General features: G+C 65.1%; 59 protein-coding genes (1 of these 59 running past the window's edge). 15 read left to right on the top strand and 44 right to left on the bottom strand.

Going from position 1 to position 55,259, the window contains the following annotated elements; genetic code table 11:
* The 19 genes from CT676_RS31590 to CT676_RS31500 all read right to left on the bottom strand — a co-directional run.
* Positions 1–508: the beginning of a putative baseplate assembly protein gene (locus tag CT676_RS31590; RefSeq protein WP_135216071.1), read on the bottom strand. It extends 2,039 nt beyond the left edge of the window; 508 of the gene's 2,547 nt are visible here — the first part of the coding sequence; its start codon is at positions 506–508; its stop codon lies off the left edge, out of view.
* Positions 505–876 (bottom strand): GPW/gp25 family protein, encoded by a 372-nt coding sequence (locus CT676_RS31585; RefSeq protein ID WP_135216070.1) that lies wholly within the window; start codon positions 874–876, stop codon positions 505–507. Before CT676_RS31585 ends, CT676_RS31590 begins: the two co-directional genes overlap by 4 nt.
* A 12-nt stretch (positions 877–888) precedes the next feature.
* Positions 889–1,203: a hypothetical protein gene (locus CT676_RS31580; RefSeq protein ID WP_135216069.1), complete on the bottom strand. Its 315-nt coding sequence runs from the start codon at positions 1,201–1,203 to the stop codon at positions 889–891.
* 9 nt (positions 1,204–1,212) lie between these two features.
* Entirely contained in the window at positions 1,213–1,725 is a 513-nt protein-coding gene (locus tag CT676_RS31575) for a phage baseplate assembly protein V (protein ID WP_063981952.1), read from the bottom strand.
* Positions 1,722–2,852 (bottom strand): hypothetical protein, encoded by a 1,131-nt coding sequence (locus tag CT676_RS31570; RefSeq protein ID WP_063981953.1) that lies wholly within the window; start codon positions 2,850–2,852, stop codon positions 1,722–1,724. Before CT676_RS31570 ends, CT676_RS31575 begins: the two co-directional genes overlap by 4 nt.
* Before the next feature lie 14 nt (positions 2,853–2,866).
* On the bottom strand, positions 2,867–3,217 hold the full coding sequence (locus CT676_RS31565; RefSeq protein WP_063986204.1) for a hypothetical protein: 351 nt from the start codon (positions 3,215–3,217) through the stop codon (positions 2,867–2,869).
* An 11-nt stretch (positions 3,218–3,228) separates the two neighbouring features.
* Positions 3,229–3,894 (bottom strand): hypothetical protein, encoded by a 666-nt coding sequence (locus CT676_RS31560; RefSeq protein ID WP_063981954.1) that lies wholly within the window; start codon positions 3,892–3,894, stop codon positions 3,229–3,231.
* Entirely contained in the window at positions 3,891–4,439 is a 549-nt protein-coding gene (locus CT676_RS31555) for a hypothetical protein (RefSeq protein WP_063981955.1), read from the bottom strand. The genes CT676_RS31560 and CT676_RS31555 overlap by 4 nt, the downstream gene beginning before the upstream one ends.
* Positions 4,440–4,442: 3 nt before the next feature.
* A complete protein-coding gene (locus tag CT676_RS31550) occupies positions 4,443–6,788 on the bottom strand; it encodes a DUF4157 domain-containing protein (protein ID WP_135216068.1) in 2,346 nt (781 codons plus the stop codon).
* Entirely contained in the window at positions 6,785–7,012 is a 228-nt protein-coding gene (locus tag CT676_RS31545) for a hypothetical protein (RefSeq protein ID WP_135216067.1), read from the bottom strand. The genes CT676_RS31550 and CT676_RS31545 overlap by 4 nt, the downstream gene beginning before the upstream one ends.
* Positions 7,009–8,982: an ATP-binding protein gene (locus CT676_RS31540; protein WP_135216066.1), complete on the bottom strand. Its 1,974-nt coding sequence runs from the start codon at positions 8,980–8,982 to the stop codon at positions 7,009–7,011. Before CT676_RS31540 ends, CT676_RS31545 begins: the two co-directional genes overlap by 4 nt.
* Entirely contained in the window at positions 8,979–10,328 is a 1,350-nt protein-coding gene (locus CT676_RS31535; protein ID WP_135216065.1) for a DUF4255 domain-containing protein, read from the bottom strand. The genes CT676_RS31540 and CT676_RS31535 overlap by 4 nt, the downstream gene beginning before the upstream one ends.
* Positions 10,325–10,855, bottom strand: a complete 531-nt coding sequence (locus CT676_RS31530) for a hypothetical protein (RefSeq protein ID WP_135216064.1) — start codon at positions 10,853–10,855, stop codon at positions 10,325–10,327. The genes CT676_RS31535 and CT676_RS31530 overlap by 4 nt, the downstream gene beginning before the upstream one ends.
* A gap of 113 nt (positions 10,856–10,968) precedes the next feature.
* A complete protein-coding gene (locus tag CT676_RS31525) occupies positions 10,969–11,673 on the bottom strand; it encodes a hypothetical protein (RefSeq protein ID WP_205124615.1) in 705 nt (234 codons plus the stop codon).
* Positions 11,674–11,681: 8 nt separating this feature from the next.
* Entirely contained in the window at positions 11,682–12,206 is a 525-nt protein-coding gene (locus CT676_RS31520) for a phage tail protein (RefSeq protein ID WP_135216063.1), read from the bottom strand.
* A 24-nt stretch (positions 12,207–12,230) separates the two neighbouring features.
* Entirely contained in the window at positions 12,231–13,751 is a 1,521-nt protein-coding gene (locus CT676_RS31515; RefSeq protein WP_135216062.1) for a phage tail sheath subtilisin-like domain-containing protein, read from the bottom strand.
* A gap of 36 nt (positions 13,752–13,787) precedes the next feature.
* Positions 13,788–14,156 (bottom strand): hypothetical protein, encoded by a 369-nt coding sequence (locus tag CT676_RS31510; RefSeq protein ID WP_085405637.1) that lies wholly within the window; start codon positions 14,154–14,156, stop codon positions 13,788–13,790.
* A gap of 234 nt (positions 14,157–14,390) precedes the next feature.
* On the bottom strand, positions 14,391–15,170 hold the full coding sequence (locus CT676_RS31505) for a response regulator transcription factor (protein ID WP_135216061.1): 780 nt from the start codon (positions 15,168–15,170) through the stop codon (positions 14,391–14,393).
* A 248-nt stretch (positions 15,171–15,418) separates the two neighbouring features.
* On the bottom strand, positions 15,419–17,428 hold the full coding sequence (locus CT676_RS31500; RefSeq protein ID WP_135216060.1) for an EAL domain-containing protein: 2,010 nt from the start codon (positions 17,426–17,428) through the stop codon (positions 15,419–15,421).
* Positions 17,429–17,925: 497 nt separating this feature from the next.
* On the opposite strand from CT676_RS31500, the gene CT676_RS31495 reads away from it, so the two are divergent.
* Positions 17,926–19,242, top strand: coding sequence for an alpha/beta hydrolase-fold protein (locus CT676_RS31495; protein ID WP_135216059.1), 1,317 nt, complete (start codon positions 17,926–17,928; stop codon positions 19,240–19,242).
* A gap of 19 nt (positions 19,243–19,261) precedes the next feature.
* On the opposite strand, the gene CT676_RS31490 is transcribed toward CT676_RS31495, so the two are convergent.
* Positions 19,262–19,540, bottom strand: coding sequence for a Plug domain-containing protein (locus tag CT676_RS31490; protein ID WP_193560919.1), 279 nt, complete (start codon positions 19,538–19,540; stop codon positions 19,262–19,264).
* A 63-nt stretch (positions 19,541–19,603) separates the two neighbouring features.
* The gene (locus CT676_RS31485) at positions 19,604–21,139 is read right to left on the bottom strand and encodes a hypothetical protein (protein ID WP_343287551.1); all 1,536 of its coding nucleotides are present in this window, start codon (positions 21,137–21,139) and stop codon (positions 19,604–19,606) included.
* 134 nt (positions 21,140–21,273) lie between these two features.
* On the opposite strand from CT676_RS31485, the gene CT676_RS31480 reads away from it, so the two are divergent.
* Together CT676_RS31480 and CT676_RS31475 are read left to right on the top strand one after the other, a co-directional pair.
* Entirely contained in the window at positions 21,274–21,519 is a 246-nt protein-coding gene (locus CT676_RS31480) for a hypothetical protein (RefSeq protein WP_135216057.1), read from the top strand.
* A gap of 171 nt (positions 21,520–21,690) precedes the next feature.
* A complete protein-coding gene (locus CT676_RS31475; protein WP_135216056.1) occupies positions 21,691–22,500 on the top strand; it encodes a substrate-binding domain-containing protein in 810 nt (269 codons plus the stop codon).
* Here the strand turns inward: CT676_RS31475 and CT676_RS31470 are convergent.
* From CT676_RS31470 to pstS, 3 genes are all read right to left on the bottom strand, one after another.
* Entirely contained in the window at positions 22,474–23,172 is a 699-nt protein-coding gene (locus CT676_RS31470) for an ABC transporter permease (RefSeq protein WP_085405650.1), read from the bottom strand. The two genes, CT676_RS31475 and CT676_RS31470, sit on opposite strands and share 27 nt — an antisense overlap.
* Complete coding sequence (gene arsC / locus CT676_RS31465; protein WP_135216055.1) at positions 23,169–23,540, bottom strand: arsenate reductase (glutaredoxin); 372 nt, start codon at positions 23,538–23,540, stop codon at positions 23,169–23,171. The genes CT676_RS31470 and arsC overlap by 4 nt, the downstream gene beginning before the upstream one ends.
* A gap of 182 nt (positions 23,541–23,722) precedes the next feature.
* Positions 23,723–24,778: a phosphate ABC transporter substrate-binding protein PstS gene (gene pstS / locus CT676_RS31460; protein WP_135216054.1), complete on the bottom strand. Its 1,056-nt coding sequence runs from the start codon at positions 24,776–24,778 to the stop codon at positions 23,723–23,725.
* Positions 24,779–25,180: 402 nt separating this feature from the next.
* On the opposite strand from pstS, the gene CT676_RS31455 reads away from it, so the two are divergent.
* The 4 genes from CT676_RS31455 (at position 25,181) to CT676_RS31440 (ending at position 29,395) form a co-directional block, all read left to right on the top strand.
* Positions 25,181–26,032, top strand: coding sequence for a 3-hydroxybutyryl-CoA dehydrogenase (locus CT676_RS31455; RefSeq protein WP_244623316.1), 852 nt, complete (start codon positions 25,181–25,183; stop codon positions 26,030–26,032).
* Between the two features lie 135 nt (positions 26,033–26,167).
* A complete protein-coding gene (locus CT676_RS31450) occupies positions 26,168–26,632 on the top strand; it encodes a group III truncated hemoglobin (RefSeq protein ID WP_063981973.1) in 465 nt (154 codons plus the stop codon).
* 264 nt (positions 26,633–26,896) lie between these two features.
* A complete protein-coding gene (locus CT676_RS31445) occupies positions 26,897–27,550 on the top strand; it encodes a Rieske (2Fe-2S) protein (RefSeq protein WP_135216052.1) in 654 nt (217 codons plus the stop codon).
* 117 nt (positions 27,551–27,667) lie between these two features.
* A complete protein-coding gene (locus CT676_RS31440; RefSeq protein ID WP_135216051.1) occupies positions 27,668–29,395 on the top strand; it encodes a methanol/ethanol family PQQ-dependent dehydrogenase in 1,728 nt (575 codons plus the stop codon).
* Positions 29,396–29,611: 216 nt separating this feature from the next.
* On the opposite strand, the gene CT676_RS31435 is transcribed toward CT676_RS31440, so the two are convergent.
* From CT676_RS31435 to xoxF5, 7 genes are all read right to left on the bottom strand, one after another.
* The gene (locus CT676_RS31435) at positions 29,612–29,872 is read right to left on the bottom strand and encodes a hypothetical protein (RefSeq protein WP_135216050.1); all 261 of its coding nucleotides are present in this window, start codon (positions 29,870–29,872) and stop codon (positions 29,612–29,614) included.
* A gap of 55 nt (positions 29,873–29,927) precedes the next feature.
* Positions 29,928–32,240 carry a molybdopterin cofactor-binding domain-containing protein gene (locus tag CT676_RS31430; RefSeq protein WP_135216049.1) on the bottom strand — a complete coding sequence of 771 codons (2,313 nt, stop codon included), beginning with the start codon at positions 32,238–32,240 and terminating at the stop codon, positions 29,928–29,930.
* A gap of 1 nt (position 32,241) precedes the next feature.
* Positions 32,242–32,694, bottom strand: a complete 453-nt coding sequence (locus CT676_RS31425; protein WP_014493612.1) for a (2Fe-2S)-binding protein — start codon at positions 32,692–32,694, stop codon at positions 32,242–32,244.
* A 648-nt stretch (positions 32,695–33,342) separates the two neighbouring features.
* Positions 33,343–33,906 (bottom strand): S-(hydroxymethyl)glutathione synthase, encoded by a 564-nt coding sequence (gfa, locus tag CT676_RS31420; RefSeq protein WP_063981977.1) that lies wholly within the window; start codon positions 33,904–33,906, stop codon positions 33,343–33,345.
* A gap of 33 nt (positions 33,907–33,939) precedes the next feature.
* Complete coding sequence (locus CT676_RS31415) at positions 33,940–35,049, bottom strand: S-(hydroxymethyl)glutathione dehydrogenase/class III alcohol dehydrogenase (protein WP_014493614.1); 1,110 nt, start codon at positions 35,047–35,049, stop codon at positions 33,940–33,942.
* A gap of 57 nt (positions 35,050–35,106) precedes the next feature.
* Complete coding sequence (locus CT676_RS31410; RefSeq protein WP_135216089.1) at positions 35,107–35,589, bottom strand: c-type cytochrome, methanol metabolism-related; 483 nt, start codon at positions 35,587–35,589, stop codon at positions 35,107–35,109.
* A 120-nt stretch (positions 35,590–35,709) separates the two neighbouring features.
* Complete coding sequence (xoxF5, locus tag CT676_RS31405) at positions 35,710–37,521, bottom strand: lanthanide-dependent methanol dehydrogenase XoxF5 (protein ID WP_135216048.1); 1,812 nt, start codon at positions 37,519–37,521, stop codon at positions 35,710–35,712.
* A gap of 513 nt (positions 37,522–38,034) precedes the next feature.
* On the opposite strand from xoxF5, the gene CT676_RS31400 reads away from it, so the two are divergent.
* Positions 38,035–39,003, top strand: coding sequence for a helix-turn-helix domain-containing protein (locus tag CT676_RS31400; RefSeq protein WP_014493617.1), 969 nt, complete (start codon positions 38,035–38,037; stop codon positions 39,001–39,003).
* A 40-nt stretch (positions 39,004–39,043) separates the two neighbouring features.
* Here the strand turns inward: CT676_RS31400 and CT676_RS31395 are convergent, their stop codons facing one another.
* From CT676_RS31395 to CT676_RS31370, 6 genes are all read right to left on the bottom strand, one after another.
* A complete protein-coding gene (locus CT676_RS31395; protein ID WP_028151278.1) occupies positions 39,044–39,469 on the bottom strand; it encodes a hypothetical protein in 426 nt (141 codons plus the stop codon).
* Positions 39,470–39,603: 134 nt separating this feature from the next.
* Positions 39,604–40,605: a tripartite tricarboxylate transporter substrate binding protein gene (locus CT676_RS31390; RefSeq protein ID WP_135216047.1), complete on the bottom strand. Its 1,002-nt coding sequence runs from the start codon at positions 40,603–40,605 to the stop codon at positions 39,604–39,606.
* Between the two features lie 110 nt (positions 40,606–40,715).
* The gene (locus CT676_RS31385) at positions 40,716–41,738 is read right to left on the bottom strand and encodes an FUSC family protein (RefSeq protein ID WP_135216046.1); all 1,023 of its coding nucleotides are present in this window, start codon (positions 41,736–41,738) and stop codon (positions 40,716–40,718) included.
* A 291-nt stretch (positions 41,739–42,029) separates the two neighbouring features.
* The gene (locus CT676_RS31380) at positions 42,030–42,959 is read right to left on the bottom strand and encodes a transporter substrate-binding domain-containing protein (protein ID WP_135216045.1); all 930 of its coding nucleotides are present in this window, start codon (positions 42,957–42,959) and stop codon (positions 42,030–42,032) included.
* Positions 42,956–43,312: a cytochrome c gene (locus CT676_RS31375; RefSeq protein WP_135216044.1), complete on the bottom strand. Its 357-nt coding sequence runs from the start codon at positions 43,310–43,312 to the stop codon at positions 42,956–42,958. The genes CT676_RS31380 and CT676_RS31375 overlap by 4 nt, the downstream gene beginning before the upstream one ends.
* 10 nt (positions 43,313–43,322) lie before the next feature.
* Complete coding sequence (locus CT676_RS31370; protein ID WP_135216043.1) at positions 43,323–44,987, bottom strand: methanol/ethanol family PQQ-dependent dehydrogenase; 1,665 nt, start codon at positions 44,985–44,987, stop codon at positions 43,323–43,325.
* 338 nt (positions 44,988–45,325) lie between these two features.
* On the opposite strand from CT676_RS31370, the gene CT676_RS31365 reads away from it, so the two are divergent.
* The 4 genes from CT676_RS31365 (at position 45,326) to CT676_RS31350 (ending at position 47,232) form a co-directional block, all read left to right on the top strand.
* Entirely contained in the window at positions 45,326–45,718 is a 393-nt protein-coding gene (locus CT676_RS31365) for an EF-hand domain-containing protein (RefSeq protein WP_063981985.1), read from the top strand.
* A gap of 171 nt (positions 45,719–45,889) precedes the next feature.
* Complete coding sequence (gene pqqA / locus CT676_RS31360; protein ID WP_012029362.1) at positions 45,890–45,970, top strand: pyrroloquinoline quinone precursor peptide PqqA; 81 nt, start codon at positions 45,890–45,892, stop codon at positions 45,968–45,970.
* A gap of 24 nt (positions 45,971–45,994) precedes the next feature.
* Positions 45,995–46,900, top strand: a complete 906-nt coding sequence (locus tag CT676_RS31355) for a hypothetical protein (protein WP_135216042.1) — start codon at positions 45,995–45,997, stop codon at positions 46,898–46,900.
* A 122-nt stretch (positions 46,901–47,022) separates the two neighbouring features.
* Positions 47,023–47,232, top strand: coding sequence for a hypothetical protein (locus CT676_RS31350; protein WP_014493627.1), 210 nt, complete (start codon positions 47,023–47,025; stop codon positions 47,230–47,232).
* 149 nt (positions 47,233–47,381) lie between these two features.
* On the opposite strand, the gene CT676_RS31345 is transcribed toward CT676_RS31350, so the two are convergent.
* From CT676_RS31345 to CT676_RS31325, 5 genes are read right to left on the bottom strand one after another with little or no spacing between them, the layout of a single operon-like run.
* Positions 47,382–47,729, bottom strand: coding sequence for a hypothetical protein (locus tag CT676_RS31345; RefSeq protein ID WP_135216041.1), 348 nt, complete (start codon positions 47,727–47,729; stop codon positions 47,382–47,384).
* A gap of 27 nt (positions 47,730–47,756) precedes the next feature.
* The gene (locus CT676_RS31340) at positions 47,757–48,554 is read right to left on the bottom strand and encodes a pentapeptide repeat-containing protein (RefSeq protein ID WP_135216040.1); all 798 of its coding nucleotides are present in this window, start codon (positions 48,552–48,554) and stop codon (positions 47,757–47,759) included.
* A gap of 46 nt (positions 48,555–48,600) precedes the next feature.
* Positions 48,601–49,341, bottom strand: a complete 741-nt coding sequence (locus tag CT676_RS31335) for an ABC transporter ATP-binding protein (protein WP_135216039.1) — start codon at positions 49,339–49,341, stop codon at positions 48,601–48,603.
* The gene (locus CT676_RS31330) at positions 49,331–50,068 is read right to left on the bottom strand and encodes an ABC transporter permease subunit (RefSeq protein WP_135216038.1); all 738 of its coding nucleotides are present in this window, start codon (positions 50,066–50,068) and stop codon (positions 49,331–49,333) included. The genes CT676_RS31335 and CT676_RS31330 overlap by 11 nt, the downstream gene beginning before the upstream one ends.
* 1 nt (position 50,069) lies before the next feature.
* Positions 50,070–51,065, bottom strand: a complete 996-nt coding sequence (locus CT676_RS31325; RefSeq protein ID WP_135216037.1) for an ABC transporter substrate-binding protein — start codon at positions 51,063–51,065, stop codon at positions 50,070–50,072.
* 87 nt (positions 51,066–51,152) lie between these two features.
* Here CT676_RS31325 and CT676_RS31320 point away from each other — a divergent pair, with 87 nt between their 5' ends.
* A complete protein-coding gene (locus CT676_RS31320; protein WP_014493633.1) occupies positions 51,153–51,512 on the top strand; it encodes a hypothetical protein in 360 nt (119 codons plus the stop codon).
* Positions 51,513–51,699: 187 nt separating this feature from the next.
* Here the strand turns inward: CT676_RS31320 and CT676_RS31315 are convergent, their stop codons facing one another.
* Both CT676_RS31315 and CT676_RS31310 read right to left on the bottom strand, forming a co-directional pair.
* Positions 51,700–52,518, bottom strand: a complete 819-nt coding sequence (locus CT676_RS31315; protein ID WP_071911687.1) for a quinoprotein dehydrogenase-associated SoxYZ-like carrier — start codon at positions 52,516–52,518, stop codon at positions 51,700–51,702.
* A gap of 76 nt (positions 52,519–52,594) precedes the next feature.
* On the bottom strand, positions 52,595–53,521 hold the full coding sequence (locus CT676_RS31310) for a quinoprotein relay system zinc metallohydrolase 2 (RefSeq protein WP_135216036.1): 927 nt from the start codon (positions 53,519–53,521) through the stop codon (positions 52,595–52,597).
* A 129-nt stretch (positions 53,522–53,650) separates the two neighbouring features.
* Between CT676_RS31310 and CT676_RS31305 the strand changes: the two genes are divergently transcribed.
* Positions 53,651–54,532, top strand: coding sequence for a substrate-binding domain-containing protein (locus tag CT676_RS31305; protein WP_167768216.1), 882 nt, complete (start codon positions 53,651–53,653; stop codon positions 54,530–54,532).
* Positions 54,529–55,086 (top strand): PQQ-dependent catabolism-associated CXXCW motif protein, encoded by a 558-nt coding sequence (locus CT676_RS31300; RefSeq protein ID WP_135216034.1) that lies wholly within the window; start codon positions 54,529–54,531, stop codon positions 55,084–55,086. The genes CT676_RS31305 and CT676_RS31300 overlap by 4 nt, the downstream gene beginning before the upstream one ends.
* Positions 55,087–55,259: the final 173 nt, after the last annotated feature.

Below are 55,259 nucleotides of genomic sequence, written 5' to 3'. Positions count from 1 at the left end.
GATAGTCGATCTCCGGCCTCAAGCGCGGCACGGGCGGGCACGGCGCGGTGCCTGCGCAGTCATAATCCGAGGGGCATTCGACCTTGAAGGTGAAGTCGATCGCCGACAGCTTCGGATCGAACCCGGCCGGCGGCAGGGCCGAGCCGGAATTGGCGAAGATGCCGAAATTGTAGATCGAATAATCCCCGCTGCTGTCGGTCCGGACGACCAGCGTGCGGGCGAGATCGTCGACGGTGTCGACCAGGCCGGGCTCGGCCTCGGCCGGCAGCGCGTCGGCCGGCGCGCACCAGACCACGCCGACGGTCGCGATCCGCTCGCCGCCGGTGATGCGCAGATTGTCCGGCGAGAGCGTGAAGCCGGAATGCAGCAGCCGCACCAGCAGGGTCTGTTGCCGTGGCGCGCCGGGCGGAGAAGCGAGGTCGAGCACCTCGATGAATGCGATGGCGTTGGCGCTGCCCTTGGCCTCGAGCACCTCGAGCCGGCGCGGGTCGCAGCAACGTTGCTTCATGCCGCGCCTCCCGGAACCGCAAAGCTTGCGACGTGGCTGGTGCGGTCGGCCAGCACCACGTAGCGGATCTCGACCCGCAGCACCGCATCGTCATTGATCACCTGGACCGAGGTGACGGCGATCAGATGCGACAGGTGCTGATGCAGCGCGGCCTGGGCCAGCATCTGCGTGGTCGCGGCGAGCGTCACCGAATTGGGCTCGAACACCAGCGCCAGGAGTCCCGCGCCGAAATCCGGCCGCATCACCCGCTCGCCCTGCATCGTGAACAGCACCTGCTCGATCAGGTCGCGGATGTGATCGGGACGGCCGGTCGTGGCCGTGCGGCCCTGGTCGTCGAAATGATAGGGGAAATCGAGTTCGCTGCTCACGCCGTCCTCCCCTCAGGTTGCCAGCACGCGCGTCTGCGCCACGACGGGCAGCATCGGGGTGCCCGTCGGCGTGCAGACGGATTGCCCCATCATGGTCGCGGCCGGTGCGCCGCCGATCATCACCCGTGCGGCGCCCACTACCATCTGCGCCGTGACGCAAGGCGGCGCCGAGCCGGTGAGCGAGCAGGCCGCGATCGCATAGGGGCTGGTGAGATTGACCGCGGGCTGGCCCGACAGCATCACGCGCGGGAACGGCGCGATCGGCGTCGCCTGTCCGGCATGGCTGCACAATACCGTGGCGCCGAGATGCAAGACGGGAGCGGGCATGTGCGTCTCCTAGATCACGGTGAGCGCGCCGAGATTCACGTCGACGGTCGGTCCGGTCATGGTGATGACCGCGCCTTTGCCGTTGGAAATGGTGATGCCGACGTCGCTGACCGAGATCATCGCGCCCGTCGTGGTCTGCATCAGGATGCCGCCGGTCGGGCCCGGCACGTCGCTGATGGTGAGACCGTTCTTCAAGGGGGTTTGCAGGGTGATGCCGGGGACGCCGGGTGGCACTGCGTGCGCCAGTACCGGCACCTCCGCGGCACTGCCCCAGTAGCACCCGACCCAGATCGGATAGTCGGGGTCGCCGCGCTCGAACTCGATCCAGACCCCGGCGCCGATGATCGGCACCGTGAAGAAACCGGCATTGATGCCTGCGGTCGGCACGCAAGGCATCGCCCAGCTCGTCGGTATCACGGCGCCGACGTCGGGCACCATCACCTGGATCCGGCCGATCTGAAGCGGATCGATATTGTTGATCACCACCGCGCGATACTTTCCGAAAAGTGGCGCATCGCTCATGTCGGCACCTGCGGAACGGTCGAGATCAGCGCGTTGCGTGCGAGCGAGAATGATTGCTTGTAGGAGCCGCGCTCGATCTCGTGGGTGACGTTCTTGACGTAATAGAGCCCGTCGAACGGGAGGCCTGCGCCGCGCACGCCAACCAGTTGCCGCGACTTCAGAACGCGGCCATATCTGGCGACGTCGAGCTTGCCGCTCCCGAACACGCTGTCGCTGTGCTGGCTGGCGTAAGCGAGCCCCGCCATCAGCGCCTGCGGCGCGGACAGATGCGCGGTGTTGGAGAGCTTCTCGATCTTCGGCGGCAGCGGCGGCACCACGCCGAGCGGCGGGCTCATCGGCGTGATGTCGGGGATCGGCACCGGGATCGGCGCCTTGCTGTTGGCCTCCTGGAAGAACACGATCGGCATGACCTTGCGTTCCTTGTCGAAGTTGAACGAGATTTCCTCGACATTGGTGAGCGCGTCCATGTTGGTGGTGAGTGCCGGCTGCGGCGCGCCAAAGCGGATTTCCGGTCCCCAATAGGCCTTGGAGGCACCGGGCGCGGGACCGGCTTCGAGATAGAAGACGTAGCCGGCTTCACCCGCGAGCTTCTTGACGTAGGCGTAGTCGCTGCCCTTCTGCTGCGGGATCTGCTGGACCGGGATCGGCGGGATATCGAGCACGCTCGGGATCACCATCGGGATCACGCCGAGTGCTGCGTATTTGGCAAGGATGGCCAGCACGCGCACCGAGGGCGGCATCGCCGGGAAGGGCAGGCCCGGCAGCTCGATGATGTCCATCAGCGCCGACATGTCCTTGCCCTTGATCACCAGCTTGCCGACGCCGCCGCTGCCCGGCTGTGTCTCGACATTGGTGACCATGCCGTCGATGACGGACTCGGCCATGCCGTTGATGGTGACGATCAGCACCACGCGCAGCAGCGGCGGCAGCGCGCCGCCGCCGGCAAGCAGGAAGATGGTGCGCAGCGGCGAGCGCACCGGCAGGTCGAAAGTCAGCTCGAATCCGCTCTGCGCATCGCCCGATCCGATCTCGATCTTGGCATGGGTCAGCGTCTCCAGCACCTCGCGCGGCGCCGGCACCGGCGCCGGGCCGATCTGGAGCGAGAGCTGGACGCCACCCTGCATCATCGGGAATCGTCTCCCTAAAGCCCGTTCGGGCGCGGGATCTGCACGCGCTCACCGGGCGTGTCGGTGAGTTCGAGCGGATCGGTCACGACATTGGCGTCGGCGATCCGCCAATACAGTTCGGGGTCGCCAAGCGTTGCGGAGGCGAGCGTGTCGGGCCGGGCGCCGGCATTGACGATGTGTTCGCCGGCGATGCCGATGTCGCGCCCCTGGGGGATGAAGCGGCGCAGCACATAGGCGACACCGGGATCGTCGGCGCTGCGCTTGAGCCGTCCGATCGCGGTGCCGTGATAGCGGCTGTTCGGCGGAAAACTATTGTCCGGAAACGCGCCGGCATCGATCAGCATCTGGACGGGATCCGAGGACATCATGTGCTCCGTCAGGGCAGGCTGGAAAGACCAAGCGAGGCCAGTGAGGCGCTCCCGGTCAGGCCGGCAAGCGTCTCGCGATTGCGCAGGTAATTGAGGAAGATGGTGCCGCCACGATGCGAGAAGCCGAGATCGTCGGTGCTCATCACATGCAGCCCGAGCGAGACCTTTGCGCGGATCGGATTGAGCGCGGGATCGAACGCTTCCTCGACGATGGAGAACTCGGCGACGCGCACCGGCGCGACCCGGTTCTTGCTCCAGACGAACAGAGTGAGCGGCGCCTCCGGCGGCAGGATCTCGAGCGTGCCGCCATCGGCCTGGCTTGCGATGCCGAGCAGATCGTCGACGCTCGGATTGACGAGCGCCTCGAGCACCGCGAGCTGCGGCGCGATGCCGAAGGCGACCGCATTGGCGTGCGCGTCGGGATCGGCGAGCTGGTCGGTGGCGTCGATCTCGGCGTCGAGCTTGATGGTCTCGATCGCGGGCCCTTTCAGCCGGAACGGTTGCGCCCGCCCGCCGGCCGAGCCGTCGCCGCCGGTGCCCTGCACCTGGTAGCTGCGGCTCAGCGTGTCCGGATTGTACTGGAGCGCGATCTGCCGTCGCACCGTGCCGCCGCCCGGCGCCAGCACCACGAGGCCGCCCTTGATCAGTTTTGGGGACGAGGTGAGGCCGGTCATGGCAGGCGATCCCCCGATGGGCCGCGCGACGGTGGCAGCCGTTTCATCTGAAGGTCGAGCCGCAAGTCGCGCTGATAGCGTTCAAGACTGCCCGGTGCGAACGCGGCAATCCGGAGCGTCGTATCGACGGCGCGGTTGACGTAGAGCGTCAGGCCCCGCTGCGCGTACACGTATTCATTGGCTTCGACCTCGAACGTCCCCTGGAACGAATTGAGCCTTGTCTCCGGCTCGCCGAGTGCGTCGAGCAACGACGGCAGCGGCTCGACGAGGACGACGTCGGTCGCATCGATCAGCACCACCGTGCCGTCGTTTGCCCATACCCGCGCGCCTCGCGCGAAGCCTGCGGCCGCGGCGTTGAACCAGTCGGTCCGGTGCCTGGCGCTGCCGAGCGCGCCCTGTCCATGCCAGGAGCGGTCGAGATCGAACACGGCTGCGACGTCGTCGAGGGAGGTCGGGTGCGCGAGGCCTGCGAACGAACGCAGGTCGCGGCCGGCGAGCAGCCGCAGCGGTGACAGAGCGAGATCCGACGGGCGCGCGGCTTGCATCGCTCAGCCTCCGATCTTCTTGACGTCGCCCTGGAAATAGGCGGCGTAGAGGTTGCGGATGCCGACGACGTTGACGAGCTTCACCGCCTCCGCATATGAGGAATAGCGTCGGCGTGATGCCGGCTGCACGGTGATCGGTTTGAGCTTTGCATATGCGGGGCCCTCAACCGCCTCGCGCAGCTTGGGATCGTTGACCCGCGGTGCGACATTCTCCCAGGCGATCTCGTCGAAGAGCGAATCGACGCCTTCGATCAGCGTATTGTTTTCGTTGGAGCCGTCGCCGAAAGTATTGGCGAAATTGTCGTATTCCGTGGTCCGCAGCGTGTGGATATATTCGTGGATCAGCGTCTGGAACATGTCCCACAGGAAATCGCGATCTTTGTCCGAGTCGGCCTTCTTGAAGATCTGGATGTTGATGTCGCCGAGATTGGCGGAGGCATCCCAGCCGCGGTCGATTTCGTTCAGCTTGTCGACCTGCGCGGCCGTGCTGGTGAAGTCGTCGGCGATCTGGTCGAGGATGATCGCCTCGTCGCCCACGGGATTGTTGCTGGCATCGAAATGCGGTGAGGCATTGAGCTTGCGATTGATGGCGCGCACGCGGTCGTTGGCCTGAAAGAAATACCGCATCAGCGCCTTCGCCTTGTCGCGCTTCTCGGTGCTGTCCATGCCCGCGAGCTCGGCCTCGGTCTCGGCGAACAGGTCGTGGATGTTGCCGCGCGCGCCGAGCGTATCGGCTTTCAGCTCGGGATGCTTCGACCGGTCGTAGTACTCGCCGAACACCTTGTCGGTTTCGTCCTTGCTGGCCTTGCCGATCCGCTCGAACTCCGCAAGCTGGTGCACCTTGTTCGGATCGCCGTGCTCCGCGGTCCCCTTGTCCTTGACCATTTCATCCCAGTAGTCCTGGATCATGCCGGGCATCAGCAGGCGCAAGGCGTCGTCGTACTTCTTCTTGCCCGCCGGGGAGTTGTCGAATGGCAGCGGGCTGCTGGGGTCGGGCCTCAGCGCCACCGCGATGTCTGCCTTCTTCGCGGCATCGGGTTCGACCGTCGTCGACAGATCGCCGGCGCTGGTGATCAGCGTGACGTCGCGGAACACGCCCTGAAGCATGACGTCGTATTTGTCGAGGATCCTTTCCGTCGCGTCAGCCTGCTGTTTGAGCGTTGCTTTCTTCGCCGGATCGCTTTCGTCCTCGGCCTGGTCGCTGAGGAGGTCGAACCGGCGGGCGATGTCGGCGCGCTCGCGGCCGAGTTCCTCCGTGGCCTTCGCCCGCTCGGCCGGCGCGAGCGCGAACACCTCCGCGGCGATGGTGGCGACCTCGTCGTGGCCCGCTGCCGTCGCAATCCGGATCTTGATGGCCATGGCATCGTAGGCGAAGGTCGGCGCGCCCTTGCCCGGTTCGCCCAGCGGCTCGACGTCGCCCTTGGCGAGCGCGTCGCGTCCGCCGCGAAAGCGGGTTGCGAAGAAGCGCTTCAACCTCTTGTACTCGGCGCCGTCGATGTCGGATTCGAGCTCGGTGACGCTGAGTTTGCCTGAACCGAACATGATCCTCAGTGCGGCGATATCGCTCAGCTCGAGCAGGTCGAGGATCGCGTTCTCGTCGTCATCAAGTGTGGGGCCGTCCTGCATCTCCAGGATCAACAGCGCCTTTTGGGCTGGATCGAGCTTGAACTCGGCCTGGCCGGCTTTCCACCGACGGACGATCGCACGCGCCTTGTTGTCGCTGTCGAAGCTGCCTTCGATCGCCGCGGACTTGGTGATCTTTTCGAGATAGGCGAGCAGCTCCTTGTCGCCGAAATTGCCCTCGGCGCCGAAGAACACGGCGATCGATTCGTACCAGGCGAGCCGCTGCACCGCCGCTGGCGGCACGGTCGCGCCGCGCTGCTGCACGACATGGGCGAGCTCGTGCGCCAGAATGTGCCGGCCACGTGGGCTTTGCGGATTGTATGCGCCGTCGCCGAACACGATGTGGGCGCCCGCGGTGTAGGCGGTTGCGCGGATCGCACGGGCCGAGGCTGCGGCCTGCGCGTCGGTGTGGATCCGCACATGGCTGAAGTCGGACCGGAATTGGCGTTCCATCGTCTCGCGTGTCGGAGCGCCGAGTGGCGAGCCTGCCGATCCGACCACCGCGGATACCGCGCCCGGCGCGGCCTGTCCCGTCGTGCCAGCAGAGCGTGGAAGCGGCGACAGCACCGGGGCCGGGCCAGCCGGCTGCGATGGCCGCAGGGCGTTCTCGGCCGCGTGCTCGGCTTCGCTCTCGAAGCGGTCGCGGGCCGGACGAAGCTCGAGCGAAGGCGCATGGGCCGGCGAGGATTGCTTCGGCACTGCCTTTGGTGCGGCATGCACGGTCATAGCTTGCCTCGCGGAGCGCCGGCGCCGGATGTCGTGGTCAATCGTGCCGCGATCCGATCGGCGACGGCGCGCGGCGCCTCGGCATGGACGGCGCTCGCCTCGGACCCCGTGAGCCGCTGTTGCAAGGCCTGTCCGATTGCGTCGGCAAGTCCCGCAGCTTCGGAGTGTCGCGACGCATCGACGACGAGACGTCCAATCCGGATATCGATAGCGGCGTGTTTCATGGCCCGACTCCCGGCCAAGGCCGCTCGAGCTTGGAGAACTCGGCACGCACCGCGGCATTGATCGCGTCCTGCTCGATCCGTCCGCCGCCGGCGGCGGCCAGGAAGGCGGCGTTAAGCGCGATGGCGCGGATGTTGCCGCCGGTCAGTTGCAGTCTGGCGAGGCCTGCGAAATCCACCTTGCCGAGCGGTGCATCGGAGGGGAACTGCATGCGCCACAATGTTTCGCGCGCGGCAGCGTCAGGGTAGGGGAACTGGACCACGTAGCGGATGCGGCGCAGGAAGGCGCGGTCGAGCGCGCTCTTCATGTTGGTGGTGAGGATCACGAGCCCGCGATAGGTCTCGATCCGCTGCAAGAGGTAGGCGATCTCGATATTAGCGAAGCGGTCATGGCTGTCGCGCACCTCGCTGCGCTTGCCGAACAGCGCATCGGCCTCGTCGAACAGCAGGATGGCGCCGCTGGTCTCCGCGGCCTCGAACAGCCGGCTCAGATTCTTCTCGGTCTCGCCGATATATTTGCTGACCACGCTGGCAAGATCGATGCGGTAGAGATCAAGTGCGGCCGCGCTCGCGATCGCTTCGGCCGCGTAGGTCTTGCCGGTGCCGGATTCGCCGACGAACAGCGCGGCGGTTCCGAGCCCGCGGCCGTTATGCGCGGCAAAGCCCCAGTCGCCATGGACGCGCGGCCGGTGCTGCAATTCATTCGCGATGGCGCGGAGCTGCGCGGTTACCACCGGGGGCGCGACCAGGTCGTCGAAGCCAACGCGGCTGTCGATCCGCTGCGCCAGCGTGTCAAGCCCGCCGCGCACCGCGGCGCGGCAGAGCCGCCATACCGCCGGCCCGAGCAGAGCGGGATCGGCCTGGGTCTCGGCGAGGGCTTCGGTGACCACGAGGCGCAGGTCGGCGGCGGGGACGTCGAACTGCCGCAGCGCCGGGCGCAGCGCGGCTGCGAGCGCGGCGGCCTGCTCGCGCGTAAGCCCGCGCAAGGCTGCGACCTGCCGCGCGGCGGCCGGGGCATCGGCGACCTGGAGCCGCAGCATGCGGCGCTGCCGCAGTCGCGACAAGCGGGCCGGCTCCGGCGCGTTGAGCACGATCGCGGGTCCCATCAGATGGGCGAGCAGCGTCATCGCATGCGCCTCGGCATCCGCCGCCTCGATCGGGCGGTCGAGCTCGAGCGCGATGATGGCATCCGAGAGCGCGGCCTCGCGGTCGAGCAGACGGGCGATCTCGGCGAGCTCGCGCGGATCGTGCGGCAGGTCGCGGGCGTGCAACCACAGGCCGTTCGCACCGAGGCAGGCGAGCGCGGCGCGCGCGAGGTCGCGCTGCGGCTCGATCTCGCCGCGAGCGTGACCCAGGGTGGCCAGGGCGGCCGCGCCCGTGCCGAGCGCGTGCGCGATCGTGTTCGCCTGTGGTGTATCGGGCTCGATGGATCCGACCGGCTCGCAGCGAACGAGCCCGATCAGGCGGGCATCCATCGCGGGGACGCCGGTCAGGTAGTGCAGCACGCGCTCGTCGATCTGGATCGGGCGGCGCGGCGGCGCCTCGCGGCCCTCGCATGCGATCAGGCGCCAGCGCCGCAACGGCCGGAGCGGCGAGAGCGCATCCCAATGTGGTTCGCTCAGCATCTGCATGGCGAAATTGAACGTCGGCTGCGTGCTCGCGATGGCTTCGGGCGCTTGCGCCATCGCCACGCCGACGAGGCGACGCAGCGCACTGTCGAGCTCGACGCCGGCCGCGAGCAGCACGACGTCGCGCTCGAACGCCGACAGGCCGAACAGCTTGGTCAGCGCCTCGAGCGCGGGCTCGAAATCATCGGCGCATTCCGGCGGAGGCGGCTCGGCGTTGGCCGATGTATCGCGCAACTGCCGTGCGAGTCGCCCGCGCAGCGCAGCGAACTGCGCCGCCAGCCAATGCTGGTTGCGGCTGGCCCAATCGAGCACGGGCTGCGCTTGCGGTCTGTCGTGCATGTTCATGGCGGCACGCTCAGGGTTTGCGAGGCATCGAAAGCGGGCGCATCGCCGCTGAGATCGAGCAGGAGGCTGTCGACGCCGTCGATGCGCAACCGCGCCGGATAGGCCCCGGCGGGAAGCGTCGCGGGGAAGTCGAACACCAGCGGATCGGTGGCCGCGCTGCGCGGTTTGGCGGTGGCTTCCGCCGTGCCGAGGACGAGGCTCGCGCGCTGCCGCGGCTGCACCTGCGGCCGCGAGAATAGGGTGGCCGTGACGCGCAGCGGCGCAGTCTTGCGCAGCACGGTCGCTGCGGGCAGCGAAAGTCCGGCATCGGCTGCAATGACCAGTGCTGGGGCGATGACCAGGGCCACCGCGTTGGTCTCGCGCTCATTGGCTTCGCCGGCCGGCAGCAGGCGCAGCGTGAGGCTCCATTGCCCCGGCGCGAGCGCTGCCTGCGCGGCAGCATCGTTCGGCAGCGTCACGGTGAGCTCGGTGCCGTCGTCGTTGGGTGCGCCCGGCACCAGTTCAAAAGGCGCCGGAAATAGCGGGTGCGCCAGCCGCACGTGAAAATTGCTGCCGCTGAGGCGAATGCCGGAGAGCACCACGGGCTCGCCAAGCCGTGCGCCGGCCTGCTTGTTCTGCGGCGTCGCCGCAAACAGCGTCGGCAGCGGAGGCAACGTGTCGGGATTGACGACGACGCCGCGGTCGCGCTTGGTCGCGGGATCGATGATCCCGCGCGACAGCACCGGCAGCGGCGAGACTGCGGGCTTCGTGGCTTCGATCAGCACCACCGACACCACATAGGCGGCCGTCGGCCGGTAATGCGACTGGATGGCCGCCCATAGTCGTGACATCTCCTCCGGCCCCATCACAGCCGGCGTGATCTTGATCAACTCGGCCTGATCGGCAAGGTCGGCGGCAGCGAGCGCCTGGAACGCTGGCGGCAGCATCGCGACGTCGAGCGGATTGGGATTGAGCGCGCGCTGCACCGCGGCGCGATCGAGCACCGGGCGCTCGTGCAACAGATGCATCCCATAGCCGAGCAGGATTTCGGCCTGGCAGTCGACCCGCGCGTAGGCCGTCAGCAGATAGTGCAGGTCGAGTGCGAGCGGTGCGTTGGTCAGTCGCTCGCCGCTGGTCGAGGACCGCGACGGCAGGGAGCGGTTGCGCCAGCCCGGGTTCGGCGTCACCTGATGCAGGAACAGATTGAGCCGCGGCTGCTCTTCAGGGCTGGCGAGGTCGATCGTGTCGGGCGCAACCGCACTGACATTGACGGTGCCGCCGACCGCGGGCCCGGCCTCGATCAACCCGTTGTCGAGCAGGTTGCGCAGCACTGCGCTGACCGCGCCGATCGCGAGCGGCGAACTCATGCGCGGCCTCCGGGTCCAGGGCGGCGCAGATAGTCGGATAGCGACACCGACGGCTTTGATGCGGGCTTAACGGCGCGTGCCGTGCGTGGGGGCTCCGGCGAGCGGATGTCGATGCGGTCGATCGTCACCTTGATCACCGGCGGTGTCTCGCGCCGGCGCTGCGCCTGGCCGGCGAGCACGGTCTGGCCGAGCGGAAGCGCCGGCGGTGTTGCAGCTTCGTTTCGGGGGCGGGGCGTGTCGCGCAAGACCGTGTCACGCGGCTGTGTGCCGCGCGGCGGATCGCGCGGGTCGGCAGGCAGAGGGTCATCGACAGGCGATCTCGACGGCGCGTCGGTCGATTGAAGCGGCGGCGCGGCAGCTGCGACCTTGGCCTCGAGACGCAACGGTGCGCCTTCGTTGTCCGGCTCCATTTGTCTGCGCTGCGGCGCCTGCACGCCAGTGGCAGGATCGTCTGCGCCGGTGATGTTCGGCAATGCCGCCGGCGAGGATGCCGGTGTCTGTCTTTCATCCAGTCTTGTCTCGTGCATCGGAGCATCGTCATTCCGGGGCGGGGCGGCAAAACGCGGCGGCAGGGCAACGCGTGCTGCGCCGGGAATCGGTTCGCCGCGGCCGATGCGTGCAAGATTTTGCAGGAGGCCCGTCATGACGCGCCCGCAAGTTGCAGGTAGGCGGCGCGGCGGGTGTGCGGCAATGCCAGCACCTCGGCTTCGCTCCAGCCATATTCGCGCGCGAGGGCGTCGACTTCGAGCAGGCTACGCTCGGCCGCGGCCTGCACCTCGGTCCAGAGCGCCGGCGCGATGTCGATCACGGCCTGCCAGGCGTGGCCGCAATCGGGGCAGTCGAGCGCGAAACTGAGCACCGCTCCGGGATCGCAACGTTCGAGCTCGGCCTCGATCCTGTGCAGGATGTCCGGCGCAGCCGGGGGCGCCTCACCGAGGCAGCGCGCGAGCAACAGTTTTGTTGCGGCACCGGAATCGCAGGTCGCGGCGAGGCTTGCAAGATCTGAAAGCATCGGCAGCCGCAGGGCCAGCTCGCTGCCTCCGTTCGTGATGCGCGGCGGCACGGCGTCAGCCGGTGGTGCAAGTCCGTCCGCGAGCACTGCACTGTCCGCCGTGAACTCGCAGTCGGTGTGACAAATGGGGCAGGCGGCGCGCAGCCGCCACGGCGCGCCGAACAATCGCGTGCGCAAGGCCAGCAGCGCGACATTGCCTGTGCCGATCGAGTCCGTCGGCGCTGCGCCCGCCGCCGCGAACAGGGCATCATCGCGCTGGCGCTGCGCGCGGCCGGCGGCCCGGTCCCACAGCGCCAGGATGTCCTGCTCGCGTTGTGCGGTGGCGGAGAGCATGGGCGGCCTCAGGCCGGATCGGTGAAAGTGGGCTCGGACGGCTCGGCGACCGCCTGATCGCGCTCCCATCCCTCGTTCTCCAGCTTGATGTGCTGGATCGCCACCGCATTGGCGTTGGCGTCGAGATCGGGCAACGACTGGTATTCGGAGACCCAGCAGCGGTATAGCTTGTAGGCCAGCGCGAGCTGCCCGGCCTCGTTGTAGACCTCGAGGATGATGTCCTTGCGGAAATCCTTCAGCGAAACCTCGGCGCCAAGTCCTGCACCGAAATGCCAGACCTTGTTGGCCCATTTCTCGAACTCGGTGTCGTGGGTGACGCCGCGATCGAGCGTGATCGCCTCGAACTTGCTGCGTCCGGGCGACTTGCGTCCCGTCGAGGGATCGCCGCCTTCGCGGTGCTCGACCACCTCGGTGGTGCGTTTCAGCGCCGACACCTTGCTGATGCCGGCGACGTAGCGACCGTCCCATTTCACGCGGAACTTGAAGTTCTTGTAGGGATCGAAGCGCTGCGGATTGACCGAGAACTGTGCCATTTGCTTGCCTCAGGTGTCTTTGCCTCAGGTTGGGATGTCGCCGGCGATCTGCTGGATCTTGATGACGACGAACTCGGCGGGCTTCAGCGGCGCGAAGCCGACGATGATGTTGACGATGCCGAGATTGATGTCGGCCTGCGTCGTGCTCTCGCGGTCGCATTTGACGAAATAGGCCTCGCGCGGCGAGCGGCCCTGGAACGCGCCCTGCCGGAACAGGCCCTGCAAGAAGGCGCCGATGTTGAGCCTGATCTGTGCCCAGAGCGGCTCGTCATTGGGCTCGAACACCACCCATTGCGTGCCGCGGTAGAGGCTCTCCTCCAGAAACAGTGCCATGCGCCGTACCGGAACGTATTTCCATTCCGAGCCGCGGTCGTTCTGGCCGTGCAGCGTGCGCGCGCCCCAGACCACGTTGCCGTAGACCGGCAGCGTGCGCAGGCAGTTGACGCCGATCGGATTGAGCTGGCCGTTCTCGGCGTCGCTCAAGCTCAACGCGAAGCCGACGCCGCCGTTGACGCTGGCATCGGTGCCGGCCGGCGCCTTCCAGACCCCGCGCGTGGCGTCGGTCCGGGCGTAGACGCCGGCGACGAAGCCGCAAGGTGGAAAGTCGCGCACGACGCCGGATTGCAGCGGATCGGCCTGCATCACCCACGGGTAGTACAGCGCGGAGAAATTGCCGTCCGAGCCGGTCAGGCCGGCCTCGCCGTTGGCGCCGCTCATGTTGGCGACGGTCTCGTTCTGGAGGCTGTCGATGATCAGGAACGCACGGCGGACGTGGCAGCGTTGCTGTAGCTTGGCGAGTGCGCCCTGGGTTGTTGAATTGACGTTGGTGAGGCCGGGCACGCAGACCAGGTTGAAGATGTCGATACGATCGACGATCCCGCCGGTCGCGAACAGCGGATCGATCGCGCTCACGAACGGACCGTCATTAGCGGAGAGGACCGTGCCATCGGCGCCGCCCGTAAATGGTTTCGTGGCCGGGGTCGGCACCGTCGTTGACGCCGTGGTCAGCTTGTCCATGAAGGCGGAGCGGCCGTTGACGACGCTCGGCGCGTAGCGCGGATCCGCCTTGTTCATCGACAGGTCCTGGAACGTCTCCACGATGTCAGTCCTCGGCGACGGGCCGATGACGTCGAGCCGGAAGCGGGTGCTGTCGTCCGCACGCAGCGTCAGCCGGCCGCTGTAGGAGTTGGCCCACAGGCCCGGAGAACTCGCCTCGATACCGAGATCGTTGATCGCGCAGGTCGCGGTCTTCGCGTCGTTGGCGGGCGTTCCCGAATTGAACAGCGCGATCCGCACGACGTAGGCGTCGCTGCCGCCGTTGTCGAAGAATTGGCGCACGGCGTAGCCGAGATTGGCGCGGCGGTCGAGCCCGCCATAGGCGCGCTCATAGTCGGCAAAGCTCGAGATGCGCGCGGCACGGTCAACGGGGCCGCGCGGCGCCCAGCCGATGAACAGCGCGATCGACGTCGCCACGCCCGAGATCGAGCGCACCCCGCTGGAGATTTCCTCGATATAGACGCCGGGTTGCAGAAGGGCTGAGGGCATGTCGGCTCCTGTGATTTGGCGGTCCGTCTTCCTTGGTCAGACCGCGGCGATGGTCTTGCCTGGCCGGCGGGCGCGCCGCTGGCGCGGCCGGCGCCTCGGGCCGGGCGGATCCCGAATGGCTTCCGACAGGGATTGCGTCGTGATCTCGGTGATGGCCGTGCGGTGCGGCCGCAGCTCGTAGAGCGCGCCGCTTTCGCCGCTTGCGACGATGGTGACGACCTTCATCCGCGGCCGGCTGTGCAGAAGGCTCGCGAGGCTGTCGCGCTCGTCCGGCGCCTTCTGTGCCACCACGAGGACGTCGGCCCGGGTGCGGCGTGCCTCCGTTGCCAGATTGGCGTCGTCACTCGTCCCGACTACGGACAACGCCGGATCTTTCGCGACGACATGCTCGAGAAGATCGGTCATCAGTCTCGGAAATCCCGCAATGAGGATGCGTCTCTGTCGCAATGGCCACCTTTGCGGTGAGCCTTGCACAAGGCGCGACGGCGCGATTGAACCAAAGGGTCTAGCGAGGATGGAGTTGATGGTCCGGACCATGCCCGCGGCGTCGAGACCGCGATGACGCAAACGGGCGCGCAATTCACCGCGACATGGCGGCTTCGCGCGCGATGCCGGCCCGGAGGATCTAGGCCGAAAGGTCTAGCGGGTCTGGATCCGCGACGATGCAGACGCGGCCGCGCCATTCGCGTGCAGATGCTTGCTGATCTCGCCGCGCCGGCGAATCTGCAATTTGCTGAGCACGTTGTGCATGTGGTTCTTCACGGTCGAATTGCGGATCCGCAAGGCTCGTGCGATCTCTTTGTTCGACAGCCCTTCGCCGACGAAGCGAATGATCTCGTGCTCGCGTGGTGTCAGCGTGTCGACGCCGGCGGCCGGCGCTCGCGTGACGGTCCGCGCAGAGAGCAGCGCGAGGCGGCCGAACAGGGCGGCGGCGACCTTGGGCGAGCACACGAGCTCGTCGCGCATCGCGTTATGGACGGCGGCGACGACGTCGCTGATCGAACCTTCGCGCAGCACGAAGCCGGACACGCCGGCCTCTGCGCAGGCCAGGATGTCCTGCTCGGCTTCGGCGACCGCGATGGCGACGACCTTCAACGCCGGCGCCAGCGCGCGGCAGGCCGCCGATTGCTGCAAGCCCTGCGGGGTCGCTATGTCGACCAGCAGCACCTGTGCGCCGCTGTCGACGACTTGCTCAGGCGGGGTCGCAAGATCGCCGTGTCCGGCGATGCGTAAGCATTCCTGCCGGGCCAGGCAGGAACTGAGGCCTTCGCAGAGCAGGCGCACATCGCTGAGGATGAAGAGGCTGATGGGTATGAGGCCGCCGTCCGGCTCGGCGGGCGGCGGTGATGCATGCGAAGCGGTGAGGTGGGAATGCGGCGGGACGTGGCGCCCTGCCGAAAATGACGCATTGGACGACATGCCTGCCTCCCGATTGCCAACTCACAACCGTGTTTGCCGCCGCGCCCAGTTGAAGGCCACCAAGATCAAAAAGTTGTATCTTTAATACATTTCCCCTTGAAATTGAGTATCGCGCGTTTTGACGTCGCTGACAAGCACCGACACGGCATCCCGACATGTCGGGGGCGTTTCGACGCATGTGAAGCGGACGATTGACAGGCAGCAATTTAATTTATCAGCGCTGCGCGTGCGGATTGAGATCTGGCCTCTCAGGCCACGACCTTGGCGCCGGCGGCGCCGAGACGCTGGCGTTCCTTTGCGAGATGATCGCCAATCGCACCGCCCGACATCGGCTTTGCGAAGTAGTCGCCCTGGATGAAGTCGCATCCCAGGCGGCGCAGGCTGTCGAGCTGGGCGCGCGTCTCGACGCCCTCGGCGACGCAAGCGATCTCCATGTCGTCGCACAGGCCGGCGAGAGACTTGATGATCTTGTGACTCACCGGATTTTCGTTGATGTCGGCGACGAAGCTGCGGTCGATCTTGATCTTGTCGAGCGGCAGCCGATGCACGTGGCTCAGCGAGGAATAGCCGGTGCCGAAATCGTCCAGTGAAATGCCGCAGCCCATGGCCTTCAGCGTCGCGATCGACTGCTGCGCGCGCACGAAGTCGAAGGTGACGGCGGTCTCGGTGATCTCGAAGTCGATCCGGTGCGGCGGAAACCCGCTCTTCTCGATGATCGAGATCAGCGGCAAAATGCCCTCGGCTGCGCAGACATCGTGGGCGGAGAGGTTGAACGACAGGCGGATGTGGTCGGGCCAGGCCCTTGCCGTCGCGAGCGCGCGGACCAGCAGCGCCTGCGTCAGCGGCCGGATCAAGCCGATGCGCTCTGCGGCCGGAATGAAGTCGGCCGGCGAGACCAGGCCGAGGCGGGAGCTGTGCCAGCGCGCCAGGACTTCGAAGCCGGCGGTGTGCTCGCTCATGGCGTCCACGATCGGCTGGAACACCAGGTCCATCTCGGTGCTGAAATCGGCGGTGCGGAGCAAGTTCTCGATGACGCCGCGGCTGCGGATCTCGGCCTCGAGCTCGCTCGAGAAGATCACGGTGCGGCCGCGCAGATGGCGCTTGGCGTGATAGAGCGAGTAGTCGGCGCATTCATAGAGCGCTTCGGCGCAGGTCGCCGAGCTTGGGAACAGCGCGAAGCCGATCGAGCAGGACAGCCCGGTATGGGCGGTGTCGAGCTGGTAGGGCAACTTGACCTGTTCGCCGATGCGCTGGCCGAGCCGCATCAAATCGTCATCTTCGGGATCGCCGCACACCACGAGGCCGAACTCGTCGCCGCCGAGCCGGGCAAATTCCACCCGCTGCGGGCCGAAGCCCTCGCAAACTTCGCGGATGCGGCGCCCGGCTTCGATCAGGACGCGATCGCCGACCGAGTGGCCGTAATTGTCGTTGATCGGCTTGAAGCCGTCGAGGTCGATGATCCCCACCGCGACGCGAACGCGCCTGCGCTCGGCGTCGCTGAAGGCGCTCGACAGCTCGGCGAAGAAGCGGCGGCGGTTCGGCAGCTCGGTGAGGGAATCGAGGTTGGCGAGGCGGAAGTTCTCGTCCGATAGCGCTTGCGTCGCCGCCTGCTGCGCCAGCAGCGATTTGCGGCTGGAGACGAGATCGGCGAAGTCGCGATAGTAGATGAACAGCACCGTCACCATCGCGCCCGACACAAGCAGGTTGTTGACCGCGATCGCCTTCAGCGTCGGTTCGCCGGTGGCCCAGAAGAACAGCACATAGGGAACGTCGACGACGAGCGTCACGATCAACGCCGCGGAACGCAGATGCATCAGCGAAAAGATGCAGCCGATCACGGTCACCGCCATGTAGAAGGCGACCTGGCTCTTGGCGAAGGCATCGCCGTAAGGGTACAGCGCAAAGGACCATGCGGTGAAGCCGGCGCCGATCGGCAATGTCATCCAGTTTGTGGCGCGCAGATTGCGCAGGATGTCGGCATCGCTGCGCACGAGATGCCGCTGGCGCAGCCACCAGAAGGTACGCAGCGCCGCGAGCACGGTGAGCACGCTCGGCACGATCATCGTCAGCCAGTCCGGCGCCACGTTGACATAGGTATAGGCAACCGCGATCGTGTTGCTCATCAGGATGAAATAGAGCAGCGGGATCTGCTTGGAGAAGGCGTCGAACTGCGCGCGCGTCAGGTCCGGGTTGTCGGCCGGCACGCGAAACAGCCGCATCGCGGCGGCGAGCTGAGACTTCAAATTGGCGACAGGCATTGCAATACGCGCCCCGGATCCCTTCAAAACGGCGGCGATCTTGCACGACGGGGGTAAAGGTCGCGCTAGGTGGGGCTGCACGAAAAGCCAGCGCAGGTTGCGCGCGGCCACGGGATTTTCCAGCCGCGTGTATTGGTGAGGCCGTGTTAAGGATATCCGGCGGCCGAGGCGCGTGTCTCAGGCACGTCTCGCCCGCGGCCACCCGCAGCTACGATCTGCTAACCATTGCGAGTCTTGGCTTTTCACGTCGGCGACGGCGCATGGCCGCGCGGTCAGCCGACGCACGTGCTTGCGCAAGCTACGTCGTGCGAGGTGCAGCAGCAACGGCCTCGTGTCCGCGATAATTCATGAGCATGCACGGAATAACGGTCGCCGTTCGGTTTGAGCATGGCGGCTATCGCTGGAATGCGGCCGCTTGCTGTTTGACCGCGCGCAGGCGGCCCGCCATACTTTGCGTCAAGGCGAGCCAGAAAGACTTGTCGGCACCGGGAGCTGAAATGACCAATGCTTTGTCCGTCCTTGCGGGGACGCTGATTTCCCTCGTCTCCTTCACTTCAATTGCACTGTCGCAGCCGGCCTGCGTCACCCAGAACATGGCCGTGCCGCTCGGGGCTAACACCACCGATAAGGCGGCACCGTTCTTCATCGACACGACGGGCCTCGATTTCAAGACGGCGCCGCCGACGCGCGATCCCTCGAACCCCAACTATCCGCGCGCGACGGAGCTGCCCGACGGAACGCTGCCGCAGCCCGGCGCCGAGGGCAATTTCATCATCGGGCCCACCCACAATCCCGCGCCGGAGACGATTGCGAAGGAAGGCGTACCACGCGGCATGACAAAATCCTTCACGCTGACGTCGAAGGAGAGCACGATCTACAATCCCGGCCTGATCCGCGACGATGTCGCCGGCTGCACCAATTCGTCGATCATGACGACCGTCACCGCGCCGGATGACAAGTCGCACATGATCGTCACCACCAGCCATCCTGGAATCTGGTCGCGCACGATCGACGTCTACGTGCCGGCGCAATATGTACGCGGCACCGAGGCGCCGTTCATCGTGGTCGGCGACGGCGGCTCCAACGCCTACAAGGACCTCGCCACGACGCTCGATAATCTGATCGCGCAGCGCCGCGTGCCACCGATGGTCGCGATCCAGATCGGCAACGGCGGGCAGGATGCGCAGGGCAGCCAGCGCGGCCGCGAATACGATGCGGTGTCAGGCGACTATGCGCAGTTCGTCGAGCGCGAGGTGCTGCCGCTGGTCGAGAAGAACGCCGACGTCAAGTTGACCAAAAACCCCGACGGGCGCGCGACCATGGGCCTGAGCTCGAGCGGTGTGGCGGCCTTCACCATGGCGTGGTTCTATCCCGATCTCTATCACCGCGTGCTGGCCTTCTCGCCGACGATGGTCAACCAGCAATGGCCTCACGATCCGTCGCTGCGTGGCGGCGCCTGGGAATATCACAGCGCATGGACGGGGCCGGCCGGTCCCAACCTCATATCGAAGGCCGGCGTGCTGACGCCGGCTGAGCCGCCCGGCGTGCCGCTGATCGTCGCCGCGCCGGCGAAGCCGATCCGCTTCTGGTTCTTCGGCGGCGACCAGGACCTGTTCTATCCGAACCCCACCATTCCCGATGGCATGCACGACTGGACCCTGTCGAACGCGCTGATGGCGAAGGTGCTGGCGGAGAAGGGCTACCACTACCAGTTCCTGTTCGTGCGCAACGCCAAGCACGTCGACCGGCCGACGATCGCGCAAACGCTGCCGTCGGCGCTGGAGTGGGTCTGGAAGGGCTATCCGATCCCCTGAACGCGAAGTCGCGCGAAATCTAGCGGCCAATCCCTATCGTCACGCCGGCGGTCGAGCGCATGGCGTCTCGGAGGGTCGTCGCGTTCATGTCGTCAAGGATCTGACGTGTCAGCACGGTGGTCTGGCCGGGCGTGTTGAGGATCGTCTGGCCGCGCGAGGTGGAGAGCCGGTCGGCCTTGTAGGGCGCGGCCGGATCGGTTGCGGGCGCATGGTGCGGGCGTTTGCTGGACGCCGCAAAGGCCCCTTGCGAGATGCAGAGGGCGGCGATCACGACCACGCGCAATGATCTTGCGGGCATGCGGCCTCCCATGTCCAGGGCGTCAGCCTAGCATATGGCGGGCATGGTCGCAGAGGACAAGGGTCAGGCGAGAGCGGCCTGGCGTTCCCGTAGCGGTTCGCGGGGCCGGTCAGTGTTGCGCGGCTCGGCGAGCCGGGTAAAGCTGCGCTGACCCGCCGACGCGGGCGCCTCGACGACGACGCCCTCGCAGACGATCTGCCCGTCCAGCATCCTGAATTCGAGCTTGTCGTAGCGTGGCATGGTCTCGCCGGGCGCGGGCGGCAGCAGCTCGACGCGGCCCTGGATGTTCAGCGTGGCGTCGCCGGCACCGTGAAGCCGCGGATTCCACATCCTGATCCCGGTCTCCGTCCAGCGCTGCCGGATCAACGTGGCGCGGTCGACGGGTTCCACGACCTTTGCGCGCGTCTTCGGCGCGCTGGGGATCACCGGAGCGGGAGACTCGAGGATCGGCTCCGGCGCGACATGCGTGACGGCGCTTGCCGTGTCGGCGGAGGAATCCTCCGCGGCGACCGTTGCGATCGGGGCGGGATCGTTGGCCGGGACCGGCTCGATCTCCATTGCGACGACAGCGAAGGCAGCGCTGTCGATGCTGCTCTCGGAGACCTCCCCCGCCGAGACGTCGCTGTCCGCAAGCGCGACGCACGTGTCCTCTACGACAGTCGGCTCCACATCAGCGACGTCAGAGGAGGTATCGTCGTTGACGGCGAGAACGGGGGCATCAACCGGTGCGATCTCGATGTCGATAGAGGAGACCAGCGCCTCCTCGACGACGACAAGCTCCACCTCGGTCGCGAGTTCGGGAGATGCATCGTTGCTGACGACGGGCTCGGAAACATTGGCCTGCCGGCTCTCGGCCTCGACAGGCGACAGCCGCGCCTCTTCAACGATGACGGGTTCAGCGATCTCCGGAAGTTCCGCAGACGGGTCGCTGCTGACGAGCTCGGGTGCACCGACCGGCTCGCTCTCGATCTCGACAACCGGGACTGGTGTCTCTTCTACGACGACGGGTGCGACGCTGGTTTCAGGCTCCGCGGGCGGATCGTTGGTGACGAGCTCATGAGCATCGACGGCCGCGCTCTCCACCTCGACTGACGAGACCGAAACCTCTTCGACGACGACCGCCTCGACCTCTGTCGGCGCTTCCAAGGATGGATCATCGGCGACGCTGATATCAGTTGGCGCCGCGGACGAGCTCTCCGGGATGACAGAGATAGCGGCGCGATCTTCGGCGACCGGAGCCGCAACGGCGATCTCGGTGTCACTGGGCAGCGGGTTGGTGCTGATGCTGTCGGGAGCCGGAACAGCTTCTGCGATGTCGGCGACGATTGCCGACGATTCGCTTGCCGCGATCGGCGCGACATCAATGCTGCCGCCGTGAGGCAAGGGCCTAAGCCGGGTGAACGCCCATTTCACCGCGGGAATGCGGCGCAGCAACGATATCAGTCTCGAAAGCACAGGGAGTTGTCCAAGAGGTACTCGGCGTGAAGCAATCGCTGATTCGCCAGCAATGCAAAAAACTGCCCCGGCCGTCACATCGATGTCAATGTAGGTGGGACCAATTGCAGAACATCCGAGCGTCCACCGCGCGGGAAAGGGCAACGCGACTGCCGTGTCGGATGCGACAATGCACCACCGCCGGGTTGCGAGCGGTCGCGCCTAGGATGGGCGGGACAGCAACGCAAAGCACGCGCATGTCCGATCCTCCCGACGACAGGATCGTTCCGATCCGCTCGTTGCAAGGCGCCCGGCTCGACGAGCGCTTTGACGCAACGCTTGCCGACCTCGAGGCGCGCCGCGATGAACTCGTGCAAATCATCTCGCGTCTCACCGACGGCTTGAGCGTGATCGATCAGGCCGCCGCCGGCGGATCAGCCCAGTCCGCGCGCGATCTGCTCGATCTGCCAGCTGAACGAGGTGACGGCCATCATCGAAAAGCTGCGGTCGTCCTGAAGCTCCGGCGCGGCAGGCGGCCAATGTGACCGCGCCCACGGAGTTGCCGCGCCGATCCCCGATACGCTTCCTTCGACGGCGAAGGAGAAAAGACGTGATCCGCAAGACATACCCGGCCGCTGATCCTGCGCCGAACGTCGGACTTCCCTGCGTCATCCTTCCCGCCTAAGTTCAAACGTTAGGAGAGTGAGGACAACGCAATGAGAAAGCTTGCGGCCATCGCAGCGGTTCTGGTCTGGTCGACATGCGCATTCGCGCAAGATCGCACCATCACCGTGGCCTCGACGACGTCGACGGAACAGTCGGGCCTGTTTGGTTACCTGCTGCCGTTGTTCTCGAAGGCGGAGGGCATCGAGGTGAAGGTCGTTGCCGTCGGCACCGGCCAGGCGCTCGACATCGGGCGGCGCGGCGACGCCGACGTGGTGTTCGTGCATGACAGGCCGGCCGAGGACAAGTTCATGTCCGAGGGGCAGGGCGTGAAGCGCTTCGATGTCATGTACAATGACTTTATCATTGTCGGTCCGAAGAGCGATCCCGCAAAGATCGCCGGCGGCAAGGACGTCACGGATGCGCTGCGCAAGATCGCGGCGGCGAAGGCGCCATTCATCTCGCGCGGTGACAAGTCCGGCACGCATGCGGCCGAGCTGAGATTGTGGAAGGAGGCGGGCGTCGATATCGGCGCCGGCAAGGACAGCTGGTATCGCGAGATCGGCCAGGGCATGGGTCCGGCGCTGAACATGGCCTCGTCGTCGAACGCCTATGTTCTGTCGGACCGCGGCACCTGGCTGTCGTTCAAGAACCGGGGCGAGCTTGCCGTCCTGACTGCGGGCGACAAGCGGCTGTTCAACCAGTATGGCGTCATGCTGGTGAATCCGGCGACGCATGCGAATGTGAAGGCGAAGGACGGACAGGCCTTCATCGACTGGCTGGTTTCGCCGAAGGGGCAGGATGCGATCGCCGGCTACAAGGTCGGCGGCGAGCAGCTATTTTTCCCCAACGCGTCCCACTAGCAGGAAGGCGACGGTCGACACCGCCACGCTGAGTGCGAGCAGGATCAGCCCGAGCCCGAGTGCCAGCGGCAGGTCGCCCTTGCTGGTCTCCAGTGCGATCGCCGTCGTCATCGTGCGCGTGAAGCCGCGGATGTTGCCACCGACGATGATGATGGCGCCGACCTCGGCGATCGCGCGTCCGAAAGCCGCGAGAAAGGCCGTCAGCAGCGACGTTCGGCCGAGCGCGAACAGCAGGCCGATGCTGCGCAGCGTCGATAGTCCGTCGATCCGCGCGAGGTCGCCATACTCGGCCCAGAGCAGGCTCGCTGGCCGGTGCACCAGCGCGACCACGATCGGGGTCGCGAGCAGGGTCTGCGCGATCACCATGGCGGTCGGCGTGAACAACAGTCCGGCTGCCCCGAGCGGGCCGGACCGCGACAGCAGAAGATAGAGCGCAAGCCCGACCACGACCGGCGGCAGGCCGAGCAGCGCATTGGTCAGCACGATGACGACCTGCCGCCCGCGGAATCGGGTGATCGCGAGCAGCGCCCCGAAGGGCGCGCCGATAAGCAGCGCGACGATGCCGGCGGTCAGGCTGACACGAACCGACAAAGCGACGATGCCGAGCAGCTCGGCGTCGGCCTCGCCGATCAGCGTGAGCGCGGCGCCGATGGATCGCGCGAAATCGTTCATCCGGCCGGACGCTGTTGCGCCGGCAGGAGATCAAGCACCCGATCCGAAGGGCGACAAAGCCTGACGCCGTTCGGGGTCACCACGATCGGCCTGTTGATCAGGAGCGGATGTACCATCATCGCTTCGAGCAGCTGGTCATCCGTCAGTGCCGGGTTGTCGAGTCCGGGCTCCGGATAAGGCGCCGCCTTTTCGCGGACCGCCTCGTACACCGAAATCCCCATGCGCGCGATGGACTGCTGCAACGGGGCTCGCGAGGGGGGCGTCTTCAAATATTCGACCACGTGCGGCTCGATGCCGCCACTCCTGATCGTGGCAAGCGCGCTACGCGACGTGCCGCAGTCGGGATTGTGGTAGATGATCACGTCCATGCGAAAGTCCCCGGGCCTGGACCTTCGCGCGTTCTCGCCGCTGCGAGCCGGCAACAGGCCTTTCGCAGGACTAAATCACGATTCACGGCGAGATTTCCAGAAGGATCGCGGTCGCGTGGCTGGCACTGGGAACGTGGATGCCCGGGGCAAGCCCGGGCATGACGGCCGCTCGTTTCCAGACTTCAGCGCTTGACGTTAGCCGAGGCCGAGACCGTGGGGTTTGTCTCGATGCTCTGCTGCCAATAGCGTTCGATCTGGTCGACCAGGGCAGGCGGAAGCGGCACGTAATTGAGCGTCTCGGCCTGGGCCTTGCCGTTCTCCAACGACCAGCGGATGAAGTCGATGGCCGCTGCCGATCGTTCCTCGGATTTCGGCGCCTTCGGCATCAGCACGAAGGTCGTGGCCGTGATGGGGTAGGCGTCTTCGCCGGGCGCGTTGGTGAGCACGAGGTGGAAATCCTTCTCCGCCTTCCAGTCCGCGCTCGAGGCCGCGGCCTGGAACGATGCGGCGTCGGGGACGACGAAACTGCCGGCGCTGTTCTGCACGACGCCAAATGAGATTCTGTCTAGCCGTTGCAGCGCGTAAGTGTATTCGAGATAGCCGATCGAACCGGGCACGAGGCTGACGAGCGAGGCGACGCCGTCATTGCCCTTGCCGCCGAGACCAAGTGGCCACTCGACCGAGGTGCCTTCGCCCACGCTCGTCTTCCACTGCGTGCTGACCTTCGAGAGGTAGTTCGACCAGTTGAACGTCGTGCCGGATCCGTCGATGCGATGAACCACCGTGATCGCAGTGTTCGGCAGCCTGATGTCGGGGTTGATCGCGCGAATGGCCGGATCGTTCCATGATTTCAGCTTGCCGAGATAGATGTCGGCGAGCATCTGGCCGGTGAAGCGGATCTGGCCGGGTTTGACTCCATCGATATTGACGACCGGCACGACGCCCCCGATCACGATCGGGAATTGCATCATGCCGAGCCTGTCCAGCTCCTTGGGATCAAGCGGCATGTCGCTTGCGCCGAAGTCGACGGCCTCTTTCTTGATCAGGCCGACGCCGATGCTCGAGCCGACCGCCTGATAGCTGACGGTGTTGCCGGTCTTCGTCTTGTATGCGTCGATCCATTTCGCCATCACGGGCGAAACGAAGGTTGAGCCGGCTCCCTTGGTCTCGGCCGCCAGGCTTTGCGTGGCGACGAGCAGAGCGGCGAGGATGACGGGAAGTGCAATATGTTTTTTCATGTGCGCGACGCTAACAGGTAGGGCACGAGGCTGATGTGGGCTATGTCACAATAGCGTCGCGAGGCATTCGCGCTGGCCATTGCGCATCGATTACACCACACCGTTAGCGACCACCGCATCGTCCGATTGATGTAGATCAAGGTGGTCCAAGCGGGCCGGGCTCAGCCGTCCCGCGGAAAAGCGCCGGGGGGGAGAGCACGCGCAAATTTCGGGAAAACCGCCTGTCAGACCGCCAAATCATGCCATTTCGCGACCGAATGGCGGCTTTATTCCCGCCCGGGATGCTTTAAGGAAGGGGCAGGATCGGGTCGCACCCGCCTGTTGGCGGTGCTAGACCCTGATGCAAGAACAATGGGGCCGGGCCGCTACTGGCACGCTCGCAAGGATGAAGGATACGAGGCAATGATCAACACGGTTGGCATCATCGGGGCAGGGACCATGGGGAACGGCATCGCGCAGATTTGTGCCGCGGCCGGGCTCTCGGTCGTGATGGTCGACATCTCCGATGCGGCGGTGAACCGCGGGCTGTCGACCGTCGGCGGCAGCCTCGAGCGCCTGGTCAAGAAGGAGAAAATGTCGGCGGCTGATCGCGACGCTACTCTCAAGCGCATCACCGGCACCACCGACCGCGCGAAGCTCGTCGATTGCGACCTCGTCATCGAGGCCGCGACCGAGAACGAGGAGCTCAAGGTCAAGATCCTGAAGGACCTCTGCGCCACGCTGTCGCCGCGCACGCTGCTCGCGACCAATACCTCCTCGATCTCGATCACGAAGCTTGCCGCCGCAACCGATCGCCCCGATCGCTTCATCGGCATGCACTTCTTCAACCCGGTGCCGGTGATGGCGCTGCTGGAACTCATCCGCGGTCTGCAGACCTCCGACGACACCCACGCCAAGGCGCTGGATTTCGCCAAGCGGGTCGGCAAGGTGGCGATCACGGCCAAGAACAGCCCCGGCTTCGCCGTCAACCGCATCCTGTGCCCGATGATCAACGAGGCGATCTTTGCGCTCCAGGAAGGGATCGCAACCGCTGAGGAGATCGATGCCGGCATGAAGCTCGGCTGCAACCATCCGATCGGGCCGCTGGCGCTCGCCGATCTCGTCGGGCTCGACACCATGCTCTCGGTGATGGAGGTCTTCTATAAGGGCTTCAACGACCCCAAATATCGTCCGGCCCCCTTGCTCAAGGAAATGGTCGATGCCGGCCATCTCGGCCGCAAGACCGGCCAGGGCTTCTACACTTACGGTGCCTGATGGCGCCGGCGGCGGGCGCCCGGCATCCGCCGCCCGATCCCCGCAATTTGCGCTGTGACAAAGACGCCGCGCGCAATTGGCCCGACAATGGCGAACGGGCGGCCTGCGGGAACAAATGAACGGATAACGAAGGACATGTCGGATCGACTGAAGGCCGAGCGCGAGGCGGCGGCCGCGCGGCGGAACCTGCTGACCCAGGATGCGATCGAGCGCACCGGGATCACTGAGGAGATGATCGGGGAGCTCGTCACCCGCTTCTACGGACGCGTGCGCGAGGATGCGCTGCTGGGGCCGGTCTTTGCGATCGTGCAGAATTGGGACGAGCATCTTGCCAAACTCAAGGATTTCTGGTCGTCGGTCGTGCTGATGAGCGGCCGCTATCATGGTTCGCCGATGCGGGCGCATGTGCCGCTCAGCCTGGTCGGCGATCATTTCGACCGCTGGCTCGATCTGTTCGAGCAGACCGCGCGCGAGGTCTGTCCGCCGCCGGCGGCCGCGCTCTTCATCGACAAGGCGCGTCGCATCGCCGACAGTTTTGAGATGGCGTCGGCGACCATCGCCGGCCGCATCGCTGCGCCGCGTCACGTGCTCCGGTCCTGACGACAGCAAATCTGCCTGCAAAACGTGCAGTTGTGTCGCTCTGAGGTTGCGCTGCGCGGCCAATAACGCGTTGCACCAATTCCCGCATCATCGGTCTGATCTGCAAAATCATCATGCCGATCGCGCGATGCGACGTTGCAATTGCAAATATGCGCTGGAACGCGTTCATTTACGTTCAACCAAAACGAGCAAAGACATATTGATGCGCTGCGGCGCCAACTCTCCGCCTTTTTTTCGGCAGAGTTCCAGCGCCTGCTAGCGTGCATGTCGCGCGCATCGTTCAACACCACTCCCTCATCGTCCGAGAGCACCGCGGAGTCTGAAGTCGACGCGGGTACAGAACAGACGCGGCGAACGCTGCTGCTTGGCGCGCTCGCCACGACCGCCTGCCTTGGTTGTTCCACGCAGGCGCGCGCGGGCGAGGATCCGCCAGGCTCCGACGAACGTCCGCAGAAAGGTGATCTCCTCGTCTTCTCCGAAGGCGAACAGGAGGGCAAGCTCATCACCGCGGCCGATCTCCCGGCCGGTGGACCGCCGGTTCACGCTTGGCCGAAGGATCCCAACACGTCGGTGGTGCGCAGCGCCTCGCGCCTCAACGAGATCCTGATCATCCGGCTCGATCCCGCCGAGCTCGACGAGAAGACCCGCGCGCGGGCCGTCGATGGCATCCTGGCCTATTCGGCGATCTGCTCGCATGCCGGCTGTCCCGTCACCGCCTGGGTCAAGAGCGATGTCGGCGAGAAGGACGTGTTCAAGTGCATGTGTCACAACTCCGAATACGATCCCCGCGAGGGCGCGCAGGTCGTGTTCGGGCCGGCGCCGCGGCGGCTTGCCGCGCTGCCGCTCGCGCTCGCTGACGGTTCGCTCAGCGTCGCCGGCAACTTCATCGGAAAGGTAGGTGGCGTGCAGCCAGGATGATGGACGGTGCGGGTTGTGCCCGCGTCACGAGAGGCCGCATCCGCCGAGGGGCGGACGACGGGACGAACGACAAGAATTCAAAACAAGAATTCAAACGGATGAAAAAGGGGAACGTCCATGACCAGGAAGCAATGGTTACTGTCCGGCTTCGTCGCCTTCACGTGCCTTGTCTCGACCGTCGCCGTCGCCGGCCCGATCGAGAACTACGCGCCGGTCACCCAGCAGCGGCTGGAAAATCCGGAACCCGGCAACTGGATGCTCTATCGGCGCACCTATGACGGACAGGGCTACAGCCCGCTCGACCAGATCAACACCTCGAACGTGAAGAATCTCACACCGGTCTGGACCTTTGCCACCGGCGTGGTCGAAGGCCACGAGGCGCCGCCGATCGTCAACAATGGCGTGATGTTCGTAACGACCCCGATGGGGCAGGTGATCGCGCTGAACGCGAAGACCGGCGACGAATATTGGCGCTACAAGCGACAGCTTCCCGACGACCTCTTTCAGCTGCATCCGACCAACCGCGGCGTCGGTCTCTGGGAGGACAAGCTTTATCTCGCCACCACCGACGACCATGTCGTCGCGCTCGACGCCAAGACCGGCAAGGTGGTGTGGGACACCAAGGTGCAGGATTACAAGAAGGGCCAGTACATGACCCTGATGCCGCTGGTCGTCGAGGGCAAGGTCATCGTCGGAGGCTCCGGCGGTGAACTCGGCGTGCGCGGTTACGTCGCCGCATACGATGCCAAGGATGGCAAGGAGTTGTGGCGCACCTTCACCATCCCCGGCGAGGGCGAGCCCGGTCACGATACCTGGCAGGGCGACGACTGGAAGACCGGCGGTGGCTCCGCCTGGATGACCGGCAATTACGACAAGGACACCAAGACGATCTATTGGGGCGTCGGTAACGCCGCGCCATGGCCTGGCGAGACGCATCCCGGCGACAATCTCTACACCTCCTCGGTGCTCGCGCTCGATCCCAGCAATGGGAAGATCAAGACCTACCACCAGTACCACCAGAACGATTCCTGGGACTGGGACGAGGTCGAAGCACCGATCCTGGTCGACCTGCAACGCGACGGTCGCACCATCAAGAGCCTGATCCATCCGGGCCGCGACGCGATCTTCTGGGTGCTCGAGCGCACCCCGACCAAGATCAACTACGTCGCAGGCTGGCCCTTCGTCGCGACCGATGTCTGGAAGGGCATCGATGCCGAGAGCGGCAAGCCGATCGTCGATCCTGCGCACAAGCCGGTCATCGGCAAGCGGGTCGAGTTCTGTCCGTCGCTGTGGGGTGGCAAGGACTGGCCGTCGGCGGCCTACAGCCAGAGAACCGGCCTCGTCTACGTGCCCGCCAACGAGAATTTCTGCGGCGGCTTCACCGGCGAGAAGGTTCCGCTCAAGGCGGGCGAACTCTGGCTCGGCACCAAGCCGGAAGACATCGGCCTGAAGACCAAGCCCGGCGCGGATCATTTCGGCGAGCTCCAGGCCTGGGATCCCGTCACCGGCAAGAAGGTGTGGCAGCACAATTTCCCGAAGTCGCAGTTGTTCGGCTCGGTGACGGCGACCGCAGGCGATCTCGTCTTCGTCGGCGGCACCAACGACCGCAACTTCCGCGCCTTCAATGCCAAGACCGGCGAGCTGCTGTGGGAGCAGAAGACCAACTCCGGCATCATGGGCATGCCGTCGTCCTATGAGATCGACGGCACGCAATACATCGCGATCCAGTCCGGATGGGGCGTCGACGCGCAGCGCATCCAGGATGCGCTCGCGACCAACAATATCGGCATCGAATCCAATGTGCCGCAGGGCGGCGTGATCTGGGTGTTCGCGCTGAAGAAATAAGCTCCGCGGGCGAATCGAAGGAAGCGGAGCGTCAGGGGGCAAATGCGGCGGACGGCAACGTCCGCCGCATTTTGCGTGTGCGGTGCTCGCGCCACGAACTCGTCATGCCCGGGCTTGTCCCGGGCATCCACGTTCTTCGTGCCGCGGCAGAGGTCGTGGATGGCCGGGACAAGCCATGACGGCGAGCGGCGGTTTGTGGGCGCAGGCGCTGGACCGCTACTTCCCCTGCCGATCAACCTTGTCCTTTTCCTTCTGGTTCATCTCCTGAACCTTCGGATCGGAGCTGGTCTGCCCGGTGGTCTGTGTGGTCGAAGGCGGCGGGGCGCCGGCGTTGGGAAGCGAGTTCTGCTCCGGCGCGGTGGGGCGCGTGGCGGTGGTCGGCGGGGTGGTGTTGCTTTGAGCGAACGCAGCCGTGGTCGTCATAAAAAAGGCGCTCGACAGCAACGAGACTGCGAGCGCCTTTGAGATGTTGGTCATCGATCTGCTCCTGTCAGATCGATGGAAACGGCGCGAGGCCGCTCAATGTTCCGCCTTAGGCCTCCAATTGCTTGCCGAGCGGAAGGCTGCGGATACGCTTTCCGGTCGCGGCGAAGATGGCGTTCATCAGCGCGGGCGCGAACGGCGGAACACCGGGCTCGCCGACGCCGCTCGGCGGCGTGTCGGGTCCGGGCGGGACGATGTAGACGTTGGTTACAAGAGGAGATTCATCCATCCTGAGGACCTGGAAGTCGTCGAAGTTCTTCTGCTCCACCTTGCCGTCCTTGAAGGTGATCGCGCCGTATTTGGCGACGCTCAGCCCCATGATCGCCGCGCCCTCCATCTGCGAGGCGATGCGCTCGGGGTTGACATAGGTGCCGCAGTCGATCGCGGTGTCGACCCGCGGCACCGTCAGCTTGCCCTTCTCGTCGACGGCCACCTCGACGATGGTCGCGATGTAGCTGACGAAGCTGCGGTGCACGGCAATTCCGAGGCCGTGGCCTTTCGGCACCTGACGGCCCCATTCGCCCTTCTCGGCAACCAGCTCGACCACCTTGCGCAGGCGCGCGGTGTCGATCGGGTAGCTGTCATAGGGCTCGCCGTAGTTCCACATGTCCTTCACCGCCGGCTTGACGATGCGGGGACTGCCGATCAGCGCGAGCAGCGTCTCCTTCTGGTCGCGCCCGGTCGCCTGCGCGATCTCGCCGACCATCGACTGCACCGCAAAGGCCCGCGGGATGTTCGAGACCGAACGGAACCAGCCGATGCGGGTGAACGCCGCGGCTTCCGGGTTCTCGCAGGAGATGTTGGCGATCTCGAACGGCATGTCGACGAGGCCCATGCCGAGCTCGAAGGGCGCCTGGTGGTTTGCACCCGCGGCGAAGGTCGAGGCGATGCTCGGGGCCACGCTGCGGTGGCGCCAGGCGATCACCTTGCCGTTCTTGTCGAGCCCCGCCTCGATCCGCTCGACCGAGACGGTGTGCAGGAAGTCGTGACGGACGTCGTCCTCGCGCGTCCATTGCACCTTCACCGGCGCGCCGAGCTCCTTCGACAGCAGCGCGGCCTCGAGCGCGAAGTCGCATTTCGACTTGCGGCCGAAACCGCCGCCGAGCAGCGTGACGTTCACCGTGACGTTGTCCTCGGGAATGCCGAGCGTCTTGGCGACGTCCTCGCGGGTGCCGCCGGGACTCTGCACCGGCGCCCAGATCTCCGCCTTGTCACCCTTGACGTCGGCGACCGCCACCGGCGGCTCCATGCTGACGTGGGCGAGGTGCGGCAGATAGTATTCGCCGACGACGACCTTGTCTGCGCTCTTCAGCGCAGCGTCTGCGTCACCCTCCTGGCGTACGACGAGGCCCGGTTTGCGCGAGGCTTCCTCGAGCTCCTTGCGATAGGCGACCGAGTCGTATTTGCCGTTGGCGCCGTCGTCCCAGGTCAGCTTCAGCGCGTCGCGGCCCTTGATCGCCGCGCCGGTGTTGCGCGCGATCACTGCGACGCCGCCGAGCGGCTGGAACTTCGACGGCCACGGCCAGCCGCGCACCTGCATCACCTTCTCGACGCCGGGGACCTTCAGCGCCGCGTCCGGATCGAACGAGATCAGCTTGCCGCCGGTCACCGGCGGGCGCGCGATGACCGCATATTTCATGCCTGGTAGTCGCACGTCCGCGCCGTAGCGCGCCTTGCCGGTGGTGATGTCGTGGAGATCGACGATGCTGATCTGGCCCTTGCCGAGATAACGGAAGTCCTTGGGGTCCTTCAGCTTGAGGCCTTCGATGCTCGGCACCGATTGCTTGGCTGCGTCCGCGGCGAGCTCGCCGAAGCCGAGCTTGCGGCCGCTGGCACTGTGGACGACCTCGTGGTTGACGGCCTTGACCTCGGTCGCCGGCACGCCCCAGCGCTTGGCTGCGGCCTGCTCCAGCATGGTGCGGGCGGAGGCGCCGATCTGGCGCATCGGGATCAGATAATGCCGCGTGCTGCGCGAGCCGTCGGTGTCCTGGTTGCCGAACTTGACCTCGTCGCCATGGGCCTGCTGCACTTTGACCCTGGACCAGTCGGCTTCCATCTCTTCGGCGACGATCAGCGGCAGGCTGGTGCGCACGCCGGTGCCCATTTCGGCACGATGGGCGAGGATGGTGACGGTGCCGTCGGGAGCAACGGCAACGAAGACGCGGGGATCGACCACGACGCCGTGCGGCATCTTGCCGGCGCCGGTTTCATAGGCGAAGGCCTGGCGTGACATCACGGGGGCGGCGAGCACGAAGCCGCCGGTGACGCCGAGCCCCTTCAGGATGCTGCGGCGCGAGACCTTCTCGACCTTGAGGTTCTTTTCGAAGCCACGGAGCTTCGTCGGGTTCTCGATGAAATTCATGTCACACTCCCGTCGATGCGAGATGGACTGCGTTCTCGATGCGCTGGTAGCAGCCGCAGCGGCAGATGTTGCCGGCCATCGCTTCGCGGATCTGGTCGTGTGACGGCTTGGGATTCTCCATCAGCAGCGCTGCGGCCTGCATGATCTGGCCGGCCTGGCAGAAGCCGCATTGGGGCACGTTGACCTGGCGCCAGGCCTTCTGGACGGGGTGGTCGCCGTTCGGATGCAGCCCTTCGATGGTGGTCACCTCGCGCCCGGCGACGTCGTTGATCGACGTGATGCAGGAGCGCACGGCCTCCTTGTCGACGATGACGGTGCAGGCGCCGCACAGGGCCTGGCCGCAGCCGAACTTGGTGCCGGTCAGCCCGGCCTCGTCACGCAGGAACCAGAGTAGCGGGAGATCCGGGTCGCCGTCCCAGCTCTGTTCCTGGCCGTTGATCTTCACCTTGATCATGATGGTCCCTCGCTCTTCATAAGCTTGTCGATTGAACATTGCCGACACAGGTCGGCGCACTGCCCGTTTCGTCGTGTCGCCGCATCCCGGCTTGTTCTCCTGCGCGGGCAGATCCCGGCAGCAAGCAGGAATGCGAATCGTGATGTCCGGATGTGCTCGATACCTCCCGTCTTGTTCTTGATTGATTGAATTCGCGCGGCATCGTGACGACGCGATCGTAGCAGAGACCGCGCCGGCCCGGCGTTCACAGCCGGGTGTTGTTGAAGGGAAAAGTTGCAACGAAGGTTTGTCAAAAGCAGGGCGCGGCATCACGCCCTGCGCCTGCGAAATGTGCACGACGAAAAAAGCTTCGTCCGGCAGAGACTGCGCGGACGAAGTAGGATGCCTCAGTCGAGGGAGGGAGAACGCAGCGGCGCGGACTTCGAGGGGGAAGTGGGCGGCACTGCGCAGTCATTCAGAGACCAGGACTGAGGAGCTCATCTGAGGAGCTCATGGCGCTCGCGTCTGCCTCGTGCGATGCGGCGGCATCGCAGCGATTTGGTCGAGGGCCGGACCGTCCGGCTCGCTGGCGATGGTCGGGGCCAGCGAGTGGACGGGCACGGCGAAGGTCTGACGGCCTTGTTCAGGCGGCCTTGTCAGGCAGCCTTGTCAGGCAGCCTTGGCTTTCGCCACGTGGGTCGCGATCGCGTCCATCAGCGCCGGCGACAGGCAGTCATAGGGCTCGAGCCCGATTTCCTTCAGCCGCGAGCGGATGCCTGCCATCTGTTCCGGCTTCACGCCGGATTCGATCACGGAGGAGACGAAGGCGGCGAATTGCGGCGCCTGCGAGCCCTGCTCCTGGAACAGCTCGGGATGGATGAAGTCGAGGCCGTAGAACGGGTGGCCCTTGTTCTCGATGCGGCCGTACATGTGGGTGCCGCAAGCCTTGCAGGCGTGGCGCTGGATCACCGCCGAGGGATCGACGATCTGGAGCTTGTCGCCGTTCTCGGTCACGCTGACGTTCTGGCGCGGCACCACGGCGACCACCGAGAAATTCGCGCCTTGCGGCTTCCAGCACTTGGTGCAGCCGCAGGCGTGGTTGTGGGCGACGTCGCCCTTCACCGCGACCTTGACCGGGTGGTCCGTGCATTTGCAGACCAGCGTGCCGCCGGCAAAGCTGCCGCTGCCCTGTTTGACGCCGTTATCGATCGAGGGATGGAGTGCAACAGTCATGGGTCGATCCTCCTTGGGTGTGACGCTTTCGAGCTAGAACACGACGACTGAACGGATGGATTTGCCCTCATGCATGAGGTCAAAACCCTTGTTGATCTCCTCGAGCTTGAGCACGTGGGTGATCATCGGATCGATCTGGATCTTTCCGTTCATGTACCAGTCGACGATCTTGGGCACGTCGGTGCGGCCGCGCGCGCCGCCGAAGGCCGTGCCGCGCCAGTTGCGCCCGGTGACGAGCTGGAACGGGCGGGTGGCGATCTCCTTGCCGGATTCGGCAACGCCGATGATGATCGAGGTGCCCCAGCCGCGATGGCAGGCTTCCAGCGCCTGGCGCATCACGGTGGTGTTGCCGGTGCAATCGAAGGTGTAGTCGGCACCACCGTCGGTCAGGTTGACCAGATGCGCGACGATGTCGCCGGTGATCTTCTTGGGGTTGACGAACTCGGTCATGCCGAACCGGCGGCCCCAATCCTCCTTGGAGTCGTTGATGTCGACGCCGATGATCTTGTCGGCGCCGGCCATCTTGGCGCCCTGGATCACGTTGAGGCCGATGCCGCCGAGGCCGAACACGACCACGTTGGAGCCCGGCGTGACCTTCGCGGTGTTGACGACGGCGCCGACGCCGGTGGTGACGCCGCAGCCGATGTAGCAGCTCTTGTCGAACGGCGCGTCCTCACGGATCTTGGCGACGGCGATCTCCGGCAGCACGGTGAAGTTCGAGAAGGTCGAGCAGCCCATGTAGTGGTAGACTGGCTTGCCCTTGTAGGAGAAGCGGCTGGTGCCATCAGGCATCACGCCCTTGCCCTGCGTCGCGCGAATCGCGGTGCAGAGATTGGTCTTCTGGCTCAGGCAGCTTTTGCACTGCCGGCACTCCGGCGTGTAGAGCGGGATGACGTGGTCGCCCGGTTTCACCGAGGTCACGCCCGGTCCGATCTCGCGGATGATACCGGCGCCCTCATGACCCAGGATCGACGGGAAGATTCCTTCGCTGTCGAAGCCGTCGAGCGTGTAGGCGTCGGTATGGCAGATGCCCGTCGCCTTGATCTCGACCAGGACTTCGCCGGCCTTCGGTCCTTCCAGATCGACTTCGACGATCTCGAGTGGTTTCTTGGCTTCGAAAGCAACGGCGGCACGTGTCTTCATCGTAAACTCCTCAAATTCTCGCAGGACGCCACGAGGTGGTATCGGTCCTGGTAACCTTCATTTCTTGCCCATGCAGGCGTCTTCCGCCTTGGTGTAGGTCTCGTTCTTCTCATCCTTCTTGGAGGGACGTTGACGGCCCCACGCCTCGTCGGAGCGGGCGCGCAGATAGACGTAGAGATCGTCCATGTAGCAGGCGACGTTCGGGTTGTCGCCGAAGGCAGGCATGACGTTCTCCTGCGCGGTCGAGATGTTCTTGCGACCGGAGGCGACGACGCCGAGGAAGTCGCCATAGCTCATGGTCTTGACCGAATCCTTCAACGCCGGTGCGTAGGTGGATCCCATGCCGTCGGGGCCATGGCAGACGTGGCAGTCGGAGTGATAGCGGCGATATCCGGAATAGGTGAACCAGTCCACGGTGCCGTCGGCCGAAATCTTGTAGGTCGGGTTTCCTTCCTTATCGAGCCACTTTCCGTCGTCTTCCTTCTTGACGGCGGTCGGGTCGCCCGGACCGTCCGCAACGGCAATTCCCCCCGAGGTCACGAAGATGGTCGCAGCGATGACAAAGCAGATTTTACGCAAGAGATGATCCTCGAAGGCGTTCGGTGGAGACGAGCCGGCGCGTGGAGTTGATCCACGCGCCGGAGCGACACGAAGGTGAGGCTAGTTCGCCGCTGGCAGCGAGAACACGGTCAGCGTACCGCCGAGTGCCGTGTAGTTGCTGAGAGCCGCGTAGCCACCGACTGCGCCGAGACCGGCGGTCGGATCGGTCAGACCAGCTGCCAGACCGATGCCGGCCCAGCCGCCCACGCCGGAGAGCACTGCGACATACTGCTTGCCGCCGTTCTCATAGGTGGTGACGTTGCCGATGATGCCGGAGGGAGTCTTGAACTTGTAGAGCTCCTTACCGGTCTTGGCGTCGACCGCCTTCAGGTAGCCTTCGAGCGTGCCGTAGAACACCACGCCGCCGGCGGTTGCGAGCGCACCCGACCAGACCGAGAACTGCTCCTTGTTCGACCAGACGATCTTGCCGGTCTTGCCGTCCCAGGCGATGAAATTACCCATATGGGTTTCACCCTGCGGCGGATACATCGAGAGCGTCGCACCCACATAGGGCTGGCCCGCGGTGTAGCTCACCTTGAACGGCTCGTAGTCCATGCAGACGTGGTTGGTCGGAACGTAGAATAGCTGCGTGTCCGGCGAGTAGGCTGCCGGCTGCTCGTCCTTGGTACCGAGCGCGGCCGGGCAGATGCCCTTGGTGTTGTGATCCTCGCCGCCCTTTTCAGTCGAGGCCGCGTCGAGAACCTTCGGGCGGCCATAGGTCGGTGAGTTCTTGTCCATGTCGACGCCGGAGGTCCAGTTCACCTTCGGATCGAACTTCTCGGCGACCAGCAGCTCGCCGGTGACGCGATCCATGGTGTAGCCGAGGCCGTTACGATCGAAATGCGTCAGCAGCTTGCGGGGCTGGCCGTTGATCGACTGATCCGAGAGGATCATCTCGTTGACGCCGTCGTAGTCCCACTCATCGTGCGGCGTCATCTGGTAGACCCACTTGGCCATGCCGGTGTCGGGATTGCGGGCCCAAATCGTCATCGACCATTTGTTATCGCCTGGACGTTGCTTCGGGTTCCAGGTCGAGGGATTGCCTGATCCGTAATAGACCAGGTTCAGCTCTGGATCGTAGGAGATCCAGCCCCAGGTGGCGCCGCCGCCAATCTTCCACTGATCACCCTGCCAGGTCTTGAGGCTGGAGTCCTTGCCGACCGGCTTGCCGAGAGCGGTGGTCTTCTCGGCGTCGACCAGGATTTGATCATCAGGCCCTTCCGAGTAACCGCGCCAAGCCAACTTGCCCGTTTTGAGATCATAGGCAGTCATGTGAGCCTGGACGCCAAACTCGCCACCGGAAATGCCAATCAGAACCTTGTCCTTGACGACGAGCGGCGCAGAGGTTCCGGTCTCGCCCTTAGTGGGATCGCCGTTCTTCACAGACCAGGCGACCTGGCCGGTCTTGGCATCGAGCGCAACCAGCGTGGTGTCGGCCTGGTGCAGAATGATCTTGCCGTCACCATAGGCGAGGCCGCGGTTAACCGTATCGCAGCACATCACCGGGATGACGTTCGGATCCTGCTTCGGCTCGTACTTCCAGATGATCTTGTTCTCGTTGGAAAGGTCAATAGCGTAGACCTTGTTCGGGAACGGCGTGTGGACGAACATCGTGTTGCCGATGATCAGCGGGCCGCCTTCGTGGCCGCGCAGCACGCCGGTCGAGAAGGTCCAGGCAACCTGGAGCTTGCCGACGTTTTGTGCGTTGATCTGGTTCAGCTTGGAATAGCGAGTGCTGGCATAGTCGCCTGCCGGGATGACCCAGTCCTTGGGATTCTGGGACATTTTGAGCACTTCGTCATTGGCTGACGCGCTCCCGACGGCGAGAGCCGCCGCGGAGCCAAGAAAGGTCGCCAGTAGCACCTTGCGCATAGTCATTCCTCCGTTGGTCTCGTTTATTGTTTCCGAAGCATTGCTTAATCACCGGGCTTCTCGTCCGGCGTCTGCTCGTGCAGGGCGGTCACGTTTGGGACCAGAAACGATGCTGTGCTGTTTCCTCCTCCGGATGAGAGCTACGGGTCCACGTGCAGGAGAGGCCCGTTTTTTTTGTTCCTGCCGCAATCCCTAACGACTTCGTCATCGGGAAACTTGCCCAAGAGGGAAGCCGGTTTGCTTGACAGCGCACGGACGCGAAGTTTTTGATTTTGCAGTAGCGAATTCAGCGGCTTCCGCGCGGCTTCGCGGCGCCTTCGGCGCTCAGGTTCCCCTTGACGGCGCTGCAACTAAGGCGGAGGATTAACCGTCAAGGGTGGCAATGGAACGATCGCGCTCGTTGCAAAAGACCGCTCAAATTCGAGGTAAACGTCACGCAATCATGGCTGAGGGCTCCAGCAGCGCTGGTTGCGATTCGCGTCGAATCTGCAGATGAAACCAGCGGCTGGATTAATGTCCGACACCATTCACACGCTCTCGACGACCGGCCTGACGCCGAAGCGGCAGATCCAGAGCTGGATCGACGGGCTGACAAGCCTGTGTGGGCATTTCGACGTCGATCCGCTTGAGGCGTCCTCGCTCGAGGGCCGCATCGACTACACGAGCGTCTCGCGCCTGAAACTCTGCCAGATCGAGGTCAGCCAGCATCGCATCGCGCACACGCTGGCGCGCGCCAAAGCCAATGAACACCCGTACATCAAGATCCACTTCCAGACCTACGGCGTGTCCTATTTCGAGCAGGAAGGCCGCCACATCGAGCTGAACCCGGGCGACATCATCGCCTATGACGTCTCGTGTCCGCATTCCATCATCAGCCCTGCCTTCACCCGCCACGACGTGGTGATCGTGCCGAAGGCCTTGCTGCGCGACCGTGGATTCCCGTCGCAGCGGATGCCGGCCTGCAAATTGTCGGCGAAGACCGGGACGGGGAGAATCGCCCATGATTTCGTCCATGCCACCTTCGACGAGGCGGCCAAGCTGTCGGCGAACAGCGCGGTCGGTGTCGCCGATTCGCTGATCGACCTCTTGCTGCTGCCGTTGCGCGAAGCGGACACGATGTTCGATCGCGTCGGGCCCGAGGCGATGTATGTGCGCGCGCAATTCTTCATCCGCGAGCACCTGCGCGATCCGGATCTGTGCATCGACCAGATCTCCGCCGAGCTCGGCTGCTCCAAGCGCTATCTGCACATGCTGTTCTCCGAGCGCGGCACCACGGTGAGCGACTACATCTGGCAGGCGCGCCTGCAGAATTGCCGCCAGGAGCTCGAGGCGCACGGCGGCAAGACCATCACCGACGTCGCCTTCTCCTGGGGCTTCTCCAGCTCATCGCATTTCAGCCGCGTGTTCCGGAAATATTTTGGCGTGGTGCCGTCCTCGATCCACAAGGCCCAGCAGGGCGCCGCGGCCTCGGGCGAGCATTAGGCGAGCGCCGCAGCCGACGCAGGCCGCGCGGCGATATCTCTCAGGCCGATATGGCGACGTAGGGAATGCTGGTCACGAGAGCGACCAGCAGCACCGCGTTGCCAAGCATGCCGCTCCAATGCAGCCGGCGCAGCCGGTGCGGGGCTTCAGCATCGCCTGCGTCCCTCGCGCGGAGCTGGTCGTCGATCCGTTGCATGAACCAGCGGCGTCCCCAGATCGCCAGGGCCGCGAGCAGGCCGACGCCCATCGCGGCGACCAGGCGACCGTCGAGCAGGAAAGCCAGCGCCCCGATCACGCCGGCGACGCGCATCACCAGAAAATGGGCGTTGAACATCCCACGCAATAGCTGGGCGACGGGCTGGATATCGAGCTTCACCAGCAGGAAGGCGGGCGAGGCCAGCGTGAAGTAGCCCATCGGAAAGAGCAGGATGATCATGACGGCAACGGCGACGCCATCCGGTGTCATGCGATCGGCCTTTCTTGTCCGCCGGTGAGGGGGACGGCACCGGCACACAATCATAGCGGGAAAATGCGCTTCCGACACTAGGCTTTGGTCGGATGCCGGGTTGCGATGGGACAGCCCGGTGCGCCGCGCAAGGTTCAGGCCGGCTCGAGGCCGAGCGACCGCGCGCTCTCGATCCAGATCGGCAACTCGTGCTGATACAGGGCATTGGTCTCCTTGAAGCCGATTGCCGGCTCGAGCACGAAGGTCGCGAGAACCTCCTTCACCTTCGGATCGCTGTTGGCGGCGACGCAGAGCGCCGCCAGGCGGTCGACCACCGGCTGCGGCGTCGCCTTCGGCACGGCCCAGCCGGAGAAGCCGCTCACGGTGAAGAATTTCGACGTTGCGCCCTGCTCCGGGAGGGTCTTGATGGCGGGGATCGCGTCGACCTTCTTCGAATGCACGGCGAATACAGTGCCGCGATCGCTTTGCAGAACGGACTGCGCCGCCGTGTAGCTGCCCATTGCGGCATCGAGCGTGCCTTCCAGCATCCCCGTCCACATCGGCGCTTCGCCGCGGTAGTGAACCGGCTCGATGGAAAGACCGTACTGCTTGTTGAGCTCGTTGATCGTCATGTGCGGGGCCGAGCCCGCGCTATAGGTGCCGAAGTTGACCTTGCCGCTCTTGCGGGAGAAGGCGACGAAATCCTCCAGCGTCTTGACCCCGGTCTTGGGGTTCGCGACCAGCAACAGGCCGGCGCCAGGAATGACGCTGACCAGCGTCAGATCCTTGTCCATGTCGTAGCCGGGATTCTTCATCACGACCCGGTTCATGATGTAGGTGGTCGAGATCGAGCACAGGATGGTGTGGCCGTCGGGCTCGGCGCGGGCGACCTCTGCCGTGCCGATCGCGCCGGAGGCGCCGGGCTTGTTCTCGACCACGACGGTCTTGCCGATCTGCTTGGAGATGAATTCGCCATAGGCGCGCGCGAGCAAATCGGTCTGTCCGCCGGCGGGATAGCTGCAAATCATGCGGATCTGCCGCGAGGGCCAGTTGCCTTGCGATGCGCCTTGCGCCGAGGCGCCGCGCGCGACGAAGGGCATCGCGAGTGCACTGGTACCGGCGGCAATGAAGTGGCGGCGATCGAATTTTGCGGGCATGATTCCCTCCTGATTTTTGCCGACCCTACTGCATCAGGCTGGCGCTGCCATGGGCGGCAGGCGAGACAGATTGGCGCATTCGACAAGGCCGCGCGGTGTCGATTTGCGCGTCATCCGGGCGATCGGGTCTTCCGCATGACCCGCAGCCAGACGATCTCGGTCAGGGCTACCGCAATCAGGCCGAACGTGCCGCCGATCAGCACGTTGACGATGCGCTCCTCGGCGATGCCGCTGGCGCCGCCGGCAAAGGATGCGGCGAGCGCGATGAAGCAGCAGCGCAGGCCGAAGCCGACGATGTAGCGGGAGAACGAGATCAGGGTGAGGGTGGCCGCCAGAATCGCGATGGCGTAGCCGACGCGGCTTTGCGGCAGGGCAAGGCCCGCGAGAAAGCCGAGCGGCGCGCCGATGAAGGCGCCGATCGCCCGCTGCTTCAGCTTGCCGGTGGACGCCGTGAGGTCGCCGACCACGACGCTTGCGGCCGACCACATCACCCATTGCCCCTGCGCGAGGTTGAAGATCTCGACCAGGGCGGCTGCGGCAAAGACCGCCATGGCGGTTGCCGCTGCGGGTAGAAACCAGTCGGCCGCGGGCGGTCCGAACGAGGTCGCGGCATTGCCACGCTGCCGCTGGTCGTAAATCTGGATCGCGCAGACGAGCGCAAGCGCGATCGGAGAGGAGGCGATGATCACGCCGGCATGACGTATCGCTTCCGAGGCGCTCACGCCCTCCCGCACCTCGCAGGCGAGATAGACGGCGGGGATGAACACCCAATTGCCGAGCGTACGGAAATGTTCGCCGTAGCGCGTCCCCGCCACCGCAAGGAAGCCGGCGAGCGCCGTCAGCACCACGAATAGCGGCTTGACCGGAGCTGCAAGGAAAAGCGCGGCAAAGGTGACGAGAATGGCGAGATAGTGCCACGCGACGACTTTTGGCGGAAAGTGCTGCCTGAGCGCCGGAATCAGCAGCGAGACCGCGACGAGCCCCAGGTTCAGCAGCGCCGTCTCGCGCGAGATGAAATAGGCGGCGACCATCGGGCCGACGACGATCAGCGCGCGCAGGAGCTCGCCGGTTTTGACTTCGCGGGAGAGGAGATCGCGCAGGTTGGTGGCGGAGGGTGTCGTGGGGGGATTCACGGGGCACCAAAGGGGCGAACGAAACACTATGCATACCACGGAAATGCGGCCGGCACTTTGGCGTGTGGAGCGACGGTCGCACCACACCCTCGCTGTCATCGCCCGGCTTGACCGGGCGATCCAGTATTCCAGAGGCGCTTGCGATTGAATCGAGAGGCCGCGGCGTACTGGATGCCCCGCCTGCCGCCTACGCTAAAGCTTCGGCGCCCCTAGACCTCAACCCCGGCGAAGCCTTGGCGTAGCCGGGTCGCGGGGCATGACACCGGTGATGTGGTGGCACGTGAGGCCACCTCACCTTTGAATGATCTTCGTCCAGACATCGCCGAGCACCGCAGGCTCGCGCGGCGGCAGATAGGTGAGGCCGGCCTGGTTGCCGAATTCGGCGATCTTGCCCTCGGCGGCAAGGCTGGTCAGCGCCTTGTTGACCGCGTCGATCAGCGCGCCGTCGCTGGCGAGCCCGACATAGCCGCGATTGGCGCCGATCGGATAATAATAGCCCGACGCGGTGATCGTCGTGTCGGGATGCGCGGCGCGGTGGGCGTCGAAACGGCCGAGGTCGATCAGCGTCGCGTCATAGTCGCCGCGCTGGAGTGCGCCGAGGAGATCGTCGCGGCCGGGGACGAGATGGGTGATGCTGTCGATCAGGCGGCCCTTGTCGAAGGTCATCAGGATGGCATCGCCCAGCGAGCCGCTCTCGATCGCAAGGCGAAGGCCGGCGAGATCGCCGATGTCGCCGATCCTGCGGCCCTGCGCTTTCGGCCCGAGTACCACTGTCATCGGCGAATAGACGTAAGGCTGGCTCGGCACAAGCACGCCGAGCGCGACGCGGCGGCGCCGGTCGTCGCGCGTGGCCCCGGCGAAGTCGGGCAAGCGTGCCGTCTTCATGCCGGGCTTGACGAGGGAATCCGTCGTCAGCGCATAGCCGCCGACCAGCGAGCAGCGCCCGTCGGAGAGCAAAGCGTTGGCCTCGAGCTGCGGGCTCGAATCCTCGTCCAGCTTGCTCTCGAACCACTGGATTGTCAGCGGCCGGCCGATCCGGTCCGCGATTGCCTGCGCCAGCAGCACGTCGAAGCCTGAATCCGGCTTGCCCCTGCGATGCACCGAGAGCGGCGGCCGATCCTCATCGAGGCAAACCTTCAGCGGCTCGTCGGCCGCGCGCGCGGCGGTGGTCGCCGCCGCGAGGATCGCGGCAACGCTCCATGCGGCGAGCCAGGGTCTCATGGCTTTCTCCTGCTCGAGACGAAGGCCCAGAGATTGCCGATCTCGTCGTCGCTCAAAATGTCGGCCCAGGGCGGCATCTTGTTGTTCTTGCCGTTCTTCACCGTGGTGACGAAGCGCGTCTGGTCGTCGGGAAAGGCGCGCAGATCCGGCGTGATGGTGCCGGAATTCATCATGTTGGGGCCGTGGCAGTGCGAGCATTTCGAAGCATAGGTCGACTTGCCATAGTCGATCTGTGCCTGCACGGGATTGCCGGTTGCATCGTCCGCGGCACGAACGGTCGCCGCAAGCGCGACCGTCAGCACCGCGACGGTGGCGATCGTCGCCACCGTCTTGTGAGATATGTCCTTCAGCATCGGGCCGTGGTTATTGCTTGACCGCAAAAACCCACAGCGAGCCGCCGGGCGGCACCTTGGCAAGCCGCTCGTCGCCGGAGAACAGCGAGTAGACGCCGCCATAGCCGGAGGTGACGGCAACGTACTGCACGCCATCCTGCTGCCAGGTCACCGGTTGTCCCTCGATGCCGGAACCGGTCTGGAACTGCCAGAGCTTCTTGCCGGTGTCGGCGTCGAAGGCCTCGAACTCGCCTGTCAGTGCGCCCGAGAACACGACGCCGCCTGCGGTCGACAGCACGCCCGAGAAGCGCGGGATGTCGCTCGGCGCTTCCCACTTGGCCTTGCCGGTCATGGGATCGATCGCCTTCAGATGACCGCGCGGGCCGTCACCCCACTCCCAGAGGTCGGTGAGGTCCATGCCGAGATACCATTCGCCCTGCTTGAAGGTGACGGGCTCGGTCTTGTACCTGCCGCCGAAGGCGAGCGTGTTGGCATAGGCCAATCCGGTCTGCGGATTGAACGACATCGGCTCCCAGTTCTTGCCGCCGAGGATCGACGGATAGACGGTGACCTTCTTACCGTCGCGCGCGTCCTTCGTGACGTCGGTCTCGATCGGCTTACCGGTCTTCATGTCGACGCCGGTCGCCCAATTCACCTTCACGTAAGGATTGGCCGCGAGCAGCTTTCCGTTGGTGCGGTCGAGCACGTAGAAGAAGCCGTTGCGGTTCGCGTCCATCAGCACCTTGGTCGGCTTGCCCTCGACATTCATGTCGGCGAGGACCATCTCGGCCACCGAGTCATAGTCGAACGGATTGTTCGGCGAGAACTGGTAATGCCACTTGATCTTGCCGGTCTTGGGATCCATCGCCAGCACGGAGCAGGTGTAGAGGTTGTCGCCGGGACGCACCGCCGAGTTGAACGGTCCGGGATTGCCGATGCCCCAATAGACCGTGTTGAGCTCGGGATCGTAGGAGCCGGTGATCCAGGTCGAGCCGCCGCCGAGCTTCCAGGTGTCGCCCTTCCAGGTGTCGCCGCCGGGCTCGTCGGGCGAGGGGATCGAATGGGTCCGCCAGAGATGCTTGCCCGTCGCCGGATCCCAGCCGTCGATGAAGCCGCGGGTGCCGAACTCGGCACCGGAGATGCCGGTGATGACGACACCGTCGGCGACCAGCGGCGCCACCGTCATCGAATAGCCTTCCTTGATGTCAGCGGCCTTCTGCCGCCACAGCTCCTTGCCGTCCTTGGCATCGAGCGCGATCACGTTGGCGTCGAGCGTGGTGCGGAAGACCTTGCCGTCATAGAGCGCGGCGCCGCGATTGATGATGCCGCAGCAGACGATACGCGGCGTCTCGGCGGGATACTCGACCTTGGATTTCCAGATCTGCTTGCCGGTCTTGGCGTCGACCGCCATGGTGGCGTTGTGCGAGGTCACGTAGATCACGCCCTGGTACACCAGCGGCTGCGATTCCTCGCTGCGATCGTCGTTGAAACTGTAGTTCCAGACCGGGACGAGATTCTTGACGGTGTCCTTGTTGACCTGGTTCAGCGTCGAGAAGCGCTGGAGATTGTAGCCCATCCCGTAATTGAGAACGTTCGATGTATCGGTCGCGCCCTTGACCAGTTGTTCGGTGGTCTGTGCGCTCGCACAAGTCGATGCAAGCATGACGAGGCTCGCGGCCATCGCAAAGCGTTTCATCCGTTCCTCCCAATATGCGCGCCTTTTGACGCTGCGGCACCAACACTCCGCCCGAACGCAAAACACGTCAATACGAAAGTCGTAAGTGCGTCGCCGATATGTTGGATGCCAGATGCCGGTCACCTGACAGAAACCTGACAACCGACTTTCACTTGTGCGCAGACGCTGAAAAAATTCCGTGGCATGAAGCGGTGCCGGCTTCGGCCGCTCTGCTCGGGCCGTCGGGTTCCGCGAGTTGTGCGGTGCGCAGGTTGCAATTCCGGACTTGAACCGGGGCTCGCTTGTAGACTTATGTCGTTTCGACCCCCTACGAATCGGGGGCTGGTCAGGAGGGTTTGATGATTTCACGTCGCTCAGTTGCGCTTGCGCTCACGATTGCAGTGCTGTCCGGTCCAGCGTGGGCTGCGTCCGGCAACGCCGTAAAGATGTTCGACACCGACAATGACGGCACGCTCGATCTCGCCGAGGTGAAGAAGGCGGCCGCCGCGCTGTTCGCAAAGCTCGATCCCGATCACGACGGCACGCTGGACGCGCGCGAATTGCGCGGACGGTTAACGGCGAAAGAACTCGCCGCCGCCGATCCCGATCGCGACGGGACTCTCACGCTCGACGAATATCTCGCGGTGGTGGAGCAGCGCTTCAACGCAGCGAATCCCGACAAGGACGGAACGCTGGATGCGAAGGAGCTGAACTCGCGCGCCGGCCGCGCGCTGCTGCGCCTGTTGCGGTGAGAGACGCGGCGCTTGACTGGGAGCGAAGGCGATTTGCCCGAGAGGGAAATTCGCGAGCATAATGCGACAGTTCGCTGTGTTTGCGCTTCGATTCCAGGCTTGCGCTGCACCTGACGCAGCCCTAGGTTTTGCCCCGCGCGATGTCGCGCTCAATACCCTTGGGAGACCCGAATGGCTTGGAAAGCTCCGAAGATCGTGGAAGTGCCGGTCGGCATGGAAATCAACATGTACGCCTGCGCTGCGCGCAAGTAAGACTGACGACCTGCCGCGGCTTCGATGGCGAACGCCGTCGAAGCCGTGGTAGTGTTCGCAATGCGCCTTGGAGCCCACACGATCTGGATGGCAATTGCGTTCGGTGTTGCGCTTGCACCGGCGTGTGTCAGTGCCGAAGAGAGCTTCGATACCGAGCACATCTTCGGCTTCATGATCGGCACCGACGTCGGCAATCCCGGCGAGCGCGAATTCCAGACCCAGACGACGGGGAGCTTCGGCAAGGGCGGCGGCACCTATCGCGCCCTCCAGCAGGAGGTCGAGATCGAAGTCGTGCCGCTGCCGAACTTCCGTATCGAGGTCGGCGGCACCGCCACGCTTCATGACATTACCGGCGTCCCTGATTTCGACGATCGCCGCCAGTTCAATTTCCAGGGCGCCTCGCTCGACCTGCGTTACCGCCTGCTCGACCGCGAGCGCGCGCCGTTCGGGTTGACTGTCGCCGCCGAACTGCATGGCGATCGCATCGACGAGACCAGCGGCGCGAAGGGACGGATGTACGGCTCCGAATTCACACTCGCTTTCGACCGTGAGCTGATTCCGAACTACGCCATCGCAGCGCTCAATTTGATCTATCAGCCGGAATGGGCGCGCTTCGAGGTGGCGGGGGTGTCCGAGAAGAGTTCGACGATCGGCGCGGCCTTTGGCGGCATGGTGCGGGTGCGCCCCAATTTTCTGCTCGGTGGTGAGATGCGCTACTTCCGCCAATATGAGGGCATCGGCCTCGGTGAGCTCTCGGGGCAGGCGCTGTTTGTCGGTCCGACCGCCTATTTCCAGCTATCCGAGAAGTCGCGGCTCACCCTGAGCTGGAGCATGCAGGCCTGGGGCCGCCCGGCCGGATCGGGCGGCAATCTCGACCTCGTCAATTTCGAGCGTCATCAGGCGCGATTGGTGTTCGGGGTAAACTTCTAGGGTGTTCCGCCTCTTCCCGCGCGCGGGGGAGAGGGAACATCCCGTCCGTTTGAAACTTCCCGCTCCTCGGAACGTAATCTTTCGTGCTAATCTCCATTGTCCCCTTGCGACAGGATCCCGGCATGAACCCGATTGACCTGGTGGTGACTGTGTGTGCGGTGCTCTCGCCTGCGACCTGCGAGGAGCAGCATCTGGTATTCAACTTTGCGGGGTCGCCGAGGCAATGCGTGATGGCCGCGCCGCCCTATATCGCGCAATGGGTCGGCGACCATCCGAAGTGGCAGGCGGTGCGGTGGCGCTGCGAATATCCGCACCCGAACGACAAGGCGTGAAGCGCTCGCGCTGCCGGGCCTCGAGTGCTCTAACCCCTCATCCTGAGGAGCCGCGAAGCGGCGTCTCGAAGGATCGAGGCCGAGCTGAATCAGCCGGGCCTTCATGGTTCGAGACGCGCTTCGCGCTCCTCACCATGAGGGTCTCATAACTACTTCGTGCAGTCCTTCAGGTCCTTGTCGGCGATCGAGAACACCGCGTCCGCCTTGATCTCGATGTCGCGGACGATGCACTGCCGCGCATTGGGATAGCTGACCCTGGCGTCGTAGCGGCCGGGTTCGACGCCGGTGATGCGCAGCCGCTCGTCGTGCTCGACCTCCTTGTCCTTGTCGTTCAGGCACTGGTTCGGCCCCCACTCGGTCTTGCCGGCGGGCGAGAGCTGGAAGCCGGAGATCGTCTCCGTTGTCAAATTCCAGAGCCGGATGCCCTTGCCCTTGCTTTGGGCGGCGGCTTCGCCGGCCAACGTCAACAACGCGATCAAAGCCAGAAACCAACGCATCAGCCGATCCTCCAAAAGCCGCGCCTGTTATTCCCTGATCAGGCGCTCGCGGTTCTTTGCCTTGTCGAAATTCCTGGCGCGGTCAAGGCCGATCGGCGCGATCAGCTTCGCCGAGGCAAGATCAGCGCCCTCGAAATCGGCGTCAGTGACGGTGGCTCCGGTCAGGTCGGCGCCGCCGAGCTGAGCATTTTTGAGCGACGCGCCGGTCAGGTCGGCTCCCTTGAGGGAGGCAAATTCGAGATCGACGCGCGACAGGTCCGCATTGCGCGCGTTCAACCCTTCCAGATTGGCGGATCGCAGCACGGCCCGAATCAGCCCCATCGACTGGTTGCGCATATCGGCGCCAAGATGCGCGTTCGCAATCGAGGCGCCGATCAGGCTTGCGCCGGTGAGGTCGGCCGCGATGCGAGCACCGGTCAGGTCCGCGCCGTCCAGACGCGCGCGCGCCATCTGCGAGGCGAACAGATTGGCGCCCTTCAGGCTCGCGCCCGCGAGATCTGCGTCCAGCAGCCACGCCTGATCGAGGATCGCATGATCAAGACGGGCGCCGGCGAGTTTTGTCTTGTTGAGTCGTGCCGCACGGAGAATCGCCGTGGAAAGGTCGAGACCCGAGAGATCGAGCCCCGACAACCGCCTGCCGGTGAAATCGGCCGGCGCCCCGGCGCTGGCTTTGGCCAGGATGGCCTCGACCTCCTGCCGGCTCATTTCCGCGGAGACCATCGCGGGTGACGTGAGGTCGACGTCACGCATCATGTCCTGCGCGCTCGCCATGGTCGCGACGAGAGCGAGACCAAGCGTCATGAGGGCGACCATTCGCTTCATCATCGGGCTCCGCTACGGGCCCTGTTTAGCACGCGCTTTGCGTGGCTGCCTATGAGGCATCGCGCCCGGCGTGTTCGCCGCCATGTTCGCCTTGGATTCTCGCCACGAGGTCCGCCCTGATCGCGGCGATCTCTGCGTCGCCGCGTGCGCCACGCGGGATGCTGATGGGCACTTCTGCCAGAATTCGCGCCGGCTGCGGCGACAGGAAGAACAAGCGGTCGCCGAGGCGGGTCGCATCGTCGAGGCTATGGGTGACGAGCAGCGTCATCATGGGGCGGCTTGCGACCAGCGTCGCGATCTCGTCGCGCAGGCGGCCGGCGAGCGCGTCGTCGAGCGAGGCGAGGGGCTCGTCGAGCACGAGCAGATCGGGCTCGACCGCGAAGGCGCGGGCCAGCGCGACGCGCCGGGCAAGACCCAGCGACAATTCGCCGGGAAAGTGGCTGCGATGCGCTTCCAGCTCCAGGATCCTGAACAGCTCCGACAGCTTCGCCTCGGAGATATCAGGAGCCGCAAGCCGCACATTCTGCTCGACCGAGCGCCACGGCAGCAGCCGCGGCTCCTGGAACACCATCCCGATCCGCGCTTCCGGTGGACGCGCGATGGTCCCGTGGAAATCGCGGTCGAGCCCGAGGATGATGCGCAGCATCGTGCTCTTGCCGCAGCCGGAGGGGCCGATCAAAACGCCGACCTCACCGGATTGAAGCGCGAAGCTGACCGGGGCCAGCACCTCGTGCATTTCGCCCGCGGCACTCCTGAATGTCTTTCCGGAGATATCGACTTCAAGCCGCACGGGGCCGCCACCGTGTTGCGCGGGCTTCGAACGGCTGCACCAGCAAGGTTTCGATGACGAGCACGACGGCGGCGAAGGTGAGCGAATAGGCCAGCAGTCGCGGCGTGTCGAACAGCTGGAAGGCGATGCCGATCTCGAAGCCGACACCGTTCGGCCGTCCCAGCAGTTCGGCCACCAGCACGATCTTCCATACCAGCGACAATCCGGACCGGGCCGAGGCTGCGATATAGGGCGCAAGCTGCGGCAGCACGACATGGCGGAACGCGCGCCAGCGCGGCATCGCGAACACGGTGGCCATCTCGTCGAGCGAACGGTCGAGCGCGCGGGTGCCCTCGCGCAAGGTGACGATGGCGGTCGGCAGCTTGTTGATGGCGATCGCCGCGATCGCGGCCGCTTCGGTCAGGCCGGCCCAGATATAGGCGAGCACGATCACGACCAGCGCCGGCAGGTTCAGCAGCAGGATCAACCAGGGATCGCCGAGCCGGTCGGCGAGCTTCACCCGCCCCATCAAATAGCCGATGGCACTGCCGAGCGACATCGCCAGCACGAAGGCGAGCGCGACCCGCGCCAGCGTGGCGCCGAGATGCAGGAACAGGGCGCCGCTCGATGCTTCCGCGATGATGACGTTGAGCACGGCAGGCGGGGAGGGCAGCTTTGCGCCGCCGACGATCAGCGCCGCAATCCACCAGGTCGCGAGGAACAGGGAAAACGAGAGAAGACGCAGCACCTCAGTCTCCGGGGACTGCGTGATAGAAGGTGCCGGGATCAAGCTCGGCCGCCGGCCCGACCAGGTCGCGTCCGCCGATCTCGGCGAGCACGCGATAGAGCACGCGCGCATCCGCCTCCTCGTCAACGATGCTCCGGCGCGGAATGCCGTCGCGATAGCGGTCGCGATAGGTCTTGAGGATGGCCGGATCGCTCGCGCCGGTGAGCGGCGCGATCTTGTCCCACGCGGCGTCCGAGGTGACCAGCAGCTGCTTGGCCTTGCGGGTCATCGCAATGAAACGCGCCACCGCATCGCGGTGGCTTGCGGCCCAGCTCTCGTCGAAGACATAACCGACCGCGGATACCGCGCCCTTGGCCCCCAGCTTCGGCAAAATGTCCTCGATGCCGGCGAGGCGGCGAAAGCCCTTGGCCTCGAGCTGCGCACAGAAATTCCAGAAGTTGAGGCTCGCATCCATCTCGCCATCGAGCGCCTTGGCGGCAATCAAGGGCGGCGCGCCATAGACGATGCTCGCGTCCGACTTCAGGTCGATGCCGTCCTGCTTCATCCGCGCCTGCAGCAGCAGCCAGCTCTTGTCGATCGCGCCGCCGCCGACGCCGAGCTTGCGGCCCTTGAGGTCGGCGAGCGTCTTGAGCGGCGACGAGGCCGGCACCATCACCGCGCCGAGCGCGCTGGAATAGGGATAGAAGGTGAGCTTGGCGCCGAGCACGCGCTCGCGCGACACCCACAGCCAGTCCGACAGGATGATGTCGGCACTCCCGGCGCGCAGCGCGATCTTGCCGGCCTCGGGGCTCGCGAGCTCGGTGACGTCGAGCGACAGATCGGCTTCCTTGTCGAGCCCGCCGGCGCGGATTGCGGCCAGCTCCCAGGAGAATGTTCCGGTCTTCTGCACTGCAAGGCGGATCGTATCCGCGGCGCGGCCGGGGGCGGCCAGCGACAGCGCCAGCGTCATCGCGAGCGCCAATGTTCGTCCCGGCGCTCTCAAACCAAGTGCTCTCATCACCTTGTGAGCCGTTTCCTCGAAGGGAGTGCTTTTCATGACAATACGCATAGCATAGCTTTCGTCGCAACCAGCGGGAGGACGCTCATGAATCTGGCGGGACAGCTACGACCGATTGTCGCCGCATTGGCGGTGTGGGCTGCGACCGTCTACGCCGCGCGTGCCGAGGAGGCCAACGATTATCCGACCTCGGCGCGTGCCGAATACGTCTATGGCTGCATGAAGGCCAATGGCGAGAGCCGGCAGTCCATCGAGCAATGCTCCTGCTCGATCGACGTGGTGGCCTCGATCGTGTCCTATGACCGTTACGTCACCGCCGAGACGGCGCTGAGCATGTCCCAGGTGCGCGGCAATCTCGGCGTCCAGTTTCGTACGTCCGAGCAGGCGAATTCGGCGGTGAATGATCTCAGGCGCGCGCAGGCGGAAGCCGAGGTGAGGTGTTTCTAGCTGCCGCATAGAGGGTGCGGTCCCTTCTCCCCTTGTGGGAGAAGGTGGCGCGAAGCGCCGGATGAGGGGTATCTCTCCCCACGTTCAGACGACTAAGAGTGCCGCTCGCGGAGACATACCCCTCACCCGTCTCGCCGCGTTGCGGCGAGCCACCCTCTCCCACAAGGGGAGAGGGGAAGGCAGAGCCTCACGTCCCCGGCTTCTCCACATCCCATTCATTGCGGAACACGTGCCCGTCCGTGTCCTTCGCCTCCGCACGGAATCGCTTGGCGCCATTTGACACATAAGTGAAGCGCAGGTTGGGATCTTCCGAGATCGAGATGCCGCCCTCCATCGACAGCACGGGGCTGTCGTCCTGCGTCAGCTTCAGCTGGTTGACGAAGAAGGCGGGGACGTAGAGCTGCGTGACCTGATCCATTTGCAGCCCGGAATTGTTGGGATGGCCGATCATGATCTGCGCCTCGCGGACGCGGCTGGCCGGTGCCTCCTCGCGCGCGAATTGCCGGTAGCGCATCTGGCCGAGCCGGTTCCTGGCTTCCTCGATGTTCTTTCCTGCCGGCGCCGAGCAGCCGCCTGAGGCCTTCACATAGGTCTTGGCGACGTAGAGCTGGCCGTCGCTGAGCTCGGCGACCGCGTGGACGTCGGTATAATTGTTGACGCGCACGCGCGTGGAGATCTCGGTGACATTGGCATCTGCGCCGAGCTCGAACTTCGCTGCCATCGGCGCGGGGTTGCGGTCGATCACCAGCGTGATCGAACGGATGCGGCGGCTGTCCGCGGGCGACAGTTTGCTGCGCAGGGTCACCGGCACGATCGCCGCGTCCTCGGCGCGATAGGGCATCTCGATGCCGATGACGTCGTTGCCGTCGTTGATCGGACGGTTGCTGAAGATGTCCTGCACCAAGCCCGGCCAGGGATCGTAAGCCTCCTCGGCACTCGCCGGCACAGCGAAGGCGATGCCGAGCAATGCGGCGATCAGGGGCAGGCGGCGTGTGCATCCCGTCATGGTCGTGGTTCCGTGCGGACGAAGCAGTTTTCTCTGGGTCGGCGTAGCCGATCCCCCGTCCAGCGTAGCGCGTCCACTACTCCCATTCAATTTCCGAAAATGCTGCGGTTGCGTTGCGAGCATTGTAGTCGTCGAACAATTGCCAATGCGGCCGTTCCGATGCGGCCGCCTTGTCGGCGGCAGTCCTGATCGGCTCGCCCTTCTTGTTCGACGCCCGGACGTCCGCCAGCAGCGTCGTGAGATAACGCCGCTCGTCGCCGAGCGCGGCAGGCCAGTCGCTCACAGGCCCGTGACCGGGCACGACGCGCTGCGCCGGAATCTTGTCGAGTTCCCCGAGCGTGCCGAGCCAGCCGCGGATGCTGCCGTCCATCACCGGGATATGGCAGAGGAAGACGAGATCGCCCGCGAACAGCGTCTTGCTGGTCTCGTCGAACACGGTCAGATCGTTGTCGCTGTGCCCGGCCGGCCAGGCCCGCAAGGCGAGGCGGCGCGACCCGAGATCGAGCGTCAGGGTATCAACGACGAGCAGGGTGGGCGGCACGATCTTCACGTGATCGATCAGTTCGCTACCCATGAGGCGTCTAAAATTGTCGAGATAATACGGCCCGCGCGTCGCCAGCGCCTGCGGCAGCTTGCTGTGGCCGACGAAGCTGGTTCCCTCTGTGGCAAAGGCCGCATTGCCGAAGACATGGTCGGGATGGCCATGGGTGTTGATGACGTAGCGGATCGGCTTGGATGTGCGAGCCCGCACCGCCGCCAGCAGCGCCTCGCCCTCACGCAGGCTGCCGCCAGTGTCGATCACCGCCACTGCGTCTTGGCCGACGATGAAACCGACATTGGCGATGTCCCCTTCGTTCTCGCGGGTCATGAGGGCGGTGGTCCCGGAGTGCACGAAGATTCCCGGTGCGACTTCGCTCACAGGCAATTCGGCTGCCCCGGCGCGTGCTAGCGTTGCTGTCCCCAGCAGGGACAGGGCTGCGATCAAGGAAGCGATGCGAGACACTTTTCCGCCTCAGTTCAGATGGCTTGCCGCACTGCACTGCAACAAACCAAAGCCAACACAAAGTTTGGCAAAGCATGGCGCGTCATGCGTTGCATGGCTAGCATTCAAACAAACCGAGGAGGAAGCGCGATGACGGAGGCCGGGCGACATCGTCGCTGGTTGTTTTCACTGTGGGTCCTGGTGGCATCCTGCGCATTCGGCGACGTCGCCATTGCGCAGACCAGCGAGACCGGCGACCTCTCGTTCGAGCTGGTCGATCCAAAAGTGCTGCGCGTCTGTGCAGACCCGCGCAATCTGCCGTTCTCGAACGAGAAGGGCGAGGGGTTCGAGAACAAGCTCGCCGAGCTGCTCGCGGACAAGCTCCAGAAGAAGCTCGACTACGTCTTCTTCCCGCAGGCCACCGGCTTCGTGCGCATGACGCTGGGTGCGCATCGCTGCGACGTCATCATGGGATTTCCGCAAGGTGACGACCTCGTGCAGGGCACCAATCCCTATTACCGCACGACCTATGCGCTGGTCGCCAAAACAGGCAGCGGGCTCGAGGAAGTCGATACGCTCGAAGACCCGAAGTTGAAAGGCAAGCATGTCGGCATCGTCGCCGGCACGCCGCCGGCCACCAACATGGCGATCGCCGGCCTGATGGGCGATGCAAAACCCTATCCCCTGATGATCGACACGCGCTTCGACAACTCCGCACAGGCGATGGTCGACGACCTCGTCGCCGGCAAGATCGACGCAGGCGTGCTGTGGGGGCCGATGGCCGGGTATTATGCGAAGAAGGCCGGCTCGTTGCATGTCACGCCGCTGGTGAAGGAAACCACAGGGCCAAAGCTGGTCTATCGCATCGGCATGGGCGTGCGCCCCGCCGACCAGAACTGGAAGCGGCAGCTCAACAAGCTGATCCAGGAGAACCAGGGCGAGATCAACAAGATCCTGATCGACTTCGGCGTGCCGCTGCTCGACGAGAGCGACAAGCCGCTCGGCGCGGAGACGGCCAAGAAGACGCCATGAGGCGGCGCGTTGCCGCTGCGCTGGTTGCCGCCATTCTGGTGGCGCCGGCGTTGGCGCAGCAGCAGGAGCCGTTCGAGCCCGAGGGGTATCGCTCCGACAATTACCGCGCGCCGGTGCCGGCGACGCTCACTGGCGCGCGCGTGCTGACGACTGCGGAGGCCGAAGCAATCTGGCGTGCGAAGAGCGGCGCCTTCATCGACGTGCTGCCGCGCGCGCCGAAGCCGAAGAACCTTCCCGAAGGTACCGTCTGGCGCGATATGCCGCGAAAAAACATACCGGGCAGCACCTGGCTGCCGGACACCGGCTACGGCGTGCTGCCGCCCGCCATGGACGATTATTTCCAGCGCGGCCTCGCCCACGCCGCGCGCGGCGACAAGGCTGCGCTGCTCGTGATCTATTGCCTGGCCGACTGCTGGATGTCCTGGAACGCCGCCAAGCGCGCCTTGGCTTACGGTTATGCCAACGTCGCCTGGTACCCCGACGGCACAGATGGTTGGGAGCGCGCAAACCTTCCGACCGAGGAGATGCACCCGCAGCCGCGGCCAGAGCAGTAGGTACAGGTCGTCATGCCCGGGCTTGTCCCGGGCATCCACGTTCTTCAATCCGCGTGGTTGGGCGTGGATGGTCGTCCGTGAAGAATGCGGATTGATCTGAGAAATAAGCAGAATTTGTCTTGATGTAGTATTCGATTTTGCAGGAAAGCGGGGTGTTGGACCTCGCTTTCTTG

The organism is Bradyrhizobium sp. MOS001, from assembly GCF_004634465.1.
GTDB classification, from domain to species: domain Bacteria; phylum Pseudomonadota; class Alphaproteobacteria; order Rhizobiales; family Xanthobacteraceae; genus Bradyrhizobium; species Bradyrhizobium barranii.
The sequence above is the reverse complement of the archived record's forward strand: the minus strand, read 5'-3'. Positions and strand labels throughout refer to the sequence as shown.

Coding starts and splice junctions, on each gene's coding strand:
- gfa (WP_063981977.1), bottom strand. CDS start 33,906: ATGACTGTTGCACTCCATCCCTCGATCGATAACGGCGTCAAACAGGGC.
- CT676_RS31490 (WP_193560919.1), bottom strand. CDS start 19,540: ATGCCCGCAAGATCATTGCGCGTGGTCGTGATCGCCGCCCTCTGCATC.
- CT676_RS31570 (WP_063981953.1), bottom strand. CDS start 2,852: ATGATGCAGGGTGGCGTCCAGCTCTCGCTCCAGATCGGCCCGGCGCCG.
- CT676_RS31445 (WP_135216052.1), top strand. CDS start 26,897: ATGTCGCGCGCATCGTTCAACACCACTCCCTCATCGTCCGAGAGCACC.
- CT676_RS31365 (WP_063981985.1), top strand. CDS start 45,326: ATGATTTCACGTCGCTCAGTTGCGCTTGCGCTCACGATTGCAGTGCTG.
- CT676_RS31510 (WP_085405637.1), bottom strand. CDS start 14,156: ATGACCGATCTTCTCGAGCATGTCGTCGCGAAAGATCCGGCGTTGTCC.
- CT676_RS31435 (WP_135216050.1), bottom strand. CDS start 29,872: ATGACCAACATCTCAAAGGCGCTCGCAGTCTCGTTGCTGTCGAGCGCC.
- CT676_RS31555 (WP_063981955.1), bottom strand. CDS start 4,439: ATGCAAGCCGCGCGCCCGTCGGATCTCGCTCTGTCACCGCTGCGGCTG.
- CT676_RS31440 (WP_135216051.1), top strand. CDS start 27,668: ATGACCAGGAAGCAATGGTTACTGTCCGGCTTCGTCGCCTTCACGTGC.
- CT676_RS31320 (WP_014493633.1), top strand. CDS start 51,153: ATGAATCTGGCGGGACAGCTACGACCGATTGTCGCCGCATTGGCGGTG.
- CT676_RS31380 (WP_135216045.1), bottom strand. CDS start 42,959: ATGAGACCCTGGCTCGCCGCATGGAGCGTTGCCGCGATCCTCGCGGCG.
- xoxF5 (WP_135216048.1), bottom strand. CDS start 37,521: ATGCGCAAGGTGCTACTGGCGACCTTTCTTGGCTCCGCGGCGGCTCTC.
- CT676_RS31340 (WP_135216040.1), bottom strand. CDS start 48,554: ATGATGAAGCGAATGGTCGCCCTCATGACGCTTGGTCTCGCTCTCGTC.
- CT676_RS31375 (WP_135216044.1), bottom strand. CDS start 43,312: ATGCTGAAGGACATATCTCACAAGACGGTGGCGACGATCGCCACCGTC.
- CT676_RS31525 (WP_205124615.1), bottom strand. CDS start 11,673: ATGCTCTCCGCCACCGCACAACGCGAGCAGGACATCCTGGCGCTGTGG.
- CT676_RS31580 (WP_135216069.1), bottom strand. CDS start 1,203: ATGCCCGCTCCCGTCTTGCATCTCGGCGCCACGGTATTGTGCAGCCAT.
- CT676_RS31495 (WP_135216059.1), top strand. CDS start 17,926: ATGACCAATGCTTTGTCCGTCCTTGCGGGGACGCTGATTTCCCTCGTC.
- CT676_RS31540 (WP_135216066.1), bottom strand. CDS start 8,982: ATGAACATGCACGACAGACCGCAAGCGCAGCCCGTGCTCGATTGGGCC.
- CT676_RS31450 (WP_063981973.1), top strand. CDS start 26,168: ATGTCGGATCGACTGAAGGCCGAGCGCGAGGCGGCGGCCGCGCGGCGG.
- pqqA (WP_012029362.1), top strand. CDS start 45,890: ATGGCTTGGAAAGCTCCGAAGATCGTGGAAGTGCCGGTCGGCATGGAA.
- CT676_RS31535 (WP_135216065.1), bottom strand. CDS start 10,328: ATGAGTTCGCCGCTCGCGATCGGCGCGGTCAGCGCAGTGCTGCGCAAC.
- CT676_RS31300 (WP_135216034.1), top strand. CDS start 54,529: ATGAGGCGGCGCGTTGCCGCTGCGCTGGTTGCCGCCATTCTGGTGGCG.
- CT676_RS31470 (WP_085405650.1), bottom strand. CDS start 23,172: ATGAACGATTTCGCGCGATCCATCGGCGCCGCGCTCACGCTGATCGGC.
- CT676_RS31575 (WP_063981952.1), bottom strand. CDS start 1,725: ATGAGCGATGCGCCACTTTTCGGAAAGTATCGCGCGGTGGTGATCAAC.
- CT676_RS31520 (WP_135216063.1), bottom strand. CDS start 12,206: ATGGCACAGTTCTCGGTCAATCCGCAGCGCTTCGATCCCTACAAGAAC.
- CT676_RS31560 (WP_063981954.1), bottom strand. CDS start 3,894: ATGACCGGCCTCACCTCGTCCCCAAAACTGATCAAGGGCGGCCTCGTG.
- CT676_RS31350 (WP_014493627.1), top strand. CDS start 47,023: ATGAACCCGATTGACCTGGTGGTGACTGTGTGTGCGGTGCTCTCGCCT.
- CT676_RS31305 (WP_167768216.1), top strand. CDS start 53,651: ATGACGGAGGCCGGGCGACATCGTCGCTGGTTGTTTTCACTGTGGGTC.
- CT676_RS31325 (WP_135216037.1), bottom strand. CDS start 51,065: ATGAGAGCACTTGGTTTGAGAGCGCCGGGACGAACATTGGCGCTCGCG.
- CT676_RS31400 (WP_014493617.1), top strand. CDS start 38,035: ATGTCCGACACCATTCACACGCTCTCGACGACCGGCCTGACGCCGAAG.
- arsC (WP_135216055.1), bottom strand. CDS start 23,540: ATGGACGTGATCATCTACCACAATCCCGACTGCGGCACGTCGCGTAGC.
- CT676_RS31425 (WP_014493612.1), bottom strand. CDS start 32,694: ATGATCAAGGTGAAGATCAACGGCCAGGAACAGAGCTGGGACGGCGAC.
- CT676_RS31395 (WP_028151278.1), bottom strand. CDS start 39,469: ATGACACCGGATGGCGTCGCCGTTGCCGTCATGATCATCCTGCTCTTT.
- CT676_RS31545 (WP_135216067.1), bottom strand. CDS start 7,012: ATGAAACACGCCGCTATCGATATCCGGATTGGACGTCTCGTCGTCGAT.
- CT676_RS31455 (WP_244623316.1), top strand. CDS start 25,181: ATGATCAACACGGTTGGCATCATCGGGGCAGGGACCATGGGGAACGGC.
- CT676_RS31430 (WP_135216049.1), bottom strand. CDS start 32,240: ATGAATTTCATCGAGAACCCGACGAAGCTCCGTGGCTTCGAAAAGAAC.
- pstS (WP_135216054.1), bottom strand. CDS start 24,778: ATGAAAAAACATATTGCACTTCCCGTCATCCTCGCCGCTCTGCTCGTC.
- CT676_RS31315 (WP_071911687.1), bottom strand. CDS start 52,518: ATGACGGGATGCACACGCCGCCTGCCCCTGATCGCCGCATTGCTCGGC.
- CT676_RS31565 (WP_063986204.1), bottom strand. CDS start 3,217: ATGTCCTCGGATCCCGTCCAGATGCTGATCGATGCCGGCGCGTTTCCG.
- CT676_RS31475 (WP_135216056.1), top strand. CDS start 21,691: ATGAGAAAGCTTGCGGCCATCGCAGCGGTTCTGGTCTGGTCGACATGC.
- CT676_RS31415 (WP_014493614.1), bottom strand. CDS start 35,049: ATGAAGACACGTGCCGCCGTTGCTTTCGAAGCCAAGAAACCACTCGAG.
- CT676_RS31390 (WP_135216047.1), bottom strand. CDS start 40,605: ATGCCCGCAAAATTCGATCGCCGCCACTTCATTGCCGCCGGTACCAGT.
- CT676_RS31500 (WP_135216060.1), bottom strand. CDS start 17,428: ATGCCTGTCGCCAATTTGAAGTCTCAGCTCGCCGCCGCGATGCGGCTG.
- CT676_RS31505 (WP_135216061.1), bottom strand. CDS start 15,170: ATGTCGTCCAATGCGTCATTTTCGGCAGGGCGCCACGTCCCGCCGCAT.
- CT676_RS31355 (WP_135216042.1), top strand. CDS start 45,995: ATGGCGAACGCCGTCGAAGCCGTGGTAGTGTTCGCAATGCGCCTTGGA.
- CT676_RS31550 (WP_135216068.1), bottom strand. CDS start 6,788: ATGACCGTGCATGCCGCACCAAAGGCAGTGCCGAAGCAATCCTCGCCG.
- CT676_RS31530 (WP_135216064.1), bottom strand. CDS start 10,855: ATGCACGAGACAAGACTGGATGAAAGACAGACACCGGCATCCTCGCCG.
- CT676_RS31345 (WP_135216041.1), bottom strand. CDS start 47,729: ATGCGTTGGTTTCTGGCTTTGATCGCGTTGTTGACGTTGGCCGGCGAA.
- CT676_RS31515 (WP_135216062.1), bottom strand. CDS start 13,751: ATGCCCTCAGCCCTTCTGCAACCCGGCGTCTATATCGAGGAAATCTCC.
- CT676_RS31370 (WP_135216043.1), bottom strand. CDS start 44,987: ATGAAACGCTTTGCGATGGCCGCGAGCCTCGTCATGCTTGCATCGACT.